The organism is Pandoraea sp. CB10b_02 (genome assembly GCF_002216225.1).
Lineage (GTDB): Bacteria > Pseudomonadota > Gammaproteobacteria > Burkholderiales > Burkholderiaceae > Pandoraea > Pandoraea nosoerga.
Genome location: NZ_NJGW02000028.1, coordinates 1 through 46,634, shown reverse-complemented (window position 1 = coordinate 46,634; position 46,634 = coordinate 1). Strand labels below are relative to the sequence as shown.

45 protein-coding genes, 3 tRNA genes and 3 pseudogenes are annotated in these 46,634 nt (G+C 65.5%); 25 read left to right on the top strand and 26 right to left on the bottom strand.

Annotation, left to right across the window (positions count from 1 at the left end):
• Positions 1–1,150 (bottom strand): IS3 family transposase gene (locus tag CDN36_RS20625; protein WP_287497752.1). Its coding sequence is split into 2 segments (ribosomal slippage), with 1,151 coding nucleotides annotated over them: positions 1–835 and positions 835–1,150; the frame shifts between segments, so codons are not numbered across the junction. This gene is flagged as partial in the annotation.
• 220 nt (positions 1,151–1,370) lie between these two features.
• Here CDN36_RS20625 and CDN36_RS20620 point away from each other — a divergent pair.
• The 4 genes from CDN36_RS20620 (at position 1,371) to CDN36_RS20605 (ending at position 3,356) form a co-directional block, all read left to right on the top strand.
• Complete coding sequence (locus CDN36_RS20620) at positions 1,371–1,595, top strand: hypothetical protein (RefSeq protein ID WP_287497751.1); 225 nt, start codon at positions 1,371–1,373, stop codon at positions 1,593–1,595.
• Between the two features lie 21 nt (positions 1,596–1,616).
• A complete protein-coding gene (locus CDN36_RS20615) occupies positions 1,617–1,847 on the top strand; it encodes a hypothetical protein (RefSeq protein ID WP_287497750.1) in 231 nt (76 codons plus the stop codon).
• Between the two features lie 1,339 nt (positions 1,848–3,186).
• Positions 3,187–3,264, top strand: a tRNA-Thr gene (locus CDN36_RS20610).
• Position 3,265: 1 nt separating this feature from the next.
• Positions 3,266–3,356: transfer RNA gene (locus CDN36_RS20605), tRNA-Leu, on the top strand.
• A 332-nt stretch (positions 3,357–3,688) separates the two neighbouring features.
• On the opposite strand, the gene CDN36_RS20600 is transcribed toward CDN36_RS20605, so the two are convergent.
• From CDN36_RS20600 to ybgC, 9 genes are all read right to left on the bottom strand, one after another.
• A tRNA-Lys gene (locus CDN36_RS20600) sits at positions 3,689–3,764 on the bottom strand.
• Between the two features lie 105 nt (positions 3,765–3,869).
• Positions 3,870–4,985: a YeeE/YedE family protein gene (locus CDN36_RS20595; protein ID WP_150554894.1), complete on the bottom strand. Its 1,116-nt coding sequence runs from the start codon at positions 4,983–4,985 to the stop codon at positions 3,870–3,872.
• A gap of 326 nt (positions 4,986–5,311) precedes the next feature.
• Entirely contained in the window at positions 5,312–6,055 is a 744-nt protein-coding gene (ybgF, locus tag CDN36_RS20590) for a tol-pal system protein YbgF (RefSeq protein ID WP_174966309.1), read from the bottom strand.
• A 10-nt stretch (positions 6,056–6,065) separates the two neighbouring features.
• Positions 6,066–6,566 (bottom strand): OmpA family protein, encoded by a 501-nt coding sequence (locus CDN36_RS20585; RefSeq protein ID WP_150554895.1) that lies wholly within the window; start codon positions 6,564–6,566, stop codon positions 6,066–6,068.
• Positions 6,567–6,596: 30 nt separating this feature from the next.
• On the bottom strand, positions 6,597–7,889 hold the full coding sequence (gene tolB, locus CDN36_RS20580) for a Tol-Pal system beta propeller repeat protein TolB (protein ID WP_287497749.1): 1,293 nt from the start codon (positions 7,887–7,889) through the stop codon (positions 6,597–6,599).
• 101 nt (positions 7,890–7,990) lie between these two features.
• Positions 7,991–8,926, bottom strand: coding sequence for a cell envelope integrity protein TolA (gene tolA / locus CDN36_RS20575; RefSeq protein WP_287497748.1), 936 nt, complete (start codon positions 8,924–8,926; stop codon positions 7,991–7,993).
• Positions 8,923–9,357 (bottom strand): protein TolR, encoded by a 435-nt coding sequence (gene tolR / locus CDN36_RS20570; protein WP_150554898.1) that lies wholly within the window; start codon positions 9,355–9,357, stop codon positions 8,923–8,925. The genes tolA and tolR overlap by 4 nt, the downstream gene beginning before the upstream one ends.
• Positions 9,358–9,378: 21 nt before the next feature.
• The gene (gene tolQ, locus CDN36_RS20565; protein ID WP_287497747.1) at positions 9,379–10,053 is read right to left on the bottom strand and encodes a protein TolQ; all 675 of its coding nucleotides are present in this window, start codon (positions 10,051–10,053) and stop codon (positions 9,379–9,381) included.
• A gap of 39 nt (positions 10,054–10,092) precedes the next feature.
• Positions 10,093–10,545 carry a tol-pal system-associated acyl-CoA thioesterase gene (gene ybgC, locus CDN36_RS20560; protein WP_150554899.1) on the bottom strand — a complete coding sequence of 151 codons (453 nt, stop codon included), beginning with the start codon at positions 10,543–10,545 and terminating at the stop codon, positions 10,093–10,095.
• A gap of 297 nt (positions 10,546–10,842) precedes the next feature.
• Here ybgC and CDN36_RS20555 point away from each other — a divergent pair, with 297 nt between their 5' ends.
• Entirely contained in the window at positions 10,843–11,751 is a 909-nt protein-coding gene (locus CDN36_RS20555) for an NAD(P)-dependent oxidoreductase (protein ID WP_277396673.1), read from the top strand.
• A gap of 310 nt (positions 11,752–12,061) precedes the next feature.
• Complete coding sequence (locus CDN36_RS20550) at positions 12,062–12,820, top strand: IclR family transcriptional regulator (RefSeq protein WP_287497746.1); 759 nt, start codon at positions 12,062–12,064, stop codon at positions 12,818–12,820.
• A 106-nt stretch (positions 12,821–12,926) separates the two neighbouring features.
• On the opposite strand, the gene CDN36_RS20545 is transcribed toward CDN36_RS20550, so the two are convergent.
• From CDN36_RS20545 to CDN36_RS20525, 5 genes are all read right to left on the bottom strand, one after another.
• Positions 12,927–13,607: an SRPBCC family protein gene (locus tag CDN36_RS20545; RefSeq protein WP_287497745.1), complete on the bottom strand. Its 681-nt coding sequence runs from the start codon at positions 13,605–13,607 to the stop codon at positions 12,927–12,929.
• Positions 13,576–14,106, bottom strand: a complete 531-nt coding sequence (locus tag CDN36_RS20540) for a glycine cleavage system transcriptional repressor (RefSeq protein ID WP_150554902.1) — start codon at positions 14,104–14,106, stop codon at positions 13,576–13,578. Before CDN36_RS20540 ends, CDN36_RS20545 begins: the two co-directional genes overlap by 32 nt.
• Positions 14,107–14,321: 215 nt before the next feature.
• Positions 14,322–14,984 (bottom strand): phosphoribosyltransferase, encoded by a 663-nt coding sequence (locus tag CDN36_RS20535; RefSeq protein ID WP_150554903.1) that lies wholly within the window; start codon positions 14,982–14,984, stop codon positions 14,322–14,324.
• 117 nt (positions 14,985–15,101) lie between these two features.
• Positions 15,102–15,854, bottom strand: coding sequence for a sulfite exporter TauE/SafE family protein (locus tag CDN36_RS20530; protein ID WP_150554904.1), 753 nt, complete (start codon positions 15,852–15,854; stop codon positions 15,102–15,104).
• 335 nt (positions 15,855–16,189) lie between these two features.
• The gene (locus CDN36_RS20525) at positions 16,190–16,891 is read right to left on the bottom strand and encodes a phosphatase PAP2 family protein (RefSeq protein ID WP_287497744.1); all 702 of its coding nucleotides are present in this window, start codon (positions 16,889–16,891) and stop codon (positions 16,190–16,192) included.
• A gap of 430 nt (positions 16,892–17,321) precedes the next feature.
• Between CDN36_RS20525 and CDN36_RS20520 the strand changes: the two genes are divergently transcribed.
• From CDN36_RS20520 to CDN36_RS20480, 9 genes are all read left to right on the top strand, one after another.
• On the top strand, positions 17,322–18,947 hold the full coding sequence (locus CDN36_RS20520) for a restriction endonuclease (protein ID WP_287497743.1): 1,626 nt from the start codon (positions 17,322–17,324) through the stop codon (positions 18,945–18,947).
• 196 nt (positions 18,948–19,143) lie between these two features.
• Positions 19,144–19,629: a DUF2501 domain-containing protein gene (locus tag CDN36_RS20515; protein ID WP_287497742.1), complete on the top strand. Its 486-nt coding sequence runs from the start codon at positions 19,144–19,146 to the stop codon at positions 19,627–19,629.
• 160 nt (positions 19,630–19,789) lie between these two features.
• Entirely contained in the window at positions 19,790–20,434 is a 645-nt protein-coding gene (locus CDN36_RS20510; RefSeq protein ID WP_150554907.1) for an FMN-binding negative transcriptional regulator, read from the top strand.
• A 102-nt stretch (positions 20,435–20,536) separates the two neighbouring features.
• Entirely contained in the window at positions 20,537–20,695 is a 159-nt protein-coding gene (locus CDN36_RS20505; protein WP_174966312.1) for a hypothetical protein, read from the top strand.
• Positions 20,696–20,746: 51 nt separating this feature from the next.
• Positions 20,747–21,712, top strand: a complete 966-nt coding sequence (locus CDN36_RS20500; protein ID WP_287497741.1) for a DNA/RNA non-specific endonuclease — start codon at positions 20,747–20,749, stop codon at positions 21,710–21,712.
• Between the two features lie 74 nt (positions 21,713–21,786).
• Positions 21,787–22,068: a hypothetical protein gene (locus CDN36_RS20495; RefSeq protein ID WP_287497740.1), complete on the top strand. Its 282-nt coding sequence runs from the start codon at positions 21,787–21,789 to the stop codon at positions 22,066–22,068.
• Between the two features lie 1,314 nt (positions 22,069–23,382).
• Positions 23,383–23,550 (top strand): hypothetical protein, encoded by a 168-nt coding sequence (locus CDN36_RS20490; protein WP_174966313.1) that lies wholly within the window; start codon positions 23,383–23,385, stop codon positions 23,548–23,550.
• Positions 23,535–23,903 carry a hypothetical protein gene (locus tag CDN36_RS20485; protein WP_287497739.1) on the top strand — a complete coding sequence of 123 codons (369 nt, stop codon included), beginning with the start codon at positions 23,535–23,537 and terminating at the stop codon, positions 23,901–23,903. Before CDN36_RS20490 ends, CDN36_RS20485 begins: the two co-directional genes overlap by 16 nt.
• Before the next feature lie 311 nt (positions 23,904–24,214).
• Positions 24,215–25,675, top strand: a complete 1,461-nt coding sequence (locus CDN36_RS20480; protein WP_287497738.1) for a M20 family metallopeptidase — start codon at positions 24,215–24,217, stop codon at positions 25,673–25,675.
• A gap of 84 nt (positions 25,676–25,759) precedes the next feature.
• On the opposite strand, the gene CDN36_RS20475 is transcribed toward CDN36_RS20480, so the two are convergent.
• The 6 genes from CDN36_RS20475 to CDN36_RS20450 all read right to left on the bottom strand — a co-directional run bounded on the left by CDN36_RS20475 (position 25,760) and on the right by CDN36_RS20450 (position 32,279).
• Positions 25,760–27,013, bottom strand: coding sequence for a hydantoinase/carbamoylase family amidase (locus tag CDN36_RS20475; RefSeq protein WP_287497737.1), 1,254 nt, complete (start codon positions 27,011–27,013; stop codon positions 25,760–25,762).
• Positions 27,014–27,109: 96 nt separating this feature from the next.
• Entirely contained in the window at positions 27,110–28,060 is a 951-nt protein-coding gene (locus CDN36_RS20470; RefSeq protein WP_287497736.1) for a dihydroorotate dehydrogenase, read from the bottom strand.
• Entirely contained in the window at positions 28,053–28,964 is a 912-nt protein-coding gene (locus CDN36_RS20465) for a dihydroorotate dehydrogenase electron transfer subunit (protein ID WP_287497735.1), read from the bottom strand. Before CDN36_RS20465 ends, CDN36_RS20470 begins: the two co-directional genes overlap by 8 nt.
• 71 nt (positions 28,965–29,035) lie before the next feature.
• On the bottom strand, positions 29,036–30,298 hold the full coding sequence (locus CDN36_RS20460) for an MFS transporter (RefSeq protein ID WP_287497734.1): 1,263 nt from the start codon (positions 30,296–30,298) through the stop codon (positions 29,036–29,038).
• 332 nt (positions 30,299–30,630) lie between these two features.
• Positions 30,631–30,957 (bottom strand): hypothetical protein, encoded by a 327-nt coding sequence (locus tag CDN36_RS20455; RefSeq protein ID WP_241013816.1) that lies wholly within the window; start codon positions 30,955–30,957, stop codon positions 30,631–30,633.
• Between the two features lie 266 nt (positions 30,958–31,223).
• Entirely contained in the window at positions 31,224–32,279 is a 1,056-nt protein-coding gene (locus CDN36_RS20450) for a porin (RefSeq protein ID WP_150554915.1), read from the bottom strand.
• Between the two features lie 348 nt (positions 32,280–32,627).
• On the opposite strand from CDN36_RS20450, the gene CDN36_RS20445 reads away from it, so the two are divergent.
• Positions 32,628–33,542, top strand: coding sequence for a helix-turn-helix domain-containing protein (locus CDN36_RS20445; RefSeq protein WP_241013817.1), 915 nt, complete (start codon positions 32,628–32,630; stop codon positions 33,540–33,542).
• A gap of 224 nt (positions 33,543–33,766) precedes the next feature.
• On the top strand, positions 33,767–35,452 hold the full coding sequence (locus CDN36_RS20440) for a hypothetical protein (RefSeq protein WP_287497733.1): 1,686 nt from the start codon (positions 33,767–33,769) through the stop codon (positions 35,450–35,452).
• A 120-nt stretch (positions 35,453–35,572) separates the two neighbouring features.
• Here CDN36_RS20440 and CDN36_RS20435 read toward each other — a convergent pair whose 3' ends face one another.
• Positions 35,573–35,884 carry a hypothetical protein gene (locus CDN36_RS20435; RefSeq protein ID WP_287497732.1) on the bottom strand — a complete coding sequence of 104 codons (312 nt, stop codon included), beginning with the start codon at positions 35,882–35,884 and terminating at the stop codon, positions 35,573–35,575.
• A 39-nt stretch (positions 35,885–35,923) separates the two neighbouring features.
• On the opposite strand from CDN36_RS20435, the gene CDN36_RS20430 reads away from it, so the two are divergent.
• The 4 genes from CDN36_RS20430 to CDN36_RS20415 all read left to right on the top strand — a co-directional run bounded on the left by CDN36_RS20430 (position 35,924) and on the right by CDN36_RS20415 (position 40,596).
• Complete coding sequence (locus CDN36_RS20430) at positions 35,924–36,646, top strand: gluconate 2-dehydrogenase subunit 3 family protein (RefSeq protein ID WP_287497731.1); 723 nt, start codon at positions 35,924–35,926, stop codon at positions 36,644–36,646.
• 3 nt (positions 36,647–36,649) lie between these two features.
• Positions 36,650–38,425 (top strand): GMC family oxidoreductase, encoded by a 1,776-nt coding sequence (locus tag CDN36_RS20425; protein ID WP_287497730.1) that lies wholly within the window; start codon positions 36,650–36,652, stop codon positions 38,423–38,425.
• A gap of 10 nt (positions 38,426–38,435) precedes the next feature.
• Positions 38,436–39,839, top strand: a complete 1,404-nt coding sequence (locus tag CDN36_RS20420; RefSeq protein ID WP_287497729.1) for a c-type cytochrome — start codon at positions 38,436–38,438, stop codon at positions 39,837–39,839.
• A gap of 289 nt (positions 39,840–40,128) precedes the next feature.
• Complete coding sequence (locus CDN36_RS20415) at positions 40,129–40,596, top strand: hypothetical protein (protein WP_287497728.1); 468 nt, start codon at positions 40,129–40,131, stop codon at positions 40,594–40,596.
• Between the two features lie 67 nt (positions 40,597–40,663).
• Here CDN36_RS20415 and CDN36_RS20410 read toward each other — a convergent pair whose 3' ends face one another.
• Together CDN36_RS20410 and CDN36_RS20405 are read right to left on the bottom strand one after the other, a co-directional pair.
• The gene (locus CDN36_RS20410; protein ID WP_287497727.1) at positions 40,664–41,989 is read right to left on the bottom strand and encodes an MFS transporter; all 1,326 of its coding nucleotides are present in this window, start codon (positions 41,987–41,989) and stop codon (positions 40,664–40,666) included.
• Positions 41,990–42,068: 79 nt separating this feature from the next.
• Positions 42,069–42,986, bottom strand: coding sequence for a LysR substrate-binding domain-containing protein (locus tag CDN36_RS20405; protein WP_287497726.1), 918 nt, complete (start codon positions 42,984–42,986; stop codon positions 42,069–42,071).
• Positions 42,987–43,348: 362 nt separating this feature from the next.
• Between CDN36_RS20405 and CDN36_RS20400 the strand changes: the two genes are divergently transcribed.
• Both CDN36_RS20400 and CDN36_RS20395 read left to right on the top strand, forming a co-directional pair.
• Positions 43,349–43,948 carry a LysE family translocator gene (locus CDN36_RS20400; protein ID WP_150554923.1) on the top strand — a complete coding sequence of 200 codons (600 nt, stop codon included), beginning with the start codon at positions 43,349–43,351 and terminating at the stop codon, positions 43,946–43,948.
• 97 nt (positions 43,949–44,045) lie between these two features.
• A complete protein-coding gene (locus CDN36_RS20395; protein ID WP_174966314.1) occupies positions 44,046–45,128 on the top strand; it encodes a linear amide C-N hydrolase in 1,083 nt (360 codons plus the stop codon).
• Here the strand turns inward: CDN36_RS20395 and CDN36_RS20390 are convergent.
• Positions 45,128–45,376: pseudogene (locus CDN36_RS20390) on the bottom strand (transposase); the annotation flags it as partial. The gene CDN36_RS20395 and the pseudogene CDN36_RS20390 sit on opposite strands and share 1 nt — an antisense overlap.
• Positions 45,377–45,442: 66 nt before the next feature.
• Positions 45,443–45,631: pseudogene (locus CDN36_RS20385) on the bottom strand (helix-turn-helix domain-containing protein); the annotation flags it as partial.
• Positions 45,632–45,718: 87 nt separating this feature from the next.
• Here CDN36_RS20385 and CDN36_RS20380 point away from each other — a divergent pair.
• Positions 45,719–45,999, top strand: a pseudogene (locus CDN36_RS20380) (ATP-binding protein); the annotation flags it as partial.
• Between the two features lie 156 nt (positions 46,000–46,155).
• On the top strand, positions 46,156–46,634 hold a 479-nt coding region (locus tag CDN36_RS20375; RefSeq protein ID WP_287497725.1), incomplete at its 3' end, for a hypothetical protein.

Sequence of the window (46,634 nt, the reverse complement as noted above, 5' to 3'; positions counted from 1 at the left end):
TTCAGGGCTTTGTGCGGGTGGCGCTCATTGTAATGTTCAAACGCAATGGCCAGACGCGAGAGCGCCGTTGGCGCGTCGGGCTTGTCCATATAGGCGACGTAATTGTGCTTCATGGTCTTCACGAACGATTCAGCCATGCCATTGCTCTGCGGCGAACGTACGGGCGTGGTCAGCGGCTTCAGGCCCAGCTCGCGCGCGAAGCTGCGCGTGCGATGGTCGATGTAGGCCGAGCCGTTGTCCGTCAGCCATTCGATGGCCTGCGCCGTCTGCGTGGTGCCGAAGCGCTGCTCGACGGCCGCCAGCATCACGTCGCGCACCACGTCGCCGCTATGCCCGCCGGTCGTAGCAGCCCAGCTAATCGCTTCCCGGTCACAGCAATCCAGCGCGAACGTCACGCGCAGCGGCGTGCCATCGTCGCACCGGAACTCGAAGCCGTCCGAGCACCAGCGGGTATTGCTCCTATCCACGGCCACGCGACCGTCGTGCCGCCGCTTGTCTCGCCGCACGCCGGGACGACGCAGCAACAAATGGTGCTCACGCATGACCCGATACACGCGCTTGTGGTTGATGCACGGTGCGCCGACCATCTCGCGACTGCGGCGCAGCAGCGCCCAGATGCGCCGGTAGCCGTAGGTTGGCAGATGCGCCACGTGGCCATGGATTTCCTCGACCAGTTCCGTGTCGTCGGTGGGCTTGGCACGGCGACCGTCTTGCCAGTCAGACGAACGAGCCTGCTTCACTGCCACAACAGAGCGCGCCACGCCGAGAACTTCGCAGACCGTTTTCAATGGTCGTCCCCCGGCAGCAAGGGCGAGCGCGCAATCAGGTTTTTTGAACGGCCCCATTCCACGGCTTCCTTCAGGATTTCGACTTCCATTGTCTTTTTCCCGAGCAGCCGTTGCAGCTCCTTGATTTCCTTGATGGCTGCAGCCAACTCCGATGCGGGCACTACGGTTTCTCCCGCTTTCACCGCCGCCAGACTGCCTTCCTGGTATTGCTTGCGCCAGCCGAACACTTGGTTCGGATTCACGCCGTGCCGCCGGGCCACGGCTGACACCGATGCTCCCGGTGCCAGCGTCTCCTGCACGATGGCGATTTTTTCCTGCGCCGTGCGCCGCCGACGGCGCTCCGGCTCGGTCAGAATTTCGATGGGTTCCACGTAATGATTAGGCTTACTGATAGGCACAAGACTATCCGTTATTTTAAGAGAGTCCTTGTGTCCTCAGATACGTGGGGCCGCTCCAGGTCATCAATACGATATGGCCGAAAGGCGTGATGCATGGGAAGCCATTTTGCCCAGCAGACGCTGCTTACAGAATCAACAAAGCCATTACGGCAGGCAAATCAATTGATGGATTGGGATGGTAGTCATGCCTGAGCAGAAGAGGATGGTGCCGATATTCGTCGTCGCAGAGCAAGGCCTTGTGCCATACATTGCGCCGAATTCGCTTGAAGCGGTACGCGCGTCAGCGCTCGCTCAAATCAACACCTACGCTGGAGCCAAGCGCAAGGAAATCGCAGGCACAGCAGTCCTTGCCGAAATGAGGAGAAAAGCGGAATCGGCGCACGCGGAGCTGATGAAATCAGTTGCCTAACGATACGAAAAGGAGATCTAGATGAAGAAGGTAGTAATCGCAGTGTCCGTAATGACCATTGCAGCCTCAGCCATTCTGGCTGGCTGCATTTCAACGTCAGTGACCGTGCCGGTGCAGGTCAATGAAGGGAGAGCGACCAACGTGGCCGACGTTGTGACGAGCGAGAACCGAGCCACACAGTCAACACAGACGGACGGCGTTGAGCAGAAGCAAGGATGGGATGAGGGAGATAGGCAGTCATCGGGGCAGTAAAAGGCCATCCGGACATATGCCCGGATGGCGGCGTTGAGCCCCCATGCTCGCAGCCAGGACGCCTCGGAGGAAAGGCGTAGTGCCATGGGGTGTACGATTCCCGTCCCACACAAGAATCGCCCCAATTTCTCATTGTTATCCAGATAGCAGATAAAAAAGAGCCCGCGCAAGGCGGACTCAATACCCAGCTAGGACGCTCCGAGACACGCGTAAATGCGCGCCCTAACAGAGAGAAGCATGAAAATTATCTCTGAGCGGTGGCAATCCGCAAATGGGGCTAAGCCCAATTTGGTCGCGTGAGGATCACTATCGCGTCTCGTTCGCCAACGGCTCTCTCGCCTGCGCCTATTGCCGTGAATCCACATCGGCAAAAAAAGAGCCCGTACGGGGGTACGGGCTCAAAAGCCCTCGTCGGGGGGCGAGAGGAGAGACACATCGATCTTGAGCGCCAGTATTCTCCAATAGCGTAGGAGACCCTTGAATAGGGCTACGCCCATAACCGTCAAGAGACGTTCCTCGGGGCGCAGATGGTGGCTTCTGCCGATTGCCTTCAACACTCTTTGAGGATGCGCCTATGGTCGAGAACACCCTCCTGCTGGCAGGTTAATGTGGAACGATCGACAAAACCCTTCCGCGGCATATGCGGAGCTAGGTTATCCATTAGGAAGTTCAACATGCACAACACAGGGAGAGGCTTATGGCAGAACGTTCAGATGCCACACTGGGCGGAGTGCTCGTGGTATCGCTGGTTGTCGCAGGTTGCCTGCACTCGTTTTCAAGGTTTGTCGGGGCCGATTTTGCCACTACCGCAGAAGCGGCCGGCCGGCTAGCCATCATTTTGGTACTTACGGGCTTGCTTATGTACTCTTTGCAGCCGAATTGGTGGGCCCCGTGCGTCGCGGGTGCATTGGCGATGCTATGGCCCTCGTGGTGGCCCGTTTTGAAGAGTGTTGCAGCGGGAGGGCGACCTCCAGACGAGTATCCGGCACCGATGTTTGCGGCTTGGTACACGAAAGCGTTTTTTCTATGGGGGGTGGGAGTGGCGATTGTCGCAATACTGGCGTGGTTGACATATCGCGCATGGGATTTGCATCTGAGGTATTGAGCGTTCGTTTTGCCGAACGCGTACCTCGTAGGCTGGGAATTGAACATCTGGATGTCGCCCCCCGTACGATGTAGGCGGCAAATGTTGCTCAAGCATCCGGCAACGGTGTGTTTCCGTCCCCGTATCGGACAGAGCCACTGAGCCGCCGACGGTACCAGCCGGTTCCGGATGATAGCTCAACGGATAGAGCGACAGTCCAATACGCAGGTTCGACTCGTGCATGCCTCGCCAAACGGGCCTCTAGTTCACGCAGCTTAGAGCAGCGAACTCGTAATTCGTTGGTTCCGCGTTCGACTCGCGGGAGGCCCACCATACCCGAGTGGTGAAATTAGTAGACACCGCAGACTTAAAATCCGCTACGCCTTCCTCGGCGCGTGCCGGTTCGAGCTCGGCCTCGGGTGCCAATCCGAAGTCTTGAATGGACGCTCAGGCCGATTTCGCTCAGTGTCAAAACTCGCGCAATTCGGTGTCAAATCGCTCGCGACGTTACACCCAGCGGCATGCTCAGTTGTGCTGATGGGCGAGCGGGGAAGCTGGCGCGATTCGCTGACACCTGCGGGAGGCGTTGGCGCTCGATCAATGGACGAGGCGAGGTCATTTATGGCGTTGCCGGACGCTCAGATCATGAGCGCAGCAGCTTCGCCGAAGTGAGGGCGAATCGCGGCGAAGGCAGAAAAACCCACACCCGCAAAAATAAAAAGGGGGGTTCGATTTCTCGCAACCCCTTGAATTCGTTTGGTAGGCCGTGCAGGATTCGAACCTGCGACCAACGGATTAAAAGTCCGCTGCTCTACCAACTGAGCTAACGACCCAACGAAGAAAAAGATTATAGCGTCGTGCTCGTTATAGTGTCAAGATGTGTGCGACGCAGATATGTCCGTTTCGACACAATTTCCCGCGCGATGCGCAATATCCGGTCAAACGCTGCGTTCAATGCGCCACATCTGGTACTTGAATGCGCAGACGCCGCCCACGAGAATTGCGGCGATCGCGACGAACGAGCCGAGCGCCAGCGTCGACACGCCGGACAGGCCTTGGCCGACCGTGCAGCCCAGCGCCGTCACGCCGCCAAAACCCATCAGCACGCCCCCGACCATGTGGTTCGCCGTGTCTTCCGTTCCCTGGAAACCCTCCCAGCGGAACGTGCGCGAGACCAGCGCATAAACGAACGACCCCGCGATCACGCCCAGTACACTCGCAATGCCCAGCGTGATCACGTTGCTCGTGTCGCTCCACATCATCAGCCAGTACATCGTGTACGCCAGCGGCGACACGAACGAGAGCGCTTCCATCTTGCCGGAGTTCGTCGCGACGAAACTCTCCTCGAGCGTGTTCGGATTCTCGGCGACGTAGCCGACCTTGCCCGATACGTACCACAGCGCCACGATGATCGCGCCCACGACCAGGCCGCCGAGCAGGTGGTCGAACGTCCAGAATTCGCGCCGGGCCACGGCCGCCGCGACGAAGGCGCCGCCGACGATCAGGCCCAGAATGAGTTGCGCGCGATGCACGTCGCCGCCGAAGGCGCCGCCGAGCAGGGTCGGCAGATCCTGCGAGGTGGCAAACGTCGTTTGCACACTGTCGATGGCGGCCACACGCAGGACCGCGAAGACACCCTTGAGCGTCATGTAGGCAGACACCGCGATCATCACGAAAACGAGCAGCGACTTGAGGTTGCCTCCGCCGATGCGCACGAGCGTCTTGCTCCCGCAACCCGACGCGAGCACCATGCCGAAGCCGAAGAACCAGCCGCCCACCAGATACGACAGCCATGTGAAGCGCGGCGTCGTGTAGATGGCCTTCACGGGATCGATGACGCCTTGCGAGGCGAGCACGCCGGTGCCGATGGTCGCCACGCCGATGGCAAGCCACCACATGCGCATGCGGTTCCAGTCGCCGATGTTCACAATGTCGGAGAGCGCGCCCATCGTGCAGAAATGCGTGCGCTGCAGTACGGCGCCGAACACGAAGGCAAGACCAAAGGTGAGCCACACGACGGTGTGGGAGAGGGCGGTGAGATCGACGTCGGTCATGAGACTGGAGGCAAAGAGAGGTATCGGCCGCGACCGGCCGTTCGGTGCATTTGTGCGAGCCACGGGGCGTGGTCGCTTTGTTATTGTCGGACGCGCCGCGCAGGCCTTGCGCGGACCCGTCATGGGCGCGCTCGCCATGCCACGCGAGCCATCGGCCCGCGCGCATCCCCTTCAGGCGCCGCGCCTCGAACGCTTGGAAAGTCCGTATTCTACTTGAGGTCTCGCCCGACGCCCGGAAACGACAACGCCGCCCTGAAGGCGGCGTCGTTCGTTTGACGAGTGTCCTCACACGGCAGGCTGGTTCGCGCAGCCGGCCGAGGGGCGTTCTACTTCAGCTTGGCCGCACGTTTCTTGGCCTCCGCTGCGGATTCGGTGTCCGGGTACTTGGCCATCAATTCCTGCAACGTTTTTTTCGCTGCCGCAGTCTGCCCGGATTCCGCCTGGTTGCTGGCAATCGCCAGCATGGCCTCGGCGGCCTTCGGGCTCGTCGGGTACTTCGTCACGATCGCCTGCAGCGTCGCGGTCGAACCCTTCAGATCCTTGTTGGCGTACTGCGCATTGCCAAGCCAGAACTGCGCTTCGGGTTGATACGGGCTGTCAGGGTACTTGGCTGCGAAGGTCCGGAATGCCGTTTGCGCCCCCTTGTAGTCACCGTTGCGGAATTTCGTCAGCGCGGCGTCAAAGACGTCTTTTTCGCCCGGCTGGACGGTGCCCGTGACACCGCCGACGGTCATCTGCTGCGGTTCGAACTTCTTCAGACGACCATCGAGATCGGTGTAGAAGTCCTTTTGACTTTGCTGCAGGTTCGCAAGCTGGTTTTTCAGATCTTCGTTCTGGCCGCGCTGGTCGGCCAGATCACGCTGCAACTGCTGGATCTGATTGTTCAAATCCAGCACGTTGCGCGTGAGCCCCTCGATCCGTTGCTTGTCCGCATCCAGACGGCTACGGATATCGAGGATCGCTTTGCGCGCCTCGTCGTCGTCGAACAATCCGGCATGCGCGAGCGGGCTCAGCACCGCAGTGCCGAGCGTCGCCGCGCAAATCAGGTTTTTAAGCAAACGAGACGTCATGACGATTCAATCAATAAGCCAGATCGACGCGACGATCCTGTGCCCAGGTCGCTTCGTCGGTGCCGGTGGCCTTTTCCTTGCCGAGCGAAACGGCTTCCATCTGGCTGGCGTTGGCGCCCAGGGCCGTCATGGTCTTCAGGACGGCTTCGGCACGCTTCTGACCCAGCGCCAGGTTGTACTCGCTCGTACCGCGCGGGTCGGTGTTGCCCTGGAGCAGCACCTTGCGTTGCGAGTACTTGTTCAGGAAGTTGGCGTGCGCCTGGAGCATCGGCGAGTACTGGCTGTCGACGGCATAGCTGTCGAAGCCGAAGTACACGCTGCGCTTGGCGAGCGGGCCGTTCGGGTTGTTCAGTTCGGCGGCCGAGGCGTCGACGGGGGTGACGGCGCGCGCGTCGGTCGTGGTCTGACCCTTGTTGGCGTTAGCCTGGTCGTCGAGCTTCACACCCGAGGAGCAAGCGGCCAGAGCGGCCAGCGAAGAGATGGCGAAGATGCTACGAAGCAGGGAACTCATATGAGCCTCCGATTGATGTTGCTGTTGATGTTATTGCATGAAGGGGCCCCAGGAGGGTTCGCGAACTTCCCCTCCCCGGACCTGAAGAATCTGCCGGGTTTGCCCGTCCACCGAGACTGCCGCGAGAACCTTGCGGCCTCCCGACTGCGTTGCATAAAGAATGTATTTGCCGTTCGCGGCGAAACTCGGTGACTCGTCGTGGCCGGTGTCGGTCAGAGTCGTAACATCGCCAGTACTCATATCCTGCACGCACAGCTTGAATCCGCCACCCTGACGCGAGATGAACGCGAGCAACTTGCCGTCGGGGCTGATTCGCGGGCTGACGTTGTAACTCCCCTTGAAGGTCACGCGCTGCGCGCCGCCTTCGCCTTCGCCGCCGGCCGGCATCTTGTAGATCTGCGGACCACCGCCACGATCGCTCGTGAAGTAGATCCATTTGCCGTCCGGGGAATACTGCGGTTCGGTGTCGATCGCGCCGCTGCGCGACAGACGCTTGAGGCCGCCGCCATTGGCGTTGACCTGATAGATCTGGGTGTTGCCATCGCGCGAGAGCGCCACGGCGAGCTTGCTGCCATCCGGCGACCACGACGGTGCCGAGTTGTTGCCGCGCTCGTTGGCGAGCACCGCGCGCCGGCCCGAGGGCAGGTCGTGGATGTACACCACCGGCTTGCGCCTCTCGAACGAGACGTAGGCGACCTTCGTGCCGTCCGGCGACCATGCCGGCGAGATGATCGGTTCGCGGCTGTTGAGCGCCACGCGGGCGTCCTGGCCGTCGGAGTCGGAAATCTGCAACTGGTACGTGTTGCCGGTGTGCAGCACGTAAGACAGGCGCGTGGCGAACACGCCGCGATCGCCCAGCAGCTTCTGATAGATGTAGTCGGCGATCTTGTGCGCCGTCAGGCGCAGGTTGGCCGCCGAGGACGTGAGCGCCAGGCCGCCCAGGGGCTGCCCGTTGACGGCGTCGTACAGACGGAAGCTGACCTGGAAGTTGCCGTTACCGGCCGGTGCGATGGTGCCCGAGACGAATGCGTTGGCGCCCTTGGCGCGCCATGTGCCGAGATCGACCGAATCGTCCACACCGACCGATGCGCCGCCCGTGTCGATCTGGTTGAAGCGTCCGCTGTTCGTCAGGTCGGCCTTGACGACCGAGACGACGTCCGTCGGCGCGGTGCCCTTGAAGTTCGACACGGCAATCGGGTATCGGTTGGTACCGACGCCGTTGATCTCGACGGTAAGCGGGGTCTGCGCATGGGCGATCGTGCAAGCCGCGGTGAGCCAGGTGGCCACCAGCGCACGCCATGCATATTTACTGGAAATTCGCATGCGTTCGATTGGTCAGTTGACGCGGTGCAAGAGGCATTTTTACCACATCCGGATGAAAATGGACTCGCATCGCTCGGTTTTCGTTCCCGTTTGGCAACAGCTCACCCCTTGGGGCGGAGGCGGATGTCGAGGTTCGGGGGCGGAGCCTTGCCGTCGACGCCGCGCGGCAAGGGGTCTGATTTCTTGATGGCGGCCATGGCCGCGGCGTCCCAGGCGGGGTTGCCGCTCGACTTGGTGAGCGTCATCGACAGAATGCTGCCGTCCGGGGCGATGCGCACCGCGACGATCGCCAGCGGATTACCGGTGGTGTCGCCGGCATAGGCGATATTCGGCATGACCTTGGCGCGCACGCGCTCGGCGTAGCCGGCCGTCGACGTGCCGCCGCCGCCTGCGCCCGTGCCGCCCGCTTGCGTGCCCAGACCGTTGCCGTTGGCGCCCGGCGTGCCGTTGGCCATGCCGCGCAGCGCGGCCAGACGTTCGTTGCGCGCGGCCTCGGCCGCCTTTTGCGCCGCCGCCTGTTGCGCGGCCTTGGCCTTGGCTGCCTTCTCTTCGGCGGCCTTCTTCTCGGCGTCGGCCTTCTTCTGCGCCTCGGCCAGTTGCTGCTGCTTGAGCTCGTCGGCCTTCTTCTGTTCGGCCAACTGCTTTTGCCTGAGCGCTTCCTGGCGCGCTTTTTCTTTTTGCCGCTCGGCCTCGAGCAGGCGCGCCTGTTCGGCCGCTTCCTGCTCCTGCTTGCGTTTTTTCTGCTGCAGCGCGATGTCGGCGTCCTCTTCGGGGCGCGGCGCCGGCACGGCAACGGCCGGAGGTGCGGGCGTCGGCGGCGGCGTTACGACCTGCGGTGTGGGCTGCGCGAGCTCTTCCGGCGTCCATAATTCGGCTTCGGAGCCGGCGGGGGAACTGTTCTGCCAGCGCATGCCATAGAAGAGCAGCGCGAACAGCAGCGCGTGCATGAGCAGCGCGAGAAGAAATGCCCGCCCCGTGCCGCGCTCATCCTTGCGCGGACCGATGGGACGGTCGGAACGGCCTACGGTGGTGCTCATTTCTGCTTGACGAGCAGGCCCACACGCTTGACGCCCTGGGCCTTGAGATCGGACATCACGTTCATGACGCTTTCATAGCGCACCGACTTGTCGGCGGCGATGACGACCGGCTGGTCCGGATTGGCCGCCTGGCGGCCTTGCAGGAAGCCGGTCAGGTCGCCGGCGCTCATGCGCTGCTCGATGGTGTTCTGACCATCCTTGTAGCGCACGAGCATGCGATTGTCCGCTTCGATGTTGACGACTACCGGCGGCGTCTGCTGCTGTGGGCTCGCGTTGGCGACGCTCGGCAGATTGACGATCGACGGCGCCACCAGCGGGGCGGCCACCATGAAGATGACGAGCAGCACCAGCATCACGTCGATGTAGGGCACGACGTTGATGTCCGCCATGGCGCGACGGCCGCGGCGAGCGTTGCGCATAGAACCTGCCATGTCTCGGCGCTCCCGGAGTGCTTAGTGAATCTGCCGTTGCAGGATGTTGGAGAATTCTTCGATGAAGCTCTCGAAGCGGATCGACAGCCGGTCGATGTCGGTAGCGAAGCGGTTGTAGGCGACCACGGCGGGGATCGCGGCGAACAGACCGATGGCCGTGGCCACCAGCGCCTCCGCGATGCCCGGTGCCACGTTGGCGAGCGTGGCTTGCTGGACGTTCGACAGGCCGCGGAATGCGTTCATGATACCCCACACGGTCCCGAACAGGCCAATGTACGGGCTGACCGAACCGACCGACGCGAGGAACGGCAGGTTGGCCTCGAGCGAGTCCATTTCACGTTGATAGCAAGCTCGCATGGCACGGCGTGCGCCGTCGAGGATCGCGTGCGGATCGCTCAGGCCCTTCTCGCTCGCCTTGATGTATTCGCGCATGCCCGATTCGAAGATTCGTTCCAGCGCGCCGGTCTGATGGCGGTTGTTCAGCGCGCTTTGATAAAGCGCCTGCAGATCGCCGCCGGCCCAGAAATCGCGCTCGAAGCGCTCCGTCTGGGTGCGGGCGCGGCGCACCGCAAAGATCTTGCGGAAGATGTGCGTCCACGACAGCAGCGAGAGCAGCAGCAGTAGGCCCATGACGGCCTGGGCAAGCACGCTGGCATGCATGACCAGCGAAATGATGGAAAGGTCTTGATCGGGCATGGTGTGGTGATTGACTGACCGGAATGCTTGTTCTTGGAATCAGGCGTTCGCCGCGGCATTGGCCGTTGTCGCCGCCGACTGCATGGCAAGGCGCACGTGCGCCGGAATCTTTCCAGGGCGCAGCGTGCGGGCGGCTACGCAGCCGATTTTGATGGTGCCGCGCGCCAACAGTTCGCTGGTGCCGTCCGGCGCGTGACGCCAGGCTTCCTGGTGAAAGTCCACCGAAGCCCCGCCAACGCGGTCGATGCGGCTTCGGATGTCGAGAAGATCGTCGAGCCGGGCGGGGCTCAGGTAGTCGAGGGCAGTGGCGCGCACGATGAAGATCATGCCGGTATGGCGGGCCAGTTCGTATTGCTCGATACCAAGCGAACGGAGCCACTCGGTGCGGGCCCGTTCAAAGAATTTTAAGTAGTTGGCGTAGAAGACGACGCCTCCGGCGTCCGTGTCCTCGTAGTAAACGCGAATTGACCAACTGGTATCAAAATCAGCCATGCCGCGCATTGTATCGGAACCGGGCAACAACGCCAGTCACGGAAACACAATTTTTCAAACGTCGGCAACGATCGAGCGCTTACGGTGTGTTTTTGATGGCGAGAGGGCGCACCAAATTGGGGCAAACGGGCGGCAATGCCCCGTGTGACGGGCGACGGCGCTGGCGTGGGCGCGTCGCCCGTCTCTATAATGACGGCTCGCAAGCCCCCTGAAATTCCCATGCGACCCGGGCGCGCACGCCTGTTCGCGCGCGCCTTTCGGTCCTCACCAAGCGAAACCACCTGCGAGGCCCTCGAATTGACTTCCCCCACTTCCCCAACTCCTGCTTTGCGTGTCGCCTTCCTCGGCCTGGGCGTAATGGGCTATCCCATGGCCGGCCACCTGCTGCGCGCCGGCCACACGGTCACGGTCTATAACCGGACCGCCGCGAAGGCGCAGCAATGGGTCAAGGAGTACGGCGGCGCCTGCGCGGCCACTCCGGCCGCGGCGGTCCGCGACGCCGACATCGTGGCCGCCTGCGTCGGCAACGACAACGACCTGCGCAGTATCGTGCTCGGCGAGCAGGGCGCCTTCGCCGGCATGAAGGCCGACGCGGTCTTCGTCGACCACACCACGGCCTCGGCGGACGTGGCGCGCGAACTCTACGCCGCCGCGCGCGAGAAGGGGCTGCACTTCGTCGACGCCCCTGTCTCGGGCGGCGAAGCCGGCGCCAGGAACGGCGTGCTCACCATCATGTGCGGCGGCGACGCGCCGGCATTCGAGCGCGTCGCCCCCACGCTGGGCGCCTATGGGCGCGCCGTGACGCGCATCGGCGAGGCCGGCGCCGGCCAACTCGCCAAGATGGTCAATCAGATCTGCATCGCGGGGCTCGTGCAGGGGCTGTCCGAAGCGATCAACTTCGGGCAGCGCGCCGGCCTCGACATGCCGCTGGTGCTCGACGTGATCAACAAGGGCGCTGCGGCGAGCTGGCAGATGGACAACCGCGGTCAGACGATGATCGACGGCAAGTTCGACTTCGGCTTTGCGGTCGACTGGATGCGCAAGGACCTCGGCCTGTGTCTGGCCGAAGCCCAGCGTAACGGCGTGTCGCTGCCGGTGACGGCACTGGTCGATCAGTTCTACGGCGAGGTCCAGGCGCTGGGCGGCTCGCGCTGGGATACGTCGAGCCTGATCCATCGTCTGCGCGTGCTCTGCGGCAAGGCCTGACGCGCGCCGGTCCGGCGTCCGGCCGTCGGCGGGCGTCGGTGGGCGTCGGTGGGCGTCGGTGGGCGTCGGATACGTTTTGGATATCGGGGAAACCCCGGGGATAGCACGCATCGTCAGGGTTTGGCGATTGGCACTAGAATTCGGAAAACGGGACGTCGCGGCGCGACGGCACGGCGGTACGTTGACGTAGCAGCGCGGGAGCGGGCTGGAGCGGTGGCGTTCGAAGTGCCCGAGAATGCCTGGGCCAAGGGAGACCGCCGCGAGCGATAACGACCTAGAAGACAACTCGACCCCGATATCCGACACCGACATGAGTAATCAGTCGAACGCCGCGGCCGTCCGCGCATTTCGCATTCTCGAAATCCTCAGCGCTGCGGGCGCCCCGATGACACTGGCGCAGATCGTGGCCGCCATCGGTCTGCCCAAGCAGACCGTCCATCGCATTCTCAAGCAGCTCGAAGCCGCGTGGCTGGTGACGCGCGAGGCGGGCAGCCGTCACTACGAGCCGTCGTCGCGCGTGCGGGCCATGGCCGTCAACGCGCTCATGCACGCCGGGCCCGCGGCCGCGCGCCACGCGATTTTGCAGCAACTCGTCGACAAGCTCGGCGAGACGTGCAACCTGTCGATGCTCTCGGGCGACGACCTCGTCTACCTCGACCGTGTGGAGACCGAATGGTCGCGCCAGCTCAAGCTCTCGCCGGGCTCGCGCGTGCCGCTGCATTGCACGGCGAGCGGCAAGCTGCTGCTGGCGTACCTGCCGCGCGCGCGTCGAGAAAAGCTCATTGCGCACCTGCCGCTGCGCCCGCGTGCGGAGAACACGATCACCGATCTCGAAGATCTTCGCAACGAGCTGGCAGACACTCGCAAGCGCCGCATCGGGACCAACAACGAAGAGCACGTGCCGGGCATGATCGCCGTGGCCGTGCCGGTGATGCTCGATCGCAACCGTGCATGCGCGGCCATCGCCGTACAGGCGAGCGCGCAGCACACCACGCTCGAAAAGCTCATGACGTATCTTCCCGACCTTCAGGAAGCGGCCGAGACCATGGCGGCAACGTTCAACGAGTAAGGCGCGCGGCGCTCCGCGCCGAAGGGCTCGCCGAGCGCGACGGGCAAATCCCGAAGGGGCAACCAAAGGACAACCGGCGGACGAAGGCTGGCGAACGTGCGCCGCGTCACTGCGCCCGTGCTGCGCTGGCGGCCGTGGCCGGGATGGCCGGGCTTGCCGGATTTGCCGGACTCGCCGCCGGCGCGGCCGCGGAGGCCGCAGAGGCCGCAGAGGCCGCAGAGGCCGAAGCGCCGAGCACCCTGGCCAGTTGCCGGGCGCCTTGCGCCGATTCGGCGCGCATGCGCGGACCGACGAAGAGCGGGTCGAGTATCAGGAACAGCAGATTCGGCGTGCGATAGATAAAGTCGCGCTCGAAGCGCGTGCCGGAGCCGTCGGGCGTCAGCGTGTAGCGCACTTGTGCCGAGGGGCGCCGATTGACTTCTGCCTCGGCCCGCCAGGTCAGCGGCGGCTTCGCTTCGATCACTCGCCAATGGAGGATGCCGTGCCGGCCGGCGAGGCGGAATTCCTCGGCCACCTCGTCGCCGAGCGCGAGCGGGCGGTCCGTCGTGCCTTGCACCGCGAGCGATGCCGGATGCCAGGCCGGCCAGTTCGCGGGCGTCGTCACATAGTCGTAGACCGCCTGCGGCGGCGCGCGCAGCGTCACCACGGTGACGACATGCGTCTGGCGCTCGAACGGCAGTGGCAGCAGCGAGAGCAGGGCCATCACCGCCACCGCCCCGAGGACGAACAGGAAGGCGCGCTTCATCGGTGCGCGCTCACGCACCGGCAGGCGAATCGAGTTCGACATCGACCATGAGGTCGTCGGCCAGGCTCTCCAGGACGTCGCGCAGCGCCTCGGTCGTCACGCTCGCCGGCACGCGAAGCCGCGCCGTGGCGCGAAACAGCGTGCCTCCCGACATCGACCCCTCGACGCACTCGGTCGCGAGCTCGTCGATGCTCACGCCGCGCGAGAAAAGCACATGCGAGATTTCCTTGACGATGCCCGGATGGTCCTGCCCCACCAGATCGAGTTGCAGCGTGCGCGCGGCGGGGTCTTCGGCGGCGCTTTGCGCGTGCGTGACGGCGATGCGCAGGCCGTGTGTCTGCAGCGCATGCAGCGCCTTCGTGAGCGGCTCGGCCTGATCGTCGGGAACCTGCAGATGGATGATGCCGGCGAACTGGCCGGCCAGATTGGCGAGACGGCTCTCGAGCCAGTTGGCGCCTGCGGCGGTGGCGCGATCGGCGATCGCGTTGACCAGCCCCGGACGGTCCGGGCCGATCACGTTCAGAATCAGGGACGTCGTCATCACAGGCTCCATCGACACTGAGGGGCAAGAGGCGGCGCAGGCGACACGCCGGGCCCGCGTGTTCATGCAATGGACCGTGGCGCGCATCAGGCTCAAGTGTAGTGCAATCGCGGGGGCCGCCGCTACGGCCGGGGCCGGACGTGCCTGGCACTGAGCGCACCGAGGGCGCAGAGGGCGACGAGAGCGATGAGAGCGATCAGGGCAGTCGGTGGCGATCAGGAGCGGTCGGCCGCCATGCCGAGCAGGGCGATGACGGTCGCGTCGTCGGTTTGCACGAAATCGTCGTAGGCGAGGCTCACCGCGTAGAACGGCTGCGGCGTCTCGAGACACACGACGGCGTCGGCGAGCGTGGCCAGTCGTGCGATCGCGTCGCGGGCGCCGACCGGCGCGCACGCGATGAGCGGCGTTGCGCCAAGACGCCGCATCGCACGCAAGGCGGCAATCATGGTCGCGCCGGTGGCAATGCCGTCATCGACCAGCACCACGGGACGCCCATGGACGTTGGGCGCGCCGCGGCCCGGCGTGTAGGCCTGGCGCCGCTGCGTGATGAGCGCGCGCTGCCGTGCCGTTTCATGCGAGAGGTACACGCCGGTGGCGCCGAGCGAGAGGGCGTGGTCGGCGAGAAAGATGCCGCCGAACTCGTCGACCGCGCCGATGGCGAGCTCGGGCTGGTGTGGCGCACGCAGCTTGTGGGCGAGCAGCACGTCGAGCGTGCCGTTCAACTGACGTGCGACGGGCAGCGCGACAGGGACGCCGCCGCGCGGAATGGCGAGCACGAGCGGCGGCGCGCAACGCGCGAGCAACTCGTGCGAGGCGAGCACTTCGGCCAGCGCGTTGCCCGCGGCGGCACGATCGAGAAACGAGGCAACGGCAGGCATGGCAGCGATGTGGGGGGAGATTCCTCATCGTACCGCCGCTTGCCGCCGTCCGTATGCGCCGAAGTGTATCCGTTTGTGACGGCCGGGGTGGGCGTGGCGGCCAGGTCGGCGCACCCCTTAGCGCGCGAGCAGTTCCGGTACGGTGCCGACGAGCAGCGTCACGCCCGAGCAGGCGAGCAGGGCGAGCACCATGCGCCGGAACACATGGTCGGAGAGGAACCGGTAGGCCCACGCACCGAGCAGCGTCGGCACGATCATCGCCGGCACCGCGATCGCGAAGACATGCAGCGTCTCGGTCGTAATCACGCCGTGTACGGCGTACAGCGTGATGGTCAGCGTGTGCATGACGATGAAGAAGATCTGCATCACGGCGCGCTGCATGTCCTTGTCCCATCCGCGCAGCGTGCACCACAGCGTGGGCACCACGCCCACGAGACCGCCGATGCCGCCCATCACGCCGCCGATGAAGCCGACAACGCCATCTGCCGCGCGCCCGCCGTGCGAGATGCGCGGCAGATGGGCGCAGAGCAGGAGGATCGAGCAGTAGACGACGAGCACCGCGCCGATGCCGGCCCGGAACCACACCGGGTCGAGGTAACGGAGAATCCACACCCCGACCGGCACGCCGAACAGCCCGCACAGCACGAACGGGGCGAGGCGCCCGAGCGGCACGGCGCGTCGTGCCGCGCGCAGGCCGAGAATCTGGCCGACGAGCGAACAGAATGCCGCGAGCGGGCCGGCCAGCGTGGGCGGCAGCGACCAGGCCCAGAACGACAGGGCGACGAGGCTGAACGCGAAGCCGGACAGGCCTTGGACGAAGCCGGCGATGCAGGCGCCGGCAATGAGAGGGAGCAACGTGTCGACAGTCATGAATCGGGCGCGGCGGGCCCATCTTGCAACGCACATTGCGGCCAGTGGAGCGGCGTCATGTCGGCGAATCCGCGCGGCGCGCGGCCACATGGGCCGAACGGGCGTGGGAGCGACTTGGACGGCGCGCTGCGTCGCCGGATGCGGGTCCGCAGGGCTTGGCAAGGCGAGGGCACGGATGGGGCCGTCGCGGGGCGGTCTCGGTGTTGTTGCGTGGGCGGTGAGCCGCCCACGGCTTTTGTTATCGGGTTCTGGATTCTGAATTCGCCATTATCCGGTGATCGCGCCTGCTGGCAATAGGGAACCGGCTGTTGTGGGACGCTCGGCGACCGTGCGCCTCATGCCGCGCGCTGCCCTTGCGGCCCCCACCGCTCCCATGCGGCGACGAAGGCCGTGCCGACCGCGATGCCGAGCGCCGCGCCGGCCAATGCATCGCTGACCCAATGGTAGGCCGCCGCGATCTGGCCGAACCCCGTCATGGCGACGGCGATGGCGCAGGGCCAGCGCAGCACCCGATGCCGCAGCGCCACGACCGTGGCGAAGGCGAGCATCACCGTGAGATGCCCGGAGGGAAACGAGGCGTAGGCCGCACCGTCGCCGCCGAACCAGTTGAACGCGAAGACGCCGTCGCGCAGATACGACGGGTTGTCGCGAATCCAGGTGGCGGGCCATGTGCGTCCGAACACGAACTTCAGCGTTTGCTTGAGCACGCTGCCGACGCCCACCGCGCCGCCGGCGAGCCACAGCGTGGCGGCCCATCCGGGCAACATGCGACGCCGGAGCAGCACCGCTGCGCCAACGGCGAACGTCGGCCAAGCCAGCACGAAAAGCGGCGAGGGCAGCTCGGCAATGCGCTCGATCCAGCGCGTGCCTTGCGTGTAGACGTGTGCGGCGTCCACCACCGGACGGTCGATCCAGGCAATGGCGGCGAGCGTGAGCAGCAGGCACGCGAGGGCGGCGCGCAGGCACGCGACGCAAGCGCCGGGAGGGCGGGGCGGGGAGGACGCGGTGGCACGCGGGTCCGGAACGGATCGAGTCATGGCAGGTATGGGGGCGCAGGCGCCGCAGAGCCGAAGGAGAAGGTGAACGCCCGGAAATGTCCGGAAACCCCAGGGGAAACGCTGACAAGCACCGAAGAGCACCGGGGAGCGCCGGGATGCGCCGGGATGCGCCCCAACGCCGCCGCCCCGCAGACTGCCCCCGTCCCGTGGCGATTTGATGACGATCAGGGCGCCGGCGTTGCGTTCGTGACATGCTCGGGTTGCAAGGGACGGAAAGATTTCTTTGCTCGTTGAGGCGGCATCGTCCTACAATCGTCCCCTACGTCATCGTCGGGGATACGGGGCCGATGTAAGCGTCGGAAGTTTGCGTCGGGTATTGACGTCGAGTATGACGTGCCGCCCGGCGGCGTCGCTCCGAGATCGTTTTTCGTTGGACAAAACAATACCAATATCGCATGCGGGGGCAGTAGTGGATCGGGGATTCGAGGTCGTCATCGACCGTCTGGCGCGCGAATTCTGGCGCGCCGCACACACGCGCGAACAACAACGCGCCGCATCGGAGGCGCGCTCGCTGGCGCCGGTGCGGGCTCTGGATCAGGCGCAGCGCGCCCTCGACGAGGCAGGCGTTGTCGACGCCGCCGCGCGCGAGCGTCTGCAACTCGCCGTGGGGCAGGCCGATGCGGCCGCCCGAAGCGCACGGGCCCGCTACGAAGTGGCGCGTCTCGAGCGCCTGCTCGCCGACGGCCTTGCGCGCGATCTGCGTATCCGGCCAGCCGACCTGCGCGCCAGCAACACGCCGCCGGTGCTCGACACCCGTCGCCTGCCCAAGATCCTCGCCAAGCCCGAATGGGAGACCTTCGCGCCCGAGAAGCCGGGACGACTCGCGCTGGCCATGCCCGGCGCGTCGGCGCGTTACGAGCAGGCCGTGGCGAAGGCGCGCAGCGAGTTCGTACACGCCGAGCGCGAGTACGAAGCGTCGAAGATACGTCGCGCGCAAGGCTCGATGATTCTACAGATCGCGCAGCAAAAGGCGACCGAAGCGGCGCGCGCCGAGAGCGCGCGTCACAACGCCGCCGTGGCCGAGTTCGAGGGCGCATTGTTACGAGGCGAGGCGGCCGCCATCACCGGTTACGCGCGTATCGTGCTGAGCCGCAGTCCGTATCCCGAAGCGTTCACGCAGACGCTGGCCGCGCACTACGTCGAGAACCTCAAGCTGCTCGCCGTGGGCTATGACGTCCCGACCATCGACGCCATGGTGCCTACCGCGCTCGATTATCACTACAACGCCGCCGAGGGCGCGGTGCATGGCGTGCCGGCCGGCGAGGCCATGCGCGCCCAGGTATACGCCAGCGCACTGCGCCAGATCCTGCTTCGCTCGCTGCACGAATTGTTCTCGGCGCAACCGCTGCGGCAGGTGAGCGCCATCGTCTTCAACATATACGCCGGCGAGGGCGAGGCGCGCGCATGTCTGGCGAGCGTACACGCGGCGCGCGCGGACTTCGCCGCGCTCGCGCTGGCCGAGGGCGACCCCGCAGCGCATCTCGCCGCGCTGGGAGCGCGCCTTTCGCCGCGCCCCGAGGCGCTGCAGCCGGTCACGCCCGTGGCCGGCGTCGACATGACGCAGGCGATCACGGACGAGAAGGTCGCCGTCGATCGGCGCTTTAACCTGGCGACGCTCCCCGACAAGGACTTCACGCAGGTCATGTTCCACCTGCTGCGCTCGCATGGTTTCGAGGGCCCGCCGCTGCTGCCGGGCGAGAATGGCATGCTGAGCTGTCGGGCATGGGACCCGCACCCGATCTTCGGCGGCGACGTGGTCGTGCACATTCACCGGGCGACGGGCCACCGCCACCGTCTGGGCATGGGCACCGCGCGCGCGATGCTCGCCGAAATGCAGCAGATCGGCGCGGCGCGCGGCATGCTGATCACGACGGGGACGTTCGAAGACGGTGTCGAGGAGTTCGCGCGCGAGCGCCGTATCGAACTGCTTGCCGGGCATCATCTCGTCTTCCTGCTCGGGGAGAACGCGGGCGTCGACGCGAGCGTCGACGTGCCGGAGACGACAGAGACGGTGGAGACGGCAAGGATGGCGTAGACGGCTGCGTCGTTGTTCCGACGCGTCTGACACGCCGGCGCGCCGACGGCGCGAGGGCAATGTGAAGGGAGTGGCGTGGTGTCCTGCTATAGTGGGTCCACCCCGCCCACGCCACATCCACATCCACATCACGGAGGTTCGTATGTCGCGACGCATGAAAGGTTCGGTCAAGGTTGGCGCCACCCGGAGATCCCGCATGGGGCTCGCGAGCGCGGCAGGGCTCGCATTCATGCTGACGCTGACCACGCCGCTGCCGGCGAACGCGCAGCTCGACATGCTCAAGAACGCCATTGGCGGGGGCGGCAGCGGCGGTAATTCGGGCGGTAGTGCCGGCGGTAGTGCCGGCGGGCTGGCCGGCAGCCTCGGCGCACTGGGCTCGACCGGGTCGCTCACCTCGGGCAGCATCGGCAACGCTACCGGCGTGCTGCAGTTCTGCATCAAGAACAACTATCTCAACGGGGCCAATCTGAGTTCGGCCACCGACGTCAAGGACAAGCTCCTCGGCAAGATCGGTGCGCAGTCCGGCTCGCCCGCCGCGAGCCCCGGCTATCTCGACGGCGCCAAGGGATTGTTGTCGTCGCCCGACGGCAAGACCGTCGATCTGAATGGCGGCGGACTCAAGGAGCAGATCACGCGGCAGGTCTGCGGCAGGATTCTCGATCAGGCCAAATCCTTCCTTTGACGCTTTCCTGATTCGCGGGCCATGCGCCGGGCGGCCGCATGGCCGGTGGCTCCAAAATAATCATCTGTTTTGGGTCTTTGCCGAGGGCCAGGGGCGGACGTACCCTACGCGTTATTCCCGCCATGCCCGCCATGCCCGCCACCCTTGTCCGGAGTCGCAGATGTACCAGCCCGCCGCCTTTACCGAGGAACGCCCCGAGGTCTTGCATGACCTCATTCGCGCCCACCCGCTCGGCCTGCTCGTGAGCGCCGGCGCAGCGGGGCTGAGCGCCGATCCGATTCCGTTCCTGATCGATCCGGCCGAAGGGGAATTCGGGACGCTGCGCGCGCACCTGGCGCGGGCCAACCCGCATGTCGCGTGCCTGCATGAGGCGCAAGAGTGCCTAGTCGCGTTCACGGGGCCGCAGGGCTACATCTCGCCGTCCTGGTACGCGGCCAAGGCCGAACACGGCAAGGTGGTGCCGACATGGAACTACGCCGCCGTGCACGCGTGGGGCAAGCCGCGCGTGATCGACGACCCCGCATGGCTGCGGCGTTTTCTGGAGGCCCTTACACACTCGCAGGAACAATCGCTGCCGGCGCCGTGGGCGGTGGGCGACGCGCCGGCCGACTTCATTGCCGGCATGCTGCGCGCGATCGTCGGCGTGGAGATCCCGATCCGGCGCATCGAAGGCAAGTTCAAGATGTCGCAGAACCGGGCGATGCCGGACCGTATCGGCGTGGTCGAGGGTCTGCGCGCGCGCGGCGCGTACAGCGAGCCGCTGGCGGCGCTCGTCGCCGAACGAGGGGACGTTCCTAAAAGCTGAGTCGATTCGCCGGTAACGAAACGAAACAATTCCGTGGGCGGGCAAGCGGGGCGCACCGCCGCGTCCGCGCATACAATGCGGCATTCCGACCCGGACGCCGTGATGAAAACGTTGCTCGTCATGCTTGTAGTGGCGCTGTGTCTGCTCCTTCTTGCGCAGGCGTGGGCGCCGAGCGCGCAGGCAGACGAGTGCGACAATCTCGGCCCCTCGCAAACGTTGCAATGCGCGGCTTACGGCGCGGCGAACGTCGTCCCCGAATAGCCGTTCATCCGCTACAATCGCACCCCCTCAAGTCTTACCCTCAGCAGTGCGATGAAGCAGTCTCGATGGACGGCCACCGCAGTGCGCGCAAGCCGCTTGCGCGCGATGGCCGGGCAGTTGGCAATCTCGCTGGCGGTCGCCTCCGCCTCCCCCTTTTCCACCATTTCGCTCGTCGCGTTCACCGCCTTCTCGGTTCTCCCGCCGTTGGCGAGTCAGGCCGTCGCCGCAACCACGGCGTGCGGCGATCACTACTGGGCCGGCGCGGCGCCCGACATCACCAACGCGGCGGTGGCCCGCCAGGCGCGCGAGGTGTGCTTCAGCGCCTTCGCCGTCATGCACTCCGGCGTGACGCGCACGCCGCTGTGGTCCGCAGAACGCCTGACGCGCGCGAGTCTGACCGACGCGCGCGAGATCGGGCGCGTGGACAACTTTCACGCCGAGTCGCGTCTGCCGCCCGACGAGCGGGCCGAATTGCGAGATTACGTGCGCTCCGGCTACGACCGCGGACACATGGCGCCCTCGGCCGACATGCCGGATGCGCAGGCGCAGGCCGAGAGCTTTTCGCTGTCCAACATGGTGCCGCAGAACCGCGAGAACAACCGCTATCTGTGGGCCGGCATCGAAGCGAGCGTGCGCCGGCTCGCACAGCAGCGCGGTGAACTGTTCGTGATCACGGGGCCGCTTTTCAAGGGCAAGACGATCGCGCAGATCGGCGATCGCGTCATGGTGCCCACACAACTGTTCAAAGTCGTCTACGATCCGAAGCGCGAGCAGGCCGGCGCGTATCTCGTGGCCAACGAAGCGACCGGCGATTATTCTGTGGTGAGCGTAGCGGCACTCGAAAAGCTGGCCGGCATCGATTTCTTCCCCGGCATGCCCGCCGAGGTGAAGAACACCGCGATGCGGCTGCCGGCGCCCAAGGCAGCGGGCGGTGGCGGTAAGCGCCGCGAGCCGGACGTGCCGACGTATCGCGAAGTGCAGACGGTGCTCGACGTCTTGCGTGCGATCCTCCGCTAAGCGGAGGGCGGCCCGGCCGCACTGCCCGAACCCGCGACTGCCGCGACTGATTTCCCCCGATTCAGGAGTCACCGATGTCCGCATCGCCATCAGCCAACGCCACGTTCACCCCATTCGCCAACGACGCCGACGCGCTCTCGATCGGCGAACTGAACGTCGAAAATCATGCCGATCACGTGGCCGTATTCGGCAACCTCGAGATCCGCCGCGACGCCGAAGGCCTGCGCCGCGCCCAGGCACTCAAGGCCGTGCTCGACGCGGTGGTGGCCGAGCTGGCCGGCGCCGATCTGCCCGAGCATGCGCCACCGGCCAGCCGCGCGACGGCACGGCGGGTCGACAATCCGTTCGAATCGTAGCGGCGTCGATCGGACCGCTGCGGCTGCATGAGAGGCCTCGGAGGGAAGTTCAGGGGCTCGGCGGCGCTTGCCGCGTTGGCAAGGAATGCGCCGCCCCCCGGATTTACCCGCGATTGGCCGAATATTTGAAGAATCGATGTTGCGGTGCACGACGGCGTTTCGTGCGGGCTGCGCTGTCCTTCGGGCCGCCCCCGACGGGCCGCACAGGGCCATTGCCTCGGGTGCGACGTGCGTCGCACCGCCACCGGCGCCGGACCGGTGAATTCCACGGTTCATGCGGGTTGCGCGACAACTTGTCGCACCTGCGACATTCTGTCGTATTGACACGCTCGCGCATAAATTGGCAATCGCGTCACGGTGACGGTTTTCCGGGGCGACTTGTCCCGCCTCGAATCGTCTCGAATTCGGCGCGAAGTCCGCGTATGACATGCCGCGACGCAGCACGGATGAGGGGTTTACGGCAAGTCAGCGAAGCGCATACTACTCATGCGTCTCGTCGATTCCGATAGCGTGAGTCGATGACCGGCAAGGCTACGAACACTAAACAACGCGAGGTAACTTATGCACATCCGTTGGAAAAAAGTGTATTCGAGTGGTTGGGGAACGATTCATCACGAAGCACCCCGTTCCCATCGCAGCGCAACCGAGCGCGAGCAACTCTTTCAACGTCTGTTGGCAATCGCGATCGCCTGTAGTGTCGGCGGCTTCGTCCTCTTGTCAGTAGGCGCGGCCTTCCTGGGACGCTAAGTCACCCATCTTCCTTTTCGTGTGCGGCGCCGCCTCCGGCGGATTGCCGCACCACGTTGCCTCATTTACCTCCTCACCTCGTGCCCGGATCGGCGCGCCCGCTCGGACCCGTCCGGGCCGGCGGCGTTTCGGCGCCCGCTCTGCCTTGAGCGCTTTGCCTGGATCATTTCAAACCGGCTCGCGCACGGAATTGAAACGTTTTGTTACAGCCGTTGCAGCGTCGGGAAATGTTGGGCAGCGCCCGTTTTCCATGTTTTCGCGTGAAATGCCGTTAAAGTCCCGGGCAGACGGATGTTAAATCCGTTTATCGTGCGTCGGTTGCGTCGATATCCATCGCCAATGACGACGTCTTTCTCGTGGTTTCTCCGCACCATTCGGCAAGTTCACGCTATTGCAATTCCACAAGAATAGTGACATCTTGAAGCGACGGCGCTATGTCGGAATTTCAGGTATTTCCGGTATCGGAAATCGCCGGATGCTCCGGATTGTCTTGCGTCTCGGAAGTTTCGATAAAGAAGAAAAAAGATCAGTCACGCGGGCCGCTTTGATTGTTTTGTGAGGTGCGTCATGGAAATTCGCTGGGAGAAGCTGTACTCGGGCGGATTGGGTCGTTTCTACGACACTTCGGAGTCGAGCCGCCGTCGGGCACGGCGCGCACAACTGGCATGGTTCGGCGGCGTCATTTCGATCGGGGTTGTCATTGGCGCCATCGCGATCGCATGGCGCTGGATCTGATGTCCGGAATGCGGCATGTTCGCGCGGTCGCGCTGGGGCTGTCCGGCGTGGCGCTGAGTGCGTTCGTGCACGCGCAAACGCCTTCTGCCACGGCGCCGGCGGAACCGGTCGACGCGTCAGGGCGCGCGTGCGGGGCTATCCGGGCGCTGCCGGCCGACGTCACCCATTATCGCTACGAGGTGACCAACCTCTGCGCCCGCCAGATCACTTTTTCCTGGCGGTGCAATAGCACGCAGGCCGAGCAGTCTCTGGACGTAGCCGGCAAGGGCACCCAGCTCGCCACCTGCGTCAAGGCGAGCGGGGCGGCCGGGGAGATCGTATTCCGTTTCGGGCCACCGGGCACGGGCGACTGACTCCCGTTCCCCCGTTGTCCCCGTTGTTCCCGTTGTTCCCGTTGTTCCCGTTGTTCCCGTTGCCCGTTTCCTGCGCCCCGACCGGCGCGGCTCGCTGCCGCGGCCGGCAGATCCCTGCATCGGCCGCCGCATTCCTCCGGCAGTTCCGGCCAGAGCGTTGCCCGGTCGCCATGAGCACGCGGAAATGGCTATCATGACGCCATACGGCCCGCCGCTCTCGCGCTCTCATGCTGCCACGCTGTCGCGAACCGCCGGCGCCTTTGGTCCCCGACGTCGCGTCGAGAACGCCGACACAGCCCCCAAGGATCCCCATGAACGATATCGTCACCCCGACCCAGCCGTCGCTCGACACCGCGACGTTGCGCGAATTCGTCGAACGGAAATGGAACGATGAGATTCTCCACGCGCTGACCGACTACATTGCCGTGCCCGCCAAGAGCCCTGGCTTCGACGCCGACTGGGCGCGCAACGGCTATATCGACCGCGTGGTGCGCGACGCGGCCCAGTGGGCCGAGCGCCAGCCGGTCAAGGGACTGAAGCTCGAGGTGATTCGTCTCGAAGGCCGCACGCCGGTGATCTTTTTCGAGGCGCCGGCCACGCGCTCGGGCAGCACTGAGACGATCGTGCTGTACGGCCACCTGGACAAACAGCCCGAGTTCGACGGCTGGCGCAAGGATCTCGGGCCATGGACGCCCAAATTCGAAGACGGCAAGCTGTATGGCCGCGGTGGCGCCGACGACGGCTATGCCATCTATTCGAGCGTGACGGCGCTCGCGGCGCTCGATGCGCAGGGCGTGGCGCGCCCGCGCTGCGTGGGGCTGATCGAGACCTGCGAAGAATCGGGCAGCTACGACCTGCTGCCCTACGTCGATGCGCTGCGCGATCGGCTGGGCCGCGTCGGTCTGGTCGTCTGTCTGGACTCGGGCGCCGGCAATTACGATCAGCTCTGGCTGACGACCTCGCTGCGCGGCCTGATCTCGGGCAGCCTCGAGGTGCAGGTGCTCGACGAGGGCATCCACTCGGGCGGCTATGGCGGCATTGCGCCGTCGAGCTTCCGGATCATGCGGCAGTTGTTCGAGCGGCTGGAAGACGCGGGCAGCGGCAATGTGCTGCCCGAGGGTTTTCACAGCCCGATCCCGCTGCAGCGCCTGAAGGAAGCCGAGGCGACCGCTCGGATTCTGGGCGACGACGTCTGGAAGAAGGTGCCGTGGGCCTGCGGCCAGGACAGCCTGTCCGTTCTTCCGACCACGACCGATCCGAAGGAGGCGCTGCTCAATTCGACGTGGCGTCCGTCGTTGTCAGTGACGGGCGCGGCGGGGCTGCCGGCGCTGGCCGATGCTGGCAACGTACTGCGTCCGCGTACCGCGTTCAAGCTCTCGCTGCGTCTGCCGCCGCTGGTCGACGCCGCGCAGGCCGTGGCCGAGCTCAAGTCGCTGCTCGAAGTCGACCCGCCGTACAACGCGAAGGTGACGTTCAAGCCGGATGCCGGCGCAGCGTCGGGATGGAACGCGCCGGACGTGGCGCCGTGGCTCACCGCGGCGCTCAATGCGGCGTCGCAGCGCCACTACGGCGCGGACGTGGCCTACATCGGGCAAGGCGGCACGATCCCGTTGATGAATACGTTGCAGGCCGGTTTTCCGACGGCGCAGTTCATGGTGTGCGGCGTGCTCGGTCCGAAATCCAACGCGCACGGCCCGAACGAATTTCTGCATGTGCCATACGCGAAGAAGCTCACGGCCGCCGTCGCGGAAGTCATCGCGCTCGCGCCCTGATCGCTCCGCGGGACGAGTCGGGTCGGACGGGCCGCATCGGTGCGGCCCGTTCGGTTTTTCTGCGCCGCATGCCGCGCAATGCGGTCACAGGCGATGCGTGACGGCCGCGAGCACTTGGACGCCGCGCAGAAAATCCTCCATTTCCATGTGCTCCAGCGGGTTGTGCGAACCGTTCGCGTTGCGCACGAACACCATGCCGCTGGGAATGCCCGCGTTGGCGAAGATCGCCGCGTCGTGGCCCGCGCCGCTCGGCACGCGTTCCTGCGGCAAATCGAGGGCGCGGCAAGCTTCGGCCAGCAGCGACGATACATGAGCGTCCATGGTCGCGGGCGCGGACGACAGACGCCGGTCGAAGACGAACCGCACGCCGCGATCGCGCTCGATGGCGCGGCACTCGGTGCGCATGAGCTCGTAGAACACATCGAGCGTATCCGGACTCTGGCTGCGCACTTCCAGGCTGAAGTCCACCTTGCCCGGAATGCGCGAGATGGCGTGCTCCGCGGGGTCCGTGCTGACGATGCCGGTCGTCACCACGAGATCGACGCCACGCTCGAGCAGCGCGCGCCAATGTTCGTCCAGACGCGTGATGAGATCCGCCACGGCGAACATGGCATCGTGGCGCAGCCAGCGCGGCACCGCCCCCGAGTGACCCGCTTCGCCAACGCATGACACGCGGTTATGCCGCACATTGCCGCGAATGCCCGGCACGATCGCGACGGGCATGCCGCGCGCGATCATGACCGGGCCCTGCTCGATGTGCAACTCCAGCCAGGCCTTCGCGCGCGCCGCGTCGAACAGCACGGCGCCGCTGCGAATCGCCTCGACATCGGCGCCGGCCTGTGCCATGCATTGCGCGAGCGTGCGGCCGTGGGTGCGATGGGGCATGGCGAGGTCGGCGTCGTTGAGCTTGCCGAAGAGCGCACTCGATCCCATGTAGGCCTTGCCGAACCATGCGCTCTCTTCGCCGCGCAGTGCGAGTACCCGCACCGGTGTGCCGCAGCGGTGTCCGCTGCGTTGCTGCTCCACGAGACAGAGCAGGCCCGCGACAATGCCGGCGAGCCCGTCGTAGTTCCCGCCTTGCGGCACCGAATCGAGATGCGAGCCGATCCACGTGGCGGGGGCGTCGCCCGTGTCGTCGGGCAGCGCGAAGACGAGGTTGGCGGCGCGATCACGGGTGACCGTCAACCCCTGGTGACCTGCCCAATCGGTGAGATACGACGCGGCGGCGTTCTCGCCTTCGCCGTAGCTGTCGCGCGTGATGCCGACGCCGTCGCTGCCGAGGCGGCGCAGGTCGGAGAAGAGTTGCTCGGCCAGTGGGGCCAGCGCGGTGAGTTCCATGACTGTGCTTCTTTTCGCGACGTCGGTCGCGAGGGTTGCGTTTTTGTCGACGCGTAGCGTTGCTGTGATGTGGCGTTGCGGCGGTGCGGCCGGTCGTCATCCCGACTGTTGCGCGAAGCGCAGCCAGCGGTCGGTGAGCTGTGCGTCGAGCGCCACGGCGCCGGTGAGTGCGGCGATCCGCTCGATGGCCTGCGCATCGCAATATGCGGCGAGCCCGTCGACGATGCGCCCCATGACGGCCGGGTCGCGAAACGACGCCGTGCCGACCTGCACCGCACTCGCGCCCGCGAGCAGAAATTCGATGGCATCGTCGGCCGTTGCAATGCCGCCGCAACCGATGATCGGAATGCGCACCGCGCGATGGCACTGATGCACCAGACGGATGGCGAGCGGCTTGATCGCGGGGCCCGACAGGCCGCCCATCACGTTGCCGAGCTTGGGCTTGCGCGTGCGCACGTCGATCGCCATGCCGAGTACCGTGTTGCCCATGACGATGGCGTCGGCGCCGGCGTCCTCGGCGGCGCGGGCGATGGGCGCGATCTGCCCCGCATTGGGCGTGAGCTTGACCCACAGCGGATGCGACGTGCGGCGGCGAATGGCGCTCACGGCCTTGTAGGTGCTCTCGGGCTGCATCGCGAACGCCATGCCGTCGGCCTCGAGATTGGGGCAGGAGATATTCGCCTCGATGGCCGCGACCTCGGGCAGCGACAGCGCGGCGCAGGCCTCGCCGAACGATTCCGCGGTATCGGCCGATACCGAGACCACGACCGGCGTGTCGAAACGCGTGTAGGCGGGCAGCACTTCGCGCCGGTAGACGTCGAGCCCCTTGCTCGGAATCCCGATGGAATTGAGCATGCCGCTGGCGGTCTCCGCCACGCGTGGCGTGGGGTTGCCCGCACGTGTCGCGGGCGAGACGCTCTTGACGACGAGCGCACCGAGCCGGTTCAGGTCGAGCGCTTCGGCATATTCGACAGCGAAGCAGCCCGAGGCAGGCATGACGGGATTGCGCAGCGTGAGCGCACCGAGGCGCACGGAAAGATCAGCCAAAGTCCACCTCCCCGACGACGTCGCGAATCGGAAACACGGGGCCCTCGCGGCACACGCGCAGGAATTGCTTGTCGCCGCCGCAATCGAACAGCCGCACGCACGACAGGCATACGCCCATGCCGCACGCCATGCGCTGCTCCATCGCCACTTCGGCAGTGATCTGCGGCCGATTCGCGAGCACGCGCTGGAGCAGCATCAGCACGCGATGCGAGCCGCAGGTGTAGACGGCGTCGTGAGGCGCGGCGTCGAGCAGCGCACGTACACGCGGCTCGAGCGCGTCGACGGCCGACGAGCCGTCGCTGTCGAACACACAATGCACGTCGGCAAGCGCACGGGCTTCGGGCGAGCGCAGGAACTCGTCGCACATCAGATCGGACTGGCGGCGTGCAGACATGATCACGGTCAGTGCCACACCGGCCGCTGCCGCGCGTTGCACGAGCGGGGCCATGGTGGCCAGACCCACGCCGCGCGCCACGACCATTACGCGCTGCCAGCGCGGATCGAACGTGAACGTGTTGCCGAGCGGGCCGACGATGTCGAGCGACGCGTCTTCGCCCAGCGTGGCGAGCGCGCGCGTGCCCACGCCCGTCACGTTGTAGAGAAACTCGATCGTATCGGGTTCGGGGCCGGTCCCGTAGACGCTCATCGGGCGCAGCAGGAACGGGGCGTCGCTCTCGGTCACCGGGCATTTGAGCTGATAGAACTGACCCGGCTGCGTGGCAAGCGCGACGGGCGCCTCGGTCTGCAGACGGAGATAGCGGTAACGCGCATTCACCGCGTGGTGCGCCAGCACCCGGCAACGGTGCGTGGCCACCTTGCGCGTGGCTTGCACTTCGGGGGCGCTCGACGCATCTCGGTCCGCCGGGCGGGCGGTGTCGAGGCGCGTCAGTGTGGCAACTGACATGGGAAAGCTCCGGGGGAAAACGGTATCAAGGTGTGAAGGGCGCCGAGGGGACGGCGATGGGCGCCGTTGCGTCACTCGAGTTCGGCGCCTTTGAGTTCGGGAATCAGGAAGCGCGTGGCGAGCATGTCGAGCACGTAGAGGCTGGCGAGCAGCGCGATGGCGATCTGGAACGAGTAGCGGGCGGCGAGCGCGCCGACCACGAGGGGGCCAAGTCCGCCGATGGCGCGCCCGATGTTCCACAACACGTTCTGCGCCGTGGCGCGTGCCGCCGTGGGATAGGCTTCGGACATCAGCGTGCCGTACCCGCCGACCATGCCGTTGACGAACATCCCCATGAGCGCGCCCGCGAATAGCATCACCGTCGGATCGGTCAGCTGGGCGTATGCGATCACCATGACCACCGCGCCGGCCTGATAGAGCAGGAAGGTCGGACGTCGGCCGATGCGATCGGCCAATTGCCCGAAGGCCCACACGCCGAACATCATTCCGAGCACGGTCGCGGCCGTCCACAGGCCCGACTTCGTCAGCGAGAAGCCGAGCTTCTGCGACAGGAACGTCGGCAGCCAGATCATGATGCCGTAGTAACCGAAGTTCTGGACCGAGCACAGGATCACGATGCCAAGGCTCACGCGGGTCGTGCGCGCGTCCCTGACCAGCAGCCGGAAGGCGTTGGCGCTGCCGTGGCCGCCGCTCACGCCGCCCGTGCGCCGCACGAAGACTTCCGGCTCGTGCAGCTTGTTGCGCAGCACCCAGGCCACGAGCGCCGGCAGCACGCCCACCAGGAACATGCCGCGCCAGCCGATGTGCGCGAGCAGCAGCGGCGTGAGCAGCGCGGCGGCAAGCACGCCCGTCTGCCAGCCCAGCGCTACATACGACGATACGCGCGCGCGTTTTGCGGCAGGCCACGCTTCGGCGGCAAGTGCCATGCCGATGCCGAACTCGCCGCCAAGACCGATGCCGGCGATCGTTCGATACACCAGCAAGTCCCAGAACCCCTGCGCGAGCGCGCACAGCCCCGTAAACACCGCGAAGAGGAGAATCGTCCACGTGAGCATGCGCACGCGGCCATAGCGGTCCGATAGTGCGCCGAAGAGAATGCCCCCGGCGACGGCCCCGATGAGCGTCCAGGTCACGAGCGCGCCGGCCTGTCCGGGCGAGAGCTGCAACCCGGCCGTAATCGCCGGCAACATGAAGCCGAGGATCAGCAGATCGAAGCCGTCCATCGCATAGCCGATGGCGGAGCCGGCGAGCGCTTTCCACGCATACGGCGTAACGGTGTCGGCACTGGCCGTATTGGCGCGTTGCGCGCTCGGCGTGTTGAGCTTGGCTTCCATGGTCGTTCCTGTGTCGGTTCGGATTGGGCGGTGAGGCGGTTGCCGAGGGATACGAACGCTGAATCGGACGCGCTGGCGCGTGTGCAGCGATGAAGCCGTCGGCGCAGCCCTCGACAAAGCCGAATGGGCTGTGGTGCTCATGTGCCTGCAATAAAAATGTCTAAATTTTTAGACAAACAAGATAAAAAAATTCAACGAATGGTCCGCGCTGGCCAGCCCGGCGACATCGCCGTGCCGGACAGAAAGCATGGCGCGCCGTTGCACTGCGCAGAGTCGAGCGCCCTCGCACGCCCGCGGCACCGTCCCGCACCCATTTTCCGCCGCCTGCGAACTCACGCGTAGACCTCGGAGGAAAGTTGGGCCGCAAAAGCATTGAGCGCCGCGAGGAAACTGGCGTCCGAGGCGGCGGCCGCGTCGCGCAACATCGTGGCGTGGCCCTTGCAGCGGGCGAGAAACGCATGGAACGTTTCGCCGTTCGCGGCGACGCCGGACTGACGTTCCGCGAACGTCTGGGCCGCTTGCGCCAGCAGCAACAGCGCGGCGGACTCCCGCGTTGCCGTGCGGGACGCGTGCAGACAACGCGCCGCGAAATCCTCGATGTCGGACAGGCCGGCCGTGTCGCGCTGCAACCAGGCGCATGCAAGCTGCAGATCCATCATGCTCTCCATTGTCTAAATATTTAGACTAAACGACCCCGGCGAGGCGGGCAAGGCGAAAATTATCGGGGCTAACCCTGAGGCGAATCGACGGCGAGCGTGGCGAACGCAATGCGTTCGCCGGCTCCCGCAACGTATCCGGAGGCACGTTCGTGCGTGCGGATGCATGGTTGCGTCGGTCTGCGACGCGGCCGTGCCGCCGGGCGCGCGGGCGACGGGTGCTGCCATCGCACCATCTCGCCATCTCGCCATCTCGCTGCCGCGCGTGTTCAGAACTTCATACGCAGACCGGCGCCGTATGTCTGCCCGGTCGACAGGTCGCTCATGTGGTCGTACTTGTACGCCGCGTAGATGTCCGTGCGCTTGGACAGCGGGTAGTCATAGCCGAGCGCCCACGTAGTGCGACGCTGGTTGTCGCCCGAGCCGCTCGAGCCGGTGTAGGCCACCGATGCGAGCACGCTGCCGCGGCCAAGCGGCACCGAGGCGCCGAGCTGCCCCGTGTTGGCGTGGAAGTTGCCGCTCGCCGCCTGGCTCGCCACGAGCATGTACTGTGCGAAGACCTTCACGACCGCGAAGTCGTAGGAGAGACCGAGTTGCGCGGTGTTCTGATTCGTGAGCCCGACGACCCCCGGCAGTTGCGTGCCGAAGTCGCCCGGCGTGTTGCTGAAGTTCACGTACTGGTAGTTCGCTGCGGCGGCGAACGGTCCATTGGCGTAGGTGATCGCCGCGCCCCATTTTTTCGCGCTATGGTCCGCGGCGCTGTTCCCCGTGGCATAGATGAGCGTGCCGGCGAAGCCGGCATAGCCCGGCGACGTGTACGCCACCGCGTTGTTCCACGCCGAGTCGCCGACCACGCCCTGCGTGCCCAGACCCTTGTAGGTGTGGAAGATCATCGGCGAGAACGTGTACGAGTTGTTGAACGGGTTGAACTGGATCGTCGCGAGATAGAGCGGGGTGGTGATGCGCCCGATGCGCAGCGTGCCGAGCGTGGTGTTCGACAGCCCGACGTAGGCGTTGCGCGAGAAGAAGCTGTCGCCGGCAAAGCGGCCATACGTGCCGTTGTTCGGCTGGAAGTAGCTCTCCAGCACGAACAGCGCACTGTTGCCGCCGCCCAGGTCTTCCGTGCCGGACAGGCCCCAGTAGGAAGTGGTCATGCCACCGCCTTGCTGCACCACGGCGGCGTTGCCGCCAGGGTTTTTCACCGAGCCGACGTAGGCGTCGGCAAGCCCATAGAAGCTCACGCTCGACTGCGCGTGCGCCGGGGAGGCAAGCGCCGCGGCGCCCATTGCGGCGGCGCCAGCCACCTTGTGCCAGGTTTTCATCATTCCCTCTATGTTTTGTGCAAATTTGTGGACGGCGCGCAGGCTACCACTGCCGGCGCACGCGGTCATCCCCGAAAGGGGCGGAACGCCCCCGTGGTGCAGGGTATTCCCATCGGATGGGGGAATCCGCGATCGCGATCGTGCCGGTGTCTAAAAAAATAGACAATGGAAAAAATATTCGACAGACCGTTGTGGGGTGCGCGCGACAGTCGGCGGCGCGTGCGGCGCGACGCGCGCCCCCGTCCGGGGCTCCGATGCCCCGGTATAATCCCGGCACCGTCATGCGCGGGCGCCGTCACCGGGCGCATGCACCGGCATGCCGCGTGCAACAGGTATCCAACAGGAGGCGATTTGAATCGAGCTGCGACGACATCCCGGGCGCTGAGGGGCCCGCGCTTCAACTTTCGCGCCATCGGCGAGCGCTTGCGCGCCTATCGGCTGGCCGCGGAGTTGCGCAGCGACGATGTGGCGGAGCAGCTCGACATCTCGCGCGCGGCCATCTACAAGCTCGAGCGCGGCGAGATCGTCAAGATCGATACGCTGGAGCGGCTCGCGGCATTGCTGGGCGTGTCGCTCGCCAACCTGCTCGGCGTGGAAGTCGAGTACCACGACTCCGCGGTGAGTTACTTCGAGCGCATGCGGCAGCTCGAGAGCCGCTCGGAGCGTATCGTCGCGCACTTCGACCCGATTTCCTTCCTGCTGACGTCCGACGATTACGACATGTGGTTGCGCCACATGCTCGAGGAGAGCATTCCGCCGCGGCTGGCCGATCGCCACTGGACCAATACGATGGATCGCGTGCTCGGCATCCTGCAGGAGCGCAAGTCGAGCTTTTCGCGTCAGCGTCTCGCGGTGACGAGCCTCATCGGACTGCGCCAGATCGAGCAGTTCCTGCATCACGGACTGGTCGGACGTCTGGGCCTGCCGCCCGGCGTGCAGCTCGAGCGCAAGATGGCTGCGCGCCGCGAAGTGGCGCGCATCGTCGAATTTCTTGAAGCGGATACGACAGGCGTGCAGATCGGCATCGTGAGCGACAACATGCCCAACGAGACCTTTCAGATCTTCGAAGCGCAGGGCGAAGCCTATGTCGCCGTGTCGCCGTTTCGCCTGGGCGAGCTGCCGAATCTGCGCACGGGCATCGCCACCATCACGACGTCGCCCGACGGCGTGGGCATGTACCGGGCCATGATCGACCGCCTGTGGGCGGACTCGGCCAAGGGCAAGGAAGGCGCGGCGTTGCTCGGACAACTGCTGGCGCGCTTCTGAGGCGCGCGTCGTTCGACGCGCGGCGCTGCGCCGTGTGCGGGGCGCAACGCTCGTATGGGGAATCCATCGAGCGATTCCACAATCAGAAGCCTTCCGCCACATTCGACATCCCATGACGCGACGCGCGACTAGTCTCCTCGCGCCAAGACCCGGTGGTCTTGCGATCAGGAGACGACGTTATGGGATTTCCAAGAATTTTTTCTTCGCAGGTGACACCGCCTGTCGTGACACTCAACCATCGTGCGAAGTCCGGCGACCTGCACGACAGCTTCGGTTCGGATTTCGAACGGCTGGGTCAGACGAGCCCGCTCGCCTCGAAGTCGCCGACGCGTCCGTGGGGCGCGTGTCCCGTGCGCCGCCGAAGCACGCCCGGCGGGACGATGCAGGTGTCGTACCACGCGTGGCTCGCCGACCTGGGACGCGATTGCCATGCGGCCATGGCCATGAAGGCGGGGCCGGCGGCCTGCGACGCGGTGAGCGGCAGGCTGCGGAATTGGCAGAAGTCATTCCTGACCGATATCGATGCCAGGCGGCGCTTCGAAGGCGATCGTCACGATGCGCTGCACGACATCGGCCGGGCAGGCCGCGTTTCCGATGCCCCGCACCTGCGCGCGTTCCCCATGGGAGCGTGTCAGGTACAGGTGAAGGCCATCGCCGGATTGAGCACCTGGCTCGCACGGCAGTCTGCGTCGAGGGCGACTTCCGCGCTTTCGCCGGGGGACCCGGCAAACGACGCCGCCCCGGAAGCCGCAGGCAGGACGATCGCCCAGATCGCCGCCAGGCTGGCGATGCGGGCACACGCGACGGATCTGCGCGACACGATGTTCGTCCACACCGCGAAATCGATCAGCAACCGCATTGCGCAACTGACCTGCGAGCGGCGGGACCTGTTCTTGCTCAACGACATGACGCGTGAGGCCGAGGACATCGTCGGCAGGGCGGGCGAGCGGGTGCCGTTGCGTCTTGCGCTGCGCGGCGACAAGTGCATATTGAAGCCGGCGAAGTCGCGCTCGATGTTTCCGGCGTGCGTGCGGCGCGCGCGTCGCGAAGCGGCCGCCCTGGCGATGATGCTGGGGCACTCGCCGAACGAGCCCGTCACGCTGCAGACCCTGCGCGATCAGGGCTTCGGCCGTCATGAAAGCACGGTGCTGCTCGGTGACGCGCGCTGGGCTGGCCCGCTCGAGACGGCGCGGGACGAATCGTGGCTGTGCGGCCGTATCCGCGAACTGGAAAACGCGAAACGCGTGGGGCTCGGTCTGCTCGAAACGATGCGTGAAAGCGTGGCCCGATCGTACCGGGCAGCGGCGCCGGCGCTCGCCGTCGACGACAGCGCGCCCGATGCAGTGGCGCAGACGCCGCTCGCCGGCCCCGCGGAGCCGTCGTTGTCGCGAGACGCGCACGAGCCGGCGCGCGCGGCGCCTCGCGAGGCGATGATGCCATCGGAAGGCACGCATCGCCGTGCCTCGTGCGTTGACGACCTGACGCCGGAAGCGCTTACGCCGCCGCTGGGACCGCCGGTGGCGCAGTCCTCGCCCGTCGACGAGGCGCAACCGCAGTCTGGCCCGGCGCGAAGCGGCCGGCACCGCGACGGCCCGCCGTCTGCGCGGCCGCGCGCGCTGCCCGGGCTTCGCAGCGTTGGCGACATGCAGCAAACCCGCCGTCCGGACAAGTTCGAGGAAGAGGCCGATCGTGTGCTTGCATGGCACGCCGAAGCCGGCAAACGGGCGAGTCAGCGTGCGCGGGTCATGTCGGTGCCGACGCCGCTGACGCCATCGCCCAGGCATGCCGCTACCCCGTCCACATCGGCCACATCGGCCACATCGGCCACATTGGTCTCCACGGTCTCACCCGTCTCGCCTGCGCGCTCCAGGCCGTCGTCGATGCGGCCGATGCCGCCCATCAGGGAGTAAGTGGGAGTCAGGAAGCGTCAGGGAAGTCAGGCGCTGCGATTTCGATTGCGAGGCACGATGCTCGCATCGAAAGCGGCGAGTTTCGAGACGCCGTCCCCCGTTGTCGTGGGACGGCGTTTTTCATGCCTCACCCTGTCGCCCGGCATTGGCGAGCGGCAACCGCGCATGATCGGATGGCGCGCAATGTCGAAAAATCGCCGCTGAGTCCACCGCTGTCGTCGTGTGTGCCAGAACACGTCGCGCGCGCGTCATAGTAAATATTTTAATTATTTGCAAGCCTTTTCCGTCAACGACTTGCGCAACATTCGCAACAAACACGACTTTGCCATGTAGGGAACTTGTAAGTAGAATGGCCGCGTTATTTTGCGCTACGCGAGGTGAATAGCCTGTCAGGTTTTCTTCACGCATGGCGAGCCACTGCCTGACTGTCATGCGTGATTCGTCCCGTCCCCCCAAAAAACGGAGAACTCCATGTCACAGGACAAGGAACCGCGCCGGCGCTTTTTGCGCCAGGTGCTGGCGATCGTGCCTGCCACGACTCTTGCCACCGGCGCGACGCTTACGCAGTCCGCCTGTAGCAGCGACAAACCCGCTGCCCCCGCCGCTTCGAACACCTCGTATGAACCCAAGTACTTCACTGCCGACGAATGGCGTTTCGTCAACGCCGCGGTCGATCGTCTGATTCCCGCCGACGATCTCGGCCCCGGCGCGCTGGCCGCCGACGTCCCGCAGTTCATCGACCGCCAGATGGAAACGCCGTTCGGCCACGGCAAGCTCTGGTATATGCAGGGACCGTTCCACATCGATCAGCCGCCCGAGATGGGGTATCAGCTGAGCCTCGTGCCGCGCGACATCTACCGCCACGGCATCGCCGCCTGCGACGCCTACTGCAAGAAGCAGCACGGCAAGGTGTTCGCCGATCTCGACCATGCGACGCAGGAGGCCGTGCTTGGCGATCTGGAGCACGGCAAGATCGAATTCGACAGCGTGCCCGCGCGCATCTTCTTCTCGTACCTGCTCGGCAATACGAAGGAAGGCTTCCTGTCCGATCCGATTCACGGCGGCAACAAGGACATGGTCGGCTGGAGGCTCGTGGGCTTTCCGGGCGCACGCGCCGACTTCATGGACTGGGTGGACCAGCCTAACGTCAAGTACCCATACGGGCCCGTGTCGATTTCCGGAAAGCGGGGCTGAACCATGGCAATCAAGAAAGACAAGGTCGATGCCGTCATCGTGGGCTTCGGCTGGACCGGGGCCATCCTCGGCCAGGAACTCACCGACGCGGGACTGAACGTGGTGGCGCTCGAGCGCGGCGCCATGCGCGACACACCCACCGACGCGCAGTATCCGAAGGTCATCGACGAACTCGAATATTCCGTGCGCGGCAAGCTCTTTCAGGAACTCGCGCGCGAGACGGTGACGATTCGCCACACGCCCGACGATCTCGCCGTGCCGTATCGCCAGAACGGCTCGTTCCTGCTCGGCAACGGCGTGGGCGGGGCGGGTTTTCACTGGAACGGCATGCACTACCGGATCTTGCCCGAGGAGCTCAGGCTGCGCAGCCACTACGAGGAGCGTTACGGCAAGAAATTCATCCCCGAGGGCATGACGATTCAGGACTTCGGCGTGAGCTACGAGGAACTGGAGCCGCATTTCGACTTCGCCGAGAAAGTGTTCGGCACGTCGGGCAAGGCGGGCAATCTGAACGGCAAGATCGTGCCGGGCGGCAATCCGCGCGAAGGCGCGCGCTCGAGCGAGTATCCGACCCCACCGCTGCAGAACACCTATGGCGCAACGCTGTTCGAGAAGGCCGCACGGGAAGTGGGCTTCAATCCGTATCCGGCGCCGGCGGCCAACACGTCGCAGCCGTACACGAATCCATACGGCGTGCGCCTCGGGCCGTGCAACTTCTGCGGCTTTTGCGAGAACTACGGCTGCTACATGTATTCGAAGGCCTCGCCGCAGACGACCATCCTGCCGGTACTGCTCAAGAAGCCCAACTTCGAACTGCGCACGCACTCGTATGTCACCAAGGTCAACCTCGACGGCGACGGCAAGAAGGCCACCGGCGTGACCTATATCGATGCGCAGGGGCGCGAAGTCGAACAACCGGCCGACATCGTCATCATGGCCGCGTACCAGTTGCACAACGTGCGTTTGCTGCTGCTCTCGGGCATCGGCAAGCCATACGATCCGAAGACCGGCGAGGGCGTTGTCGGCAAGAACTACGCCTACCAGATGAATGGCACGATCAACGTGCTGCTGCCCAAGGGCACGCAGCTCAATCCGTTCATCGGCACGGGCGCGGGCGGCGTGTCGATGGACGACCTGAACGGCGACCAGTTCGATCATGGACCGCTCGGCTTCATCGGGGGCGCGAGCATCCGCCACGTGCGCTACGGCGGCCGCCCGATCAAGATGACGCCGACGGTGCCCGGTACGCCGTCGTGGGGCAGTCAGTGGAAGGCAGGCATTGCCGACGCGTATCAGCGCTACATGACCATCGGCATTTCCGGCTCGGTCATGTCGTATCGCGACGCCTGCCTCGACCTCGATCCGACGTACCGCGACGCGTATGGGCTGCCGCTGCTGCGCATGACGTTCGACTGGCACGACAACGAGTACGCGATGCTCGGCTACATGGGCGACCGGATGGAGGAGGTCGGTCGCGCGATGAACCCGGAGAAGGTGTTCCGCGCGATTCGCAAGAAGGGCACGCACTACGACACGCGGATCTATCAGAGCACGCACACCACGGGCGGCGCCATCATGGGCACGAATCCGTCGAACAGCGTGGTCAACAAGTATCTGCAGAGCTGGGACGTGTCCAACGTGTTCGTGATGGGAGCGTCCGCGTTCCCGCAGAACATGGGTTACAACCCCACGGGCGTGGTGGCGGCGCTGGCGTACTGGTCCGCGAAGGCGATTCGCGAGCAGTACCTCAAGAACGCCGGCCCGCTGGTGCAAGCTTGAGGAGCGCCCCATGATCCGCAAAACGATGATGAAACGCTCCGCTGCCGTCTGCGCCACGGGAGCGCTCGCTCTCGCGGCGTTCGCCGTGTGGGCGCAGAGTGCCGCACAGCCTGCGGGCGCGGCCGTCTCGCCGGTGCCCACGCCTTCGGTCGCGGCCTCCGCGGTGAGCGCTGCCGGCGGGCAGGCGAGCGCTGCCAACGATCCGCAGGCGCAACTCGTCCGGCAGGGCGAATACCTCGCACGCGCCGCCGACTGCGCGGCCTGTCACACGGCGCCCAAGGGCAAGCCGTTCGCGGGCGGTCTGCCGATCGCGTCGCCCATCGGTACGATCTACTCGACCAACATCACGCCGGACAAGGACACCGGCATCGGCAGCTACAGCCTCGAGGACTTCGACAAGGCGGTGCGTCACGGCATTGCCAGGAACGGTTCGACGCTCTATCCGGCCATGCCCTACACGTCCTACGCGAAGGTACGTCCGGCCGACGTGAAGGCGCTTTACGCGTACTTCATGCACGGTGTGCAGCCGGTCGCGCAGGCGAACAAGGCCACCGACATTCCGTGGCCGATGTCCATGCGCTGGCCGCTGTCGCTCTGGCGCAAGATGTTCGCGCCGCCGGTGGTGGGCGACGCGGCCTCGACCGACAACGATCCGGTCTCGCGCGGACGCTACCTCGTCGAGGGGCTGGGCCACTGCAGCGCGTGCCATACGCCGCGCGGCTTCGCGTTGCAGGAGAAGGCGCTCACGGACGACAGCACCGCGTTCCTGTCCGGCGGGGTGGTCGACAACTTCCTCGCGAAGAACCTGCGCGGCGATCCGACCGACGGCCTCGGCAACTGGAGCGAGGGTGACATCGTGGCGTTCCTCAAGGGCGGGCGCAACGACCATTCGGCCGCCTTCGGCGGTATGTCGGACGTCGTGCAGCACAGCACGCAGCACATGAACGACGACGATCTCGCGGCCGTGGCGAAGTATCTGAAGACGCTCAGGCCGGTCGACCCGAACGCCAGGGCGCTGGCCTACGACGAGACGGCGGCCAGGGCCTTGCGTGCGGGCTCCGACAGGAGCAACGGCGCGCTCACGTTCATCGACAACTGTGCGGCATGTCACCGCAGCACGGGCAAGGGCTACACGCAGACGTTCCCGACGCTGGCGTTGAGCTCCACGGTGAACTCGGCTGACCCGACCTCGCTCATCCACATCGTGCTGCGCGGCGCGCAGATGCCCTCGACGCGCTCGGCGCCGACGTACTACGCGATGCCCGGCTTCGACGATCGTCTGACCGATCAGGACGTGGCGGACGTGCTGACGTTCGTGCGCACGAGCTGGGGCAACAAGGCGCCCGCGGTGACGGCGGCGCAAGTGGCCAAGGTGCGCAAGGAGGTGGGCGCCGCGCCGCAGCCACAGCGGTGATGTCGCGACGTGCCGGGGTGCGGGGGTGACGTAGGACGCGAGGCTGCCGCGCCCGTATCGTGCCGGCCTGGCGTCGGTATTGCATCGGTATGCGTCGGTATTGCTCCGGCGCTGCTCCGGCACTGCTCGGGCGCTGCTCCGGCGCTGCTCCGGCGCCTGCCCGGCCGTGATGCCTGGCGTGTCCGGTGCAGCGGCGCCTGTTGCCGACCTGTGGTGAAATGTAGCCCCGCCGGGTGGTTCCACCGGCGGGGTTTGTCATTCGGTGAACGCAATTGCGAGGAGGGCCGTCGTGCCATTCATTCTGCTGGGGCTCGTCATTCTGGCGGGCATTGCCTATGGCGCGGTGCGGCTTTATGGGGGCGTTGCGGCGCACTTCGGCACGCTTGCCGCCGTGGCGGCGATCGTGGCGTGTGGGCTCGGCGTCGCCGGGCTCGCGGCCGATGCGGTTCGCCGGTACCGCGCCGTGCATGGCGTGCGGCGCGACGGCAAGCGGCTGGTGCGCGTGGCGGGCGAGTGGGGTGAACTCGCGCTCGATGCCGATCGCAAGATGGGCGCGCTGCGCGTGGACGGCCGTGAGGTGCGCTTCGTCTTTTCCGACGTGACGTCGGCGCGCCCCGTGAGCGAGGGGGGCTGCTGGTCTCTTGCGATGACGCTTGCCCACCACGCGCAGGCCGAGTGGTGCGTACCCATGGCGGATCGCGCGATGGCCAGGCGCTGGACGAAAATCTTCCGGCTCGCCAGCGCCCACCGCCTTTGATCGACTGGACCGTGGTGAACGTCCGTGATCACCTGTCATCGGCCGTACTCGTGTGTCGGCGCATCGGTCAGACGCCGGCAGGCACCGGCTCGCGCGTGGGGCGGACGATGCTGGCGTCGTCGATCGGGAAATGGAGCGCGGCAGCGACGACGCCAAGAATCGCGGTAGCGGCCCAGATCAGGTTATAGGAGCCGGTGACGTCCAACACGTAGCCGCCAAGCCACGCACCGAGGAACGAGCCGATCTGATGGCTCATGAAACACACGCCGAACAGCGTGCCCAGATGCTGGGTGCCGAAGACCTTCGCGACCAGCCCGCTCGTGAGCGGCACCGTGCCAAGCCACGTGAGGCCCATCACGGCCGCAAAGACGACCACGCTGGCACTCGACTTGGGTGACAGGAAGAAAAGCGCGATGGCGGCGCCGCGCACGAGATAAAGCCAGCCGAGCACGTGATGTTGACGGTAGCGTCCGCCCAGCCAGCCGCAGGCCCAGCTCCCCGCCATGTTGAACAGCCCGATCAGGGCAAGCGCGGTGGCGCCCAGTCCGATCGGCATGTGACACATCAGCAAGTAGCCGGGCAGGTGAGTGCCGATGAAGGCCAATTGGAAGCCGCAGGTGAAGAAACCAAGCGTGAGCAGTTGATAGCCGCGATGCGCGCGCGCCTCGCGCAAAACGTGGCGCAACGTCACCGAGTCGCTGTCGTTGGCGGCCGGCGTGCTGTTGGCGGCATGCTCGCGCGCCATCGTGGACGGCGCCGCGGGCGGCGTCATGGCGACAAACTCCGGTGCCTTGCCGCGGCGGCGCAACGTCATCAGCAATCCGAGCGGCGCGGCGCAGCACAGGATCAGCGCGAGCACGAAGAGCGACGTCGAGACGCCGAAGGCCGAGCGCAACCCTTGTGCCACGGGCACCAGCGCCACCTGTCCGAGCGAGCCGCCGGCGCTCACGAGGCCCATGGCCATGGTGCGCTTTTCGGGCGATACGGCGCGACTGACGGCCGGCAGCACCACGCCGAACGTCGTGCAACTGATGCCGAGCCCGACGAGCACGCCAAGCCCGATGACGAGCCACACGCCGGAGGGCGCGAGCGCGGCCATCGCAAGCCCGCCCGCGAAGGCGAAGGCGCCGAAGGCCACCACGGGCGCCGGGCCGTAGCGGTCGGCCATTGCGCCGGCGAACGGTTGGGCGAACCCCCACACCAGGTTATGCAGCGCGATGGCGAACGCGACGAGGGTAACGGGCACGCCGCGGTCGTAGGAAAACGGATTGATGAACAGCCCGAATGTCTGGCGGGTGCCCATGGCGGCGCTCAGCACGAGTGCGCCGGCCAGGATGATGAGCGTGACGCGGCCTTGCAGCGAGGGCGATGCGGGAACGGCAACTTTCGTCATGATGGTGAGTCCTCCTCACTATAGTGTTGCAGTGCATCCCCCGTCTGGCAAAGGAGTAATGCGTTCATGCAGGTGAATTTTATTCACCTGAAGCGGTTTCGACAGGCGCCGATGCCGCGGCCTGTTCGATGAGCCAGTCACGGAACGCCACGCATTCGGGATGCGGCTCGATGTCATCCGCGCAGATCAGCCAGTAGGCGCTCTGGGCCTGGGTGACGATGTCGTGGGCCGGCACGAGGGCGCCGCTCTCGAAATACGTATCGGCCAGCGGACGGCGGGCGATGACCACGCCGAGGCCGGCCATGGCAGCGTCGAGACCCATCTGGATACTGTCGAAGCTCAGCCCGCCGTGCGCATCGAAGTCCTCGATCGCGGCGCCTTCGATCCATCCCTGCCAGTCCTCGCTGGCGCTGCTCACGTGAATGCGCGTGGCGGCGCGCAGGTCGAGGCGCCCGTCGGCGTCGCCATGTTCGGCGAGAAAGGCCGGACTGCAGGCGGGCACGAAGCGCTCGCCGAACAGCCGGTGCCAGCGATCGCTGGCGATGGGGGCGCGCGACAGGCGGATGGCGAAGTCGAAGCCGTCCGTCGGAAAGCCGACCTGGCGGCGCGAAGTGTCGACGGTGATGTCGACGTTCGGCATGCGGGCGAGGAATTCGCCCAGGCGCGGCAGCAGCCAGCGCAAGGCGAGCGTCGGGGCGCAGGTGAGCGCGATGGCGCGCGAGGCGTCCGGTGTGGGCAGCCGTCGGGTGCCAGTGAGCAATAGCGAGAAGGCTTCCGTCACGTAGGCGAGGTAGTCCACGCCTTCGGGCGTGAGCGTGAGGCCTTGCGGCGAGCGGGTGAAAAGCGCGACACCGAGCGTCTGCTCGAGACCGACGATGCCGTGGCTGACGGCGCTCGGCGTGAGGTGCAGCTCCGCGGCGGCGCGCTTGAAGCTTTGGTGGCGTCCGGCGGCTTCGAACAGCCGCAGGGCGGAGAGCGGTGGCAGACGGGGCGGCATCGGTGGAATGTCGAGCGTGCGCAGAGCGTGGCGCCGGAATCGACGGCTTGGTTCGGACGCCGTCAATTCTCGCATGAGGCCGGGCGTTTTGCCGTGGAAAGCTCGGGAGCGGCCGCCAAGGTGCCGGCGCCGTGACGGCGGTTTTCGTCCCGGCACCGTCGGCACCGCCGGCGACCCGGTGGCCTCGTCCAGTCCGCCTTGCCGACCGTGCGGAAACTGTCATGGTCGGCGACCGGTACAGGCCTGTCCGCTTTTGGCGGACTGTACCGGGATTCCTGGGCGGGGCCTGTCTATGCTGTCACTCCGCGAACGCCGGGCGTCTGCATCGATGCAGCGCCGGCGCGGTTTGATGCCACTCGAACATGTCCACTGAACAACTGCTCGCCTTCTGCGCTTTCGCCGTCATCACACTGGTGACGCCCGGGCCGAACAACATGATGATCCTTACCTCGGGCCTGAACTACGGATTCGTGCGCACGCTGCCGCATTTGGCGGGCATTGCGTTCGGATTCGCATTGATGGTTTTCCTGACGGGCGCCGGGCTGCACTCCGTTTTTGCCCGCTTTCCGGTGATTCATACCGTGCTTAAGTACGTGGGCGCAGCCTATCTGCTGTGGCTGGCGTGGCATCTCGCACGCTCGGGGCCGATCGACGGCGAGCGGGGCGGGCGCGAGCGCCCGATGCGCTTTGTCGGGGCGGCGGCGTTCCAGTGGGTCAATCCAAAGGCATGGGTGATGTCCGTCGGCGCGATCAGCACCTATTTGCCGAACGCATCGCACCTGCCGGACGTGATGCTGCTCGCGTTGATCTACGGCATCTTGTGCGCACCGTGCATCGGGCTGTGGGCGGGGTTCGGCGTGGCGATGCGCCGGGTGCTCACCGATGCGCGCTCGGTTCGCATCTTCAACGGTGTCGCGGCGGCGTTGCTCGTCGCGTCGCTGTATCCGATCGTGGTGGACTGAACTGGCGAGGCGCGTCTGGGCCCGGGCGGAATGGGGCGGCCGATTGCATCGTTATACTGGCGGCTCCCGTGCATCCTTTCCCCGCCGAGGACTCGCCATGCCGCGCCTGCTTGCCAGAACCCTGCCGTGTCTCGTTGCAGCCGCGGCAACGCTTGCATTGTCTCCCATGCCGGCCTTCGCCTGCACGCGCGTCGTCTATCTCGGCGCGAACGGCGACGTGATCACCGCTCGTTCGATGGACTGGAAGCTCGACGTGGCGACCAACCTCTACGTGCTGCCGCGGGGCATTGCCCGCGCCGGCGAGGCGGGGCCGAACTCGATTCGCTGGACGGCGAAGTACGGCAGCGTGGTAGCGACCGGCTACGACGTGTCCACGACGGACGGCGTGAACGAAAAGGGCCTTTCGGCTCAGTTGCTGTGGCTCGTGGAATCGCAATATCCGAAGTTCGACGGCACTGCCAGGCCGGGATTGACGATCGCCGCGTGGGCGCAGTACGTGCTCGATAACTTTGCGACGGTGAGCGAGGCGGTCGCCGCGCTGGAGAAGACGCCGTTCACGATCGTCACGGACAACGTGCCGGGCGAGAGCCGGCTGGCGACGCTGCATCTGTCGATGTCCGACAGGACGGGCGACAGCGCCATCGTCGAATACATCGGGGGGCGGCAGGTGATTCACCACGGTCGTCAGTACCAGGTGATGACGAATTCGCCCACGTTCGATGAACAGTTGGCGTTGAGCGCGTACTGGAGGCAGGTTGGCGGCACGACGTTCCTGCCGGGGACGAATCGGTCGGCGGATCGGTTCGCGCGCGCGTCGTTCTACATCAATGCGATTCCGAAGGCGGAAGATCCGGTCGAGGCGCTGGCGAGCGTGTTCGGCGTGATTCGAAACGCGTCGGTGCCATACGGCATTACGACGCCGGATGAGCCCAACATTTCCTCGACGCGCTGGCGTACTGTCGTCGATCACAAGCGGATGCTGTATTTCTTCGAATCCGCGCTCACGCCCAACACGTTCTGGGTCGACTTGAAGCGGCTCGATTTCGCGGCCGGCGCGCCAGTGAGGAAGCTCGCGCTGGGCAAGGACCAGCGCAACACGTTCAGTGGAGAAGTCTCGGGCGAGTTCGAGGTGTCGGCGCCGTTTCCGTTTCTCGGGCCGAGTGCGGGGAAGGGGCGGTGAGCGGCCGGCTTCAACGCTTCCATATCGAGCATTGCTTCGGCCAGCAGTTTCTTCAGCCGGGCATTCTCCACCTCGAGGTCCTTGAGCCGGCGGGCTTCCGAGACTTCCATGCCGCCGAACTTCGCGCGCCAGGTGTAGAACGACGCGTCACTGAACCCGTACTTCCTGCACAGTTCCTTGACCGCCATACCGGCTTCGGCTTCCTTCAGAAACCCGATGATTTGCTGTTCCGTAAAGCGCTTCTTCATGTTCGTCTTCTTCTCCGAAAACGAACTTTACTAGACTCCGGCTGGCCCTGTTTGTAGGGGGCAGGTCAAGTAATCCTTAAATGGATCGAGCTTTTGCTGCCTGCGTACACGCGGGACTCGCTCGTCTTCGGCTTGGCTGCGAAGGTACTTACGCACCGTGTTGCGCGATAAACCCAACTCCCGGGCTATCTCCCGAACCGCTTTGCCCTGGCGGGCCAATACTCGGATTTCCACAATCACCTCCTTCGTTAGCATCGGCCCTCCACACAAAAGGGCCATCCTACCGAGGTGGGTCACTTTAATCCCGATGCTGGTGGGTCATTTTCATCCCGTTGCTGACACCGGTTTGACCTGATCGGCCTGGACGACCTATCGTACGCCAGCAAGGATCAGGCCGAAACCAGCGTACTGTTTGAACTGATCGCCAAGCGATATGAGCGGCGCAGCCTGCTGATCACGGCTAATCAGCCGTTCTCTGGGCTGGGACAACCTGTTCCCAGACCCGGGCATGACCATTGCCTCCATCGACCGGCTCGTGCACCACTCGACGATCATTTGAAATGAATGTCGAAAGCCATCGCAGGCGTGCAGCCAGCGACAACCAGTCTTGGCGCCGCCGATAATCATCCCGGCCATGATGGTTGTCGCTGGACCGGCCGTTCTGCGTGACGCCATCCAGTCAAGCCCACGCCCACACAAAATTAGGCCCTCCCCCATGGAGGAAGCTTGGCCACGCATCCATTCTGCATATCGTTCTCAACCAATATGTCTTTTCGATCATGCAGAAAATTGCAAGCCGCGACAATCGCACTCGAATCTCCCATTCACAAAGTGCTTTCGCTGCGCCATCTACGTGCAAGAGTGCACTGAGCATTTCAATCGCATTGGCATTAGTCTCCATGGCGGGACAAGTCAATGCGCAAACTGCTGCCGATGCACAGGGAACCTCTCCTATTAGCATAGCCCGCGCGCAAGTAGCGATGACGGCGCAGAAGAATCAAGCTGCTATTACCAAAGCAAACGTGGCCGAACATGAGTGGACCGAGGCCCGAAAGCAAACGATCCAGATAGTTCAGCAAGCCGCTCAGGCGAATGCGAAGGCCCATGCTGATGTTGAGAAAGCACAGGAAGCCCTCCTTACAATTAGAGCAAAAAACGCCTGGGCTATTCTTAATGCCATCAAGCGACTTCCTGTTTCAGACCAAGCAATTGCTTGGGACAGAGTGTTGCTGGGGAGCATCACGACGAGCGATCAAGT

Bases quoted from the DNA above. Each gene is read 5' to 3' on its own strand.
- CDN36_RS20480 (WP_287497738.1), top strand. From the start codon at position 24,215: ATGAACGATATCGTCACCCCGACCCAGCCGTCGCTCGACACCGCGACG.
- ybgC (WP_150554899.1), bottom strand. From the start codon at position 10,545: ATGGCTGATTTTGATACCAGTTGGTCAATTCGCGTTTACTACGAGGAC.
- CDN36_RS20595 (WP_150554894.1), bottom strand. From the start codon at position 4,985: ATGACCGACGTCGATCTCACCGCCCTCTCCCACACCGTCGTGTGGCTC.
- tolA (WP_287497748.1), bottom strand. From the start codon at position 8,926: ATGAGCACCACCGTAGGCCGTTCCGACCGTCCCATCGGTCCGCGCAAG.
- CDN36_RS20465 (WP_287497735.1), bottom strand. From the start codon at position 28,964: ATGTCAGTTGCCACACTGACGCGCCTCGACACCGCCCGCCCGGCGGAC.
- CDN36_RS20515 (WP_287497742.1), top strand. From the start codon at position 19,144: ATGGGGCTCGCGAGCGCGGCAGGGCTCGCATTCATGCTGACGCTGACC.
- CDN36_RS20500 (WP_287497741.1), top strand. From the start codon at position 20,747: ATGAAGCAGTCTCGATGGACGGCCACCGCAGTGCGCGCAAGCCGCTTG.
- CDN36_RS20435 (WP_287497732.1), bottom strand. From the start codon at position 35,884: ATGACAGTCAGGCAGTGGCTCGCCATGCGTGAAGAAAACCTGACAGGC.
- CDN36_RS20620 (WP_287497751.1), top strand. From the start codon at position 1,371: ATGCCTGAGCAGAAGAGGATGGTGCCGATATTCGTCGTCGCAGAGCAA.
- CDN36_RS20535 (WP_150554903.1), bottom strand. From the start codon at position 14,984: ATGCCTGCCGTTGCCTCGTTTCTCGATCGTGCCGCCGCGGGCAACGCG.
- CDN36_RS20450 (WP_150554915.1), bottom strand. From the start codon at position 32,279: ATGATGAAAACCTGGCACAAGGTGGCTGGCGCCGCCGCAATGGGCGCC.
- CDN36_RS20540 (WP_150554902.1), bottom strand. From the start codon at position 14,106: ATGACGACGTCCCTGATTCTGAACGTGATCGGCCCGGACCGTCCGGGG.
- CDN36_RS20420 (WP_287497729.1), top strand. From the start codon at position 38,436: ATGATCCGCAAAACGATGATGAAACGCTCCGCTGCCGTCTGCGCCACG.
- CDN36_RS20395 (WP_174966314.1), top strand. From the start codon at position 44,046: ATGCCGCGCCTGCTTGCCAGAACCCTGCCGTGTCTCGTTGCAGCCGCG.
- CDN36_RS20430 (WP_287497731.1), top strand. From the start codon at position 35,924: ATGTCACAGGACAAGGAACCGCGCCGGCGCTTTTTGCGCCAGGTGCTG.
- CDN36_RS20585 (WP_150554895.1), bottom strand. From the start codon at position 6,566: ATGAGTTCCCTGCTTCGTAGCATCTTCGCCATCTCTTCGCTGGCCGCT.
- tolQ (WP_287497747.1), bottom strand. From the start codon at position 10,053: ATGCCCGATCAAGACCTTTCCATCATTTCGCTGGTCATGCATGCCAGC.
- CDN36_RS20510 (WP_150554907.1), top strand. From the start codon at position 19,790: ATGTACCAGCCCGCCGCCTTTACCGAGGAACGCCCCGAGGTCTTGCAT.
- CDN36_RS20405 (WP_287497726.1), bottom strand. From the start codon at position 42,986: ATGCCGCCCCGTCTGCCACCGCTCTCCGCCCTGCGGCTGTTCGAAGCC.
- CDN36_RS20505 (WP_174966312.1), top strand. From the start codon at position 20,537: ATGAAAACGTTGCTCGTCATGCTTGTAGTGGCGCTGTGTCTGCTCCTT.
- CDN36_RS20485 (WP_287497739.1), top strand. From the start codon at position 23,535: ATGGCGCTGGATCTGATGTCCGGAATGCGGCATGTTCGCGCGGTCGCG.
- CDN36_RS20545 (WP_287497745.1), bottom strand. From the start codon at position 13,607: ATGTCGAACTCGATTCGCCTGCCGGTGCGTGAGCGCGCACCGATGAAG.
- CDN36_RS20525 (WP_287497744.1), bottom strand. From the start codon at position 16,891: ATGACTCGATCCGTTCCGGACCCGCGTGCCACCGCGTCCTCCCCGCCC.
- tolB (WP_287497749.1), bottom strand. From the start codon at position 7,889: ATGCGAATTTCCAGTAAATATGCATGGCGTGCGCTGGTGGCCACCTGG.
- tolR (WP_150554898.1), bottom strand. From the start codon at position 9,357: ATGGCAGGTTCTATGCGCAACGCTCGCCGCGGCCGTCGCGCCATGGCG.
- ybgF (WP_174966309.1), bottom strand. From the start codon at position 6,055: ATGACGTCTCGTTTGCTTAAAAACCTGATTTGCGCGGCGACGCTCGGC.
- CDN36_RS20455 (WP_241013816.1), bottom strand. From the start codon at position 30,957: ATGATGGATCTGCAGCTTGCATGCGCCTGGTTGCAGCGCGACACGGCC.
- CDN36_RS20490 (WP_174966313.1), top strand. From the start codon at position 23,383: ATGGAAATTCGCTGGGAGAAGCTGTACTCGGGCGGATTGGGTCGTTTC.
- CDN36_RS20425 (WP_287497730.1), top strand. From the start codon at position 36,650: ATGGCAATCAAGAAAGACAAGGTCGATGCCGTCATCGTGGGCTTCGGC.
- CDN36_RS20615 (WP_287497750.1), top strand. From the start codon at position 1,617: ATGAAGAAGGTAGTAATCGCAGTGTCCGTAATGACCATTGCAGCCTCA.
- CDN36_RS20530 (WP_150554904.1), bottom strand. From the start codon at position 15,854: ATGACTGTCGACACGTTGCTCCCTCTCATTGCCGGCGCCTGCATCGCC.
- CDN36_RS20460 (WP_287497734.1), bottom strand. From the start codon at position 30,298: ATGGAAGCCAAGCTCAACACGCCGAGCGCGCAACGCGCCAATACGGCC.
- CDN36_RS20475 (WP_287497737.1), bottom strand. From the start codon at position 27,013: ATGGAACTCACCGCGCTGGCCCCACTGGCCGAGCAACTCTTCTCCGAC.
- CDN36_RS20495 (WP_287497740.1), top strand. From the start codon at position 21,787: ATGTCCGCATCGCCATCAGCCAACGCCACGTTCACCCCATTCGCCAAC.
- CDN36_RS20550 (WP_287497746.1), top strand. From the start codon at position 12,062: ATGAGTAATCAGTCGAACGCCGCGGCCGTCCGCGCATTTCGCATTCTC.
- CDN36_RS20400 (WP_150554923.1), top strand. From the start codon at position 43,349: ATGTCCACTGAACAACTGCTCGCCTTCTGCGCTTTCGCCGTCATCACA.
- CDN36_RS20410 (WP_287497727.1), bottom strand. From the start codon at position 41,989: ATGACGAAAGTTGCCGTTCCCGCATCGCCCTCGCTGCAAGGCCGCGTC.